The following is a 57,671-nucleotide window of genomic DNA, read 5'->3' on the forward strand; positions in this document are numbered from 1 at the left end:
CCCCGGCCCGCTACGCCTACGAACTCTGCCGGCCCGGAGACCCAGACCTACCCCCCGAATCCGTCCGCATCATGCGCGCCATCACGGTCCGGGCTCAATGGAAACACCAGGTCAGGCAAGCAACACAACGACTCGAAGAACTCTCGGCAACTGGCGTGCTGGCCCGAGCGGCATGAGGAGGTGGCGACCATGAGTGAAGTGCGAACCGTCACGACGGCTGCTGATCTGCTGACGATTGATGAAGTGATCGCGATTCTCCGCGTTCCCCGGTCGACGTTCTACTACTGGCGGCAGCGCAGGCGTGGCCCGGTTTCGATCAAGCTGCCCAACGGTGATGTCCGTATATCGCGTTCCGAGTTCGAGCAGTGGCTTGTCTCGCACCAGGAGGTGTGGACGTGACCACCAGTTACAAGGTGAAGTTCTGGAGCGTGCGTAAGCGGGCCGGGCGTGCTCAGCCGTGGGAGTTTCGCTGGGTGGTCGGAGGGAAGGAGCATTCTGAGTCGTTCCTGACGAAGCCGCTGGCGGAGAACTTCAAGTCGGACCTGATGCGGGCGGCTCGTGAGGGCGGGGCCTTCGACGTGGAGTCGGGCTTGCCAGAGACGATGGTCAAGAAGGTCTCCTGGTACGACCACTGTGTGTCCTATGCGGACATGAAGTGGCCCGGCTTCGCGGGGAAGTCCCGGCAGTCGATGTCGGAGGGGCTGACGGCGGTGACGGTCGCCCTGCTCGGCAAGAAGCCGGGGCGCCCGGACGGCAAGCAGATTCGCCACGCGCTGTACTCGTACGCGTTCAACCCGGTCAAGCGCTCTGAGGGTGTGCCGGAGGATGTGGCGGCGGTCCTGGCGTGGGTGGCGAAGGCTTCGCCGGTGGTGGATGTGCTGAAGGACCTGGGCGTGGTGCGGAGGGTCCTCGACGCGCTGACGGTGCGGCTCGACGGCAAGGCCGCTGCGGCTACCACGATCTACCGCAAGCGGTCGGTGTTCTACAACGCGCTGGGGTACGCGGTGGAACTGGGACTGCTGGCGTCCAACCCGGTCGACGCGATCCAGTGGAAGGCCCCGAAGGTCGCCGAAGCCGTTGACCGGAGGGTGGTCGCGAACCCGCCGCAGGTTGAGACCCTGCTGACGGGGGTATGGATGCAGGGCGGCGCGGGTGAGCACCTGGTCGCGTTCTTCGGCACGCTGTACTGGGCTGGGTGCCGTCCGGCTGAGGCGCTGGAACTCAAGCTCGCTGGCTGCTACCTCCCGGAGGAGGACGGCGAGTGGGGGCGGCTGGACTTCGAGATGTCGTCGCCCCGGTCCGGCGCCGACTGGACGGACGGCCGGACCGCCCGGGACTCGCGGGGGCTGAAGCACCGGAGCCGGAAGGACGTGCGGCCGGTTCCGCTCCCGCCCCCGGGTGTGCGGCTGCTGCGCTGGCACATCGCCAGGTTCGGGGTCGCTGCGGATGGCCGCCTGTTCCGGACTGCTTCGGGTGGCTATGTCACGGACGGCAACTATGCCTCGGTGTGGCGTGGTGCGCGGGAGCGGGCGCTGACTCCGGCGCAGGCTGCCTCCCCGCTGGCGGCCCGGCCGTATGACCTCCGTCATGGGTGCGCGTCGCTGATGCTGAATGCGGGCGTTCCGGCTACGGAGGTCGCGCGGCGGCTCGGGCAGGGGGTGGCGGTGCTGATGAAGGTGTACGCGAACTGTGTCGACGGCCAGGAGGAGATCGCCAACACGGCCATCATGGCGGCACTGACGGGCTGGTCGGGGTCTGGCACACTAGACGCCGGAGACAGCGGGTCCTAGGGCCTGGTTGTCGCCAGTGCGGGACATACGCGGGCCACGTACCAGCCAGGTACGGCATGATCGCCGCGTTTGCCCAGCTCAGGAGGGCTCGCCTAGTGGCCGATGGCGCCGGTCTTGAAAACCGGTAAGGGAAACCTTCGTGGGTTCGAATCCCACGCCCTCCGCTCTTTCTCCCCCGGATGAGGGAAGCCTGCCCGGTGGGCGCCCGCGAGGGTGGACGCATGACCACCTACGCCGCCGTTACCGCCCGCCCCGTGCCTGTCTGGGCCAACCGGGTCGCCCATGCCATCCCGCTCATCCTGCTGCCGCACTGCCTGTGGCGGCTGCCCTTCGCGTGGGGCTTCGAGATGGGCATGATCGGCGACGAGCAGGCCATGCCGTGGTGGGCCCCGGTGTACGTCGTCGCGCTCAGCGTCGTCAGCGAGGCGCTGGCCCTGCTCAGTTTCGGGCTGGTCCGGGTGTGGGGCGAGGTCGTGCCCGGGTGGGTGCCGCTGCTGGGCGGGCGCCGTATCCCGCCGTACGTGGCCGTCGTCCCGGCCGTTCTCGGCTCGCTGGCCGCGATCGCGCTCTGGGGCCAGGAAGTGCTGGCCTGGTTCGGGTTCGCGGAGGGGCTGGCCGGCTTCGAGAACATCTGGTGGCAGGTACTCGCTCAGGTGTGCATCACCCCCGGCATCCTGTGGGGGCCGCTGGTTCTGGCGCTGACCGTCGCGTACGTGATCCGCCGCAGGCGACAGGGATAACGAGAGAAGTGCCCCGGCCGGGTGGGCCGGGGCACTTCCTGGGGCGGTCAGCTCCAGAGGTCGAGGTGGTGGGTCCTGGCGAGGTCCGTGCGCGCTGAGCCGGTGGAGGCCAGGGCCTGGACGTACGGGGTACGCGTCGTGAAGCGGCACCAGCCGGGCTGCCCGGTACGGGCGAAGCCGGTCCAGGACGTGATCATGTGCTGGGCGAACGGCTTCTGGGCCTCGGTCAGCGGCTCCGTCCACGAGGTGTCGAAGAGGAACGGCAGCTCGGCCGTGTGGTACGCGCCCGGGGCGAAGCTGGGCTTGCCGAACCCGGCGAACCACGGGGTGTTCTGCTCGGAGAACTCGTACATGTGGACGGCGGTGTGGGCTGCGAGGGCCTTGGTGATGTCGTAGCTGGGCTTGACCCAGGCAGGGTCGGTCTGGACGGCCGAGAGAGCGGCGCCGGGGGTCGCGTAGCTGGTGAGCGGGTACCTGGCGAGGATCTCGGTTGCCTTCGCCGGGAACTGGGCCCGGATCGCCTGCTCGTACCCGGAGGCTGTCACGTGGTGCCCGGTGGCCGCTTCCGTGCCGCCGACCCGGAGCTGCTCCTCGTCACGGTTCACGCCGACCATGACGGGTACCCGGTTGAACCGGCCCGAGGCGAAGGTGCCGAGGTGCGGCCGGGCGGCGATGGTGGGCTGGGCGAAGCGGCCGGCCTTGGCGAGTACGAGATCAGTGGGTGTGGCTCGCAGGCAGGCCGCCTCGGAGCAGCCCAGTGTGGAGGCGAACGTCTGGCCCTGGGTTTCGGCCTCGGCCTGGGTGCGCGTCCAGTTGCAGGGCGCGCTCTGGATGATCGCTCGGTCGAACAGCCCGGCCGACGACGGCGAGGCGAGGTGGGAGCAGATGCTGTGCCCGCCGCCGGACTCGCCGAACACCGTCACGTTGCGGGCGTCGCCGCCGAAGGCCGTCGCGTTGGCCCGGACCCAGCGCAGCGCGGCCTGCTGGTCCTGGATGCCGTAGTTACCGGAACCGGGGCCGAGCGCCGGGTGGGCCAGGAAGCCGAACGCGCCGAGCCGGTAGTTGATCGTCACGACGACGGCGTTGCCCTGGCTGGCGAGCCGCCGGGCGTCGTACATCCGGCCGGAGCCGTAGGTCAGGCTGCCGCCGTGGACGAACACCATGACCGGGAGCCTGCGGGCGGTGGTGCGGGGCGTCGTGACGTTGAGGTACAGGCAGTCCTCGGTGGTGCTCGGGTCGGAGAGTTCCATGCTGACCTCCTGGGCGCAGGGCGCGCCGGGCTGGGTCGCGTCGCGGGTACCCGGCCACGGCCGCGCGGCCTGCGGGGCCGTCCAGCGCAGGTCACCGACGGGCGGCGCGGCGTAGGGGATGCCCTGGAACGAGCGGTGCGAGCTGGTGACGGTGCCCCGGAGCGTTCCGCCGCTGACGGCCACAGTGGACGGATCGGCGGCTGACGCGGCCGTCGCCGGGGCAGCGAGCAGGGCTGCGGTGATCGCCAGCGTGGCGAGAAGGGTGGTCTTCGCTGTCATGCCGGTACGGTCGCTGGCCCCGCTGACGAGCCGCGCACCAAGCGCTGACCGTCTCCGGAATCAGGCGCCGGCGGGCAGGCAGCAGGTGGAGCAGGTTTTCAGGCAGGAGACGGTGAAGGCCAGGCAGCAGGTACGCCGCTGGACGGCCAGCCCGCCCTCCCGCTTCCGCTCGACGTCGACCAGGTCGGACACGCCGAACGTGTCCAGCAGCTGGGTCGCGGTGGCGACGGCGTCGACGGGCAGCGTGTCGGCTGCCTTGGCCACGCCCTGCGCCACGGCCGACGCCAGCGAGCCCCACAGCGGGCGCTTGCCGACCCGGGCCTGCTGCCGGATCTGGTGCAGCACGGGCGCGAGGTGCTGGTCGACCAGCGTCTCGCGGAACACGTCGAGGAGGGCGTCCTCGTCGGGGAGCACGCGGACTCCTGGCTGGCCGGCCGCCGGGTCGTTGGGCAGTACGGCGAGGGCCAGGCGGCGGATGCCGATGGTCACGTATGGCTTGCCGGTGCTGAGGCGGACGACGACGTTGCCGGCGTGGAGCAGCGGGACGCGGCGGACGGCCGTGTAGCCGAGGACGGCGGGGAGCGCGAGCCAGTACGCGTACGCCTTCCAGGCCAGCGTCGCCGAGGCGTGCGGCAGGGCGTCCCAGCGGTGGCGCGGGCCGGCCAGCAGGTCGGCGATCGCCGTACCGTCCGCGAAGGCGGTGCCAGGGAGCCAGCCGTCGGCAGCCGGGGGAACGATCAGGCCGTCGGCGACGCCGAGCGGGGCGTCCTGCGCCTGGCGGATCGCGGCGAGCATCCCGAGGATCGGCTGGAGCGGGGAGACGAACGATGACGAGGCGGGAAGGGCATGGGCCGCAGGCGTCGCGGTGGTGACGCTCCCCGTGTCCACGTACCGGCCTCCCTGATCATCATTAGGGTCGCCTAACCTTATCTGCCCTCCGCGCGGTGCGCCATCACCCCTCTTACTCCTGGAGTGTCTATCAGGAGACTCGGCGTGTTGTCTGGAAAATTCACAATTATCCGAGATGATCTACTTATGCGTATTGGGCTCATCGGCACCGGCCGGGTCGGCGCCACCCTGGCCGGGCACCTGGTCGGCGTCGGGCACCAGGTGATCCTGGCCAACTCGCGCGGCCCGCAGTCCCTGGCGAGCTGGCTGCGCGTGCTCGGCCCGCTGACCTCCGCCGACACCGTCACCGGTGCGGCCGCGTCCGCCGAGCTGGTCATCCTGGCCGCGCCCTGGCGGGAGAAGACGGCGGTGCCCGCTCCGGCCAGTGTGGACGGCAAGGTCGTGGTCGACGTGATGAACGCCGAGCCGGAGGACGACCTCGGCGGCCAGGCCTCCAGCGCCTGGACGGCGCAGCGGCTGCCCGGAGCGCGGGTGGTCAAGGCCTTCAACGCGCTCTACTGGGAGCACCTGCGTGACCAGGCCGGCCGCCCCGACCGCCGCATGATCCCGCTGTGCGGCGACGACCAGGCAGCCAAGGAGACCGTCGCCGCGCTGATCAGGCAGATCGGCTTCGCGCCGGTCGACACCGGCGACCTGCTGACCGGCTCGCGGCTCCAGGAGCCCGGCGGGCAGCTCTTCCAGCAGGACCTGACAGCTTCTGGTGCTGCTGCGCTCCTGGCCCCAGCCGCGTAGAACCCTTATCTGGTACTGAGAAACCGGCCGCCACTCCCGTGAGGGTGTGACGGCCGGTCAGCTCTTTCCGGGGTGCTACAGCAGGGTCCGCGTCGTTCCGTACGTGGTGTCGTAGCGGAACTCGCGGGGCCCGTGGTGGCCCCCGGCCGGGTTCGGGCTGATGCCGAACAGCTTCACCGTGCTGCCGCCGTAGTTGTAGACGACGACGAGGTCCGCGCGGCCGGACTTGGTGGTGTGGTTGCCGGCCTGCACGAACTGCGTACCGTTGCCCCAGACCGGGCCGTCCCAGATCGTGCCGGCTGTCATCGCGCCGTCAGCTCCCGAGGTGAGGCTGAACGCGGTGACGTGGCCGTTGCCGTAGTCGTACCAGAGGGCCAGGTCGCTCCTGGCGTCGCCGGCGAAGTTCCCGGCCTGGACGAACTTGGTGCCGCCACCCCAGTACGGCGCGTTCCACCGGGTGACCGGCCCGCCGAGGACGCCGTTCTGGCCGGCCGTCAGCGTGAACGCCGCGACGTGGCTGCCGCCGTAGCTGTAGAACAGCGCGAGGTCGGCCTTGCCGTCGCTGTTGAAGTCCCCGGCTGTCATGGACGTGGTACCCGGGCCCCAGTACGGCGCACGCCACTGCTGGGCCAGGCCGCCGAGCGTGCCGTCCTGCCCGGCCGTGAGCGTGAAGACCGCCACGTCGGAGCCGCCGTACTGGTAGAACAGCGCCAGGTCGGAGCGCCCGTCGCCGTTGAAGTCCCCAGTGGACACGTGCCGGGTGGCGGTACCCCAGTACGGAGCCTCCCAGAGCCGCTTGGGCTCCGCGAACGTCGAGCCGTTGAGAGCGAGGGAGTAGAAGCCCACGAAGCCGTTCGCCTGCTGGTAGAACATCCCCAGCTCGGCCTTGCCGTCGCCGTTGAAGTCACCGGCCGTCACGTGCTTGACCCGGCTCTGCCAGGCAGCCCGGCTCCCGTCCCACGCCCGTACCGGGTCAGCCAGGCCGCCATCCTTGCCGAGCTGGAGGAACGCGCCCTCGTAGGACCAGTTCGACTTCCACGACACCAGATCGTCGTACCCGTCGCCGTTGAAGTCGGCCTTGAGCTGGCCGCCGTCGCCCTGCGGGCCTCCGGTGGGGTTGCTGACCTCCTGCGGGGCGTAGAACTTGGTGGTGCCACCCTGGAACTGCTCGGGGGTGCCATCCAGGGTGAGTGTCACGCCGACCGTCCGGTAACCGGGAGCCGTGTACCGGTGCGTCAGCAACGGCAGGAGTTCCTGGCGGGAGCCGTTCAGCAGCGGAGCCAGGTCAGCCTGCTGGGTGGACGTCGTGCCGTCGCCCCAGTCGTACGCCGCTGTGACCTTCGTGCCACCCCAGTAAGCCTCGAAACCGGCCCTGACCTCGACGGTCATGCCATCCGGGCTGTCGATGTAGCGGGTGACCCAGACGCCGCCCCTGTCGAGGATCGGCCTGCGCTCGAACGCACCACGGTCGTGGTAGGGCGCGGTCCCGCCGGCCTTGCTCGGGTTCCGGAGCCGGGCACCGCCGTGCATGTCGGTGTCCAGCTGGCCGGGCGCGGTCGCGTCCGCTGTGTCGATCAGTTCCGGGGCCAGGTACCAGTTGCTCGGCACCGTGTCGCTCGGGAAGTTCTCGGTCACGTCGGCTGTGCCCTGGCCGGTCGCGGACTGGAAGGCAGTGATGGCCGCGTAACTAGTGCCTGCCCAGCGGTACAGCACCGGCGGCTGGTCGGCCATGCTGAAGGCTGAGTAGCCGAGTTTCGTGCTGGGCGTGCTGGTGCCGTCGACCTCGATGACCGGCTTGGTCAGGTCGTAGGGCATCTGGACCGGCGAGTAAGGGGCCTTCGGCGGGAAGTGGTTGTTCGTGAGCCGCGTACCGGTGGCCGAGCCCGCGACGGAGACGCCGACGTGGTTGCGGTAGATGGTGTTGCTCGTGATCGCTGTGTCAGCGGCGCCGTCGACCGTGATGATCGGTTTGGTGCTCTGCCACTGGGATGTCATCTGGTTCGTGCTCAGGACGACGCCGGTGGCGCCAGGGCCGACCTTGACCGGGTTGAGGATCCTGCTGCGCTGGACGGTGGCCTTGGCGGCCCCGGTCAGGTCCAGGTAGGCGGAGATGTTGCTCTGGTCGATCCGGATGGACGAGGTGCCCGCCAGGCTGAGCGTGCCGGGCTGCCTATCGACGGCCGACCAGGCCCAGAGATGACTGATCTGCACGTCGTGCAGGCCCGGTGCGAAGCTGATCTCGTTGCCGGACTGGAAGTCGATCCGGTACTGCGCCTCCTTGTTGTATGACTCGATTCTGATCGGAGCTTCCGGCGTGCCCGACCTGGTCAGCCGCATGCTGGCGAACCCGGAGCCGAAGATCCGGATGGTCTGTCCGGGCTCGACGATGTCTGCGGCTTTCTGGATCGTGCAGAACGGCTGGGCCTCTGTGCCCGGGCCGAGATCCGAGCACATCCATTCCTGGTTGCTGACGTGCAGGATGCCGTCGGCCCCGGCGGCGTGCGCCGTTGCCGGGGCGAGCACCGCGCTAGTGGCAAGAATTGCGGACAGGGACAACCTGAGCGCGCGCATAACACCCCCGTGTCGAAACGTTGAGGGCTGACGATACGAAATCCGGGTCACGCGCCGGTAACGGTGCTGGTCAGGGTGTCGTAGCGGATGCGCTGGCGTGGGATGCCGAGCACGGAAAGGGTGGACAGGGTCGAGCGGACCATCGCCGGGGACCCCGAGACGAAGAAGTCGTGTTCCTGCCACGGGCCGCGCCGGGCCACCACCTCGGCCGCCGTGCCCTGTTCGCAGCCAGGTGCCCCCGGGTCCTCGCTCAGCGACGGCACGACGGACAGCCAGGAGTGCCGGCCGGCCAGCTGGTTCAGGGCACCCAGGTCGTAGAGGTCCGCCCGGGAGCGCACACCGAAGAAGAGGTGCACCCACCGCGTCCGGTTGAACGTGGCCAGCTCCTCGATCAGCGACTTGAGCGGGGCGAGCCCGGTACCGCCGGCCACGCAGACCACGTCCCTTGTGGACGTCCGGTCCAGGCTCATCGTGCCGATCGGCGCGCCCAGCCGCAGCATGTCGCCCGGCTTCGCCTTCCACACCAGTGCGCTGGACACGAACCCGGCCCCGACCGCGCGGACGTGGAACTGCATGAGGCCGTCGGCCCGGGGCGCGTTGGCGATCGAGAAGACCCGCCACAGCCTCGGGTGGTACTGGCACTCGACGCTCACGTACTGCCCGGCCCGGTACGGGTACGGCTGCAGCGGGCGGACGGTCAGCACCGCGATGTCCGGCGTACGGCGCTCGTGCTTCACGACCTCTGCGTGCCAGTACGGCGGGTTGTCGCGGTCGGCGGCCGCAGCCGTGATCATCTTGACGGAGATCGCCGCGTACGCGTCCTGCCACGCCTGCTCGTGCGCGATCGTCCACTGTGTACTGCATGCCTCACGCAGCGCGGCTATCAGGCACCGTCCCACCGTGATGTACTGCTCCGGCAGCACGTGGAACTTGCGGTGGTCGCGGCCGAGCGCGCCCAGGTACGCGCCGAATGCTTCTGGATCGTCGACGGTCTGGACCGCGTGCACGATCGCCTGGAGCAGTCGTGACCGCTGCACGTCCATCGTGATCGGGAAGAGATCGCGCAGAGCGGGGTCGGCGAGGAACATCCGGGCGTAGAAGTTCTCCGCCAGCCGGTCCGGACGCTCGACAAACGACCAGCTCTCTTTCAATAGCACGGACAGTGAGCCCACACCGCGCAGAGTTGCACTGGTGGTAATCGATGTGTCGGACAGTGTGTGCGACAGGGGCAAGCTTTACACCACTCATCCTTTCGGTGATTGTCGTTGATCAATGACGTCAATAGGCTGCCGTCGACATGCGTCGCTTTCGATCGACAGGTGGTTACGGCAGTGCAGGCGTACCGCAGAAAGCTCCTGATCTCACTGACTATCGGGGCCACGACCGTGGCGCTCGGCTCGATTCCCCCGCTGGCCGAAGCGGCCGGCTCGGGCCCGTCGAGTACCTATATCGTCCAGCTGACCAGCCAGCCGGTGGCGAGCTCCAAGCTGGACAGCCAGGCGCGGCTCGACGTGGGCTCTGCCGCGGCCAGGCAGCAGGGCGCGCAGCTGGCCCAGGACCGCAAGCAGATCCTCGCCACCGTGCCCGGCGCGAAGAAGATCTACGACTACCAGTACACGTTCAACGGGTTCGCGGCCCGGATGACCCCGGCGCAGGCCGCCAAGCTGGAGCGCACGCCCGGCGTCGCGGCCGTGTGGAAGGACGAGCTGCGCAAGCTCGACACCGTGTCCACCCCGAAGTTCCTCGGCCTGTCCGGGCCGGGTGGTACGTGGGAGAAGCAGTTCGGTGACCCGGCCAGGGCCGGTGAGGGCGTCATCGTCGGCATCGTGGACACCGGTATCTCGCCGGACAGCCCGAGCTTCGCCGCCCTGCCCGAGCCGCGTGCCGACCAGGCCACCATCAACGCGAAGTGGCGCGGCACGTGCGACCCCGGCATCACCTGCAACAACAAGCTGATCGGTGGCCGGTGGTTCAAGTCGACGGTCGCGATCCCGGACGAGTTCGACTCGCCGCGCGACTACGACGGGCACGGCTCGCACACCGCGAGCACCGCCGCCGGTAACCACGACGTGACGGCCGTCGTCAACGGCGTGCCGGTCGGCAAGGTGTCCGGCATGGCCCCGGCCGCCCGCGTCGCCGCGTACAAGGTCTGCTGGGAAGTGGACTACGCCGGCAACGCGAGCTGCTCGTCCGCCGACTCGATGGCCGCGATCGAGGCCGCGACGGCCGACGGCGTGGACGTCATCAACTTCTCGATCTCCGGATCACGGACCACCAACGTGGACCCGGTCGGCATCGCGTTCTTCAACGCGGCCCGGGCCGGCGTCTTCGTGGCGGCCTCGGCCGGTAACTCCGGCGCGGGCGGTGCGAGCACCAACGCGCACAACGCCCCGTGGATCACGACGGTCGCCGCCTCGACCCACGACCGGCTCTGGGAGGCCAAGACCACCCTGGGCAACGGCGCCACCTACACGGGCGTGGGCCTCGGCCCGGTCGTCGGGTCCGCCCCGCTGGTCGCGGCCTCGGCTGTCGGCAAGGACGGCGCGGACGCGGCGCAGGTCCGGCTGTGCTTCACCGGGACGCTCGACCCGGCGAAGGCCGCGGGCAAGATCGTTGTCTGTGACCGCGGCACGAACGCTCGTACCGACAAGAGCAACGCGGTCAAGCAGGCGGGTGGCGCGGCGATGCTGCTGCTCAACACCAGCCCCAGCTCGCTCAACGCTGACTTCCACTTCGTACCCACGGTTCACCTCGACCACGTCGCCGGTGCGGCCGTCCGGGCCTACCTGAACGCGGGTGGCAGCCCGGCAGCTTCCTTCGCCGCGGGTACCCCTGCGGTCGGCGCTGCCCCGTCGATGGCGGCGTTCTCCTCGATGGGCCCCGGCCTGGTCGCCAACGGTGACATCCTCAAGCCCGACGTGACCGCGCCGGGCGTGGACGTGCTGGCGGTCGTGTCGCCGTACACGAACGCCGGCAACACCTTCGGCACCCTGTCCGGCACGTCGATGTCCAGCCCGCACGTCGCCGGGCTCGGCGCGCTGCTGATGAGCAAGAACCCGGCGTGGGGCCCGATGGCCGTCAAGTCGGCCCTGATGACCACGGCCAGCCAGAAGGACAACCAGGGCAACCCGATCAAGCGCGAGGGTGAGGTGGCCAACGCGTTCAACTACGGCGCCGGCCACGTCGTCCCGGGCACTGCCTTCAACCCCGGCCTGGTGTACCTGTCCACGCACAACGACTGGAACCGGTTCATCTGCGCCACCGAGGACGCGCTCAAGCACGACTGTGACGGTGTCCCGCACCGCGACGCGAGCAGCCTCAACTACCCGTCCATCGCCATCGGTGACCTGCCGGGCGTGCAGACGGTGACCCGCAGGGTGACCAACGTGTCCGGCGTGAACTCGATCTACCACCTCGACGTCGAGGCCCCGCCCGGCTACACCGTGGAGGTCACGCCGACCAAGCTGGTCGTGGCCGCCGGGGACTACGCCGACTACAAGGTGAAGATCACCCGGACGACCGCGCCGTTCGGCGAGTTCAAGTTCGGCTCGATCACCTGGCACGACAAGCCCGGCCACAAGGTGCGCAGCCCCATCGCCGTCCGGGCGAGCGAGGTCACCGCGCCGAAGGAGATCGTGTCGTCCGCCCAGTCCGGCAGCCAGGGCATCGAGGTGGACACAGCTTTCGCCGGTACCGTCACCGCCACGGTGAACGGGCTGGCCGCAGCTGACATGTCGGCGCTGGCGCTGAAGAACCCGACCGGCGGGTCCTTCGACACCGACCACCCGGCGACCAGCGACCACACCGGCAAGGTCACCGTGACCGTCCCCGCCGGGGCCAACCTGGCCAAGTTCGCCACCTTCAACTCGGACTACCCGATGGAGGGCATGGACATCGACCTGTTCATGTACCGCAAGACGGACACCGGGCTCGTCCTGGTCGGCAACAGCGGCGGTCCCGACGCCGACGAGTCGATCACGCTGACCAACCCGGAGCCTGGCGAGTACGAGGTCTACGTCGACCTGTTCGGCCTGCCTGGCGGCCAGAGCTCCGCGACGATCTCCGCGTACTCGTGGGTGCTCACGGGCGGGGCCGGCAACGCTGCCGTCACCCCGGCCAGCCAGCGTGCCCGGGTCGCCGGCGAGGTCACCTTCCAGCTCGCCTGGTGGGGTCTCACGCCGGGCAAGCACTACCTCGGATTCGTCTCGTACGGCGACGGCACCAAGGTCGTCGGCGGAACGCAGGTCCGGATCGACACGTAGGAACACGTAGAAACGCGTAGTATCACAGGAAAATAAAGGGGATCCCTCCACAAGAGAGGGATCCCCTTTACCTTTCCCGACGCGTCATCGAATCAGCTGCAGATAGTGGAAGCCCGGCACGGCGACGGGCACCGGGTCCGGCGAGTCGATCCGCAGCCGGACCAGACCCTCCGGTCCCTTGACCAGCAGGCTCAGCTCGCCCTCCCACCCCAGGTCGTTGTACCTGCCGGTGAACGCCCGGATCGGGGCCCAGCCGCTCTGGAAAGCCTTGTCGATGTCGTACACGGCCAGCTGGTGCTCGCCGGTGCGGTCGGAACGGATCGTCACGCCCAGATGGCGGCCGCCGGGCGAGAGCCTGAGCTGGGCGGTGTAGGGCAGGTGCAGGTCGGTGCACCGGCTCGACCTGATGTTCATGGTGCTGGGATCCAGGCGGGACATGCAGAGCATCCCCTCGCCGTACTCCGGTGAGCGGCTCGGCACGTACGCACCCGGCGTCGGCGGGTTGGGATTGTGCGTCAGCGCCACGAACTCCCCGGACGGCGTCACCTCGGGCACGACGGCCACGTAGTACTTCGAGCCGGGCGTGTACCGGAACGGGCCGTCGGCTGGCCGCCACATGTCCGGCTCCAGCACCCGGCCGGCACCCGCGTCACGGCCCACGAACACGACCGTGCCGTTGTAGGCCAGCGGCCCGCCGACCGGAGGCGCGTCGGTCCTGGAATCCTGGATCAGCGCGCCGTCGGCTTCGACCCGTCCTGTGTACATGGACGAGCCCATCCGCCATGCGATCCGGCTACCGTCCGGTGCGACGGCCACATAGGACATCTTCTGTGGGAGGGACCCTGTCCGGCCGTCGAACGAGACGTACTCCGTCTGCTGGTCCGCCCCGGACGGGACGATCAGCCAGCCACTGGCGAGCTGCTTGACCTGCACGTCGGGGCCCTTGACCCGCGCGGTGTACGCCTGCTGCCGCTGGGGCAGCCAGATGCTGACCGTGCCGTCGGCCGCGAGGTTGCTGACCGGGGTGTCCGGGAGCCTCGGGGTCGTCGCCGCAGGCGGGCGCTCGGTCGGCGCCGCACTCGACCCGGGGGCCACGTTTCCGGTACCAGAAAAGAGGTTTGAAGAAACAGCGGCGAACGCGGTGCCGGACAGCAGGACGATGGCAGCGACGCCAGCGGTCAGGCGCCGGCGCCTGCGGATGGACCTGGCGGCGCCGATCGCGTGGTCAGCGAGACCCCCCGGCTGGGGCAGCCCGCTGGCCTGCGTCGTGAACGACCGCCGCAGGTCTTCCTCAAGGTCCGCCCGAGGATTCACCGGGCCGCTCCTTTCAGGTCGGGTAGGTCTGCCATCCCCGGGCTGAGCCGGGTGCGCAGCGTGCCCAGCGCGCGGGAGGTCTGGCTCTTGACGGTGCCGACGCTGACGCCGAGCAGCCGGGCGGTCTCCATCTCGGTCTGATCTTCGTAGTAACGCAATACGAGCACAGCTCTCTGCCTGATAGGTAGTTTCTGGACTTGCCGCCACAAGACATCCCTGACCAGGAGATCATCGGCATGGTCGGGACCCGGGCGGTCGGGCAGGTCAGCCGTCGGCCGCTCGCCGTGCCAGCGCCGCCGCCACCAGCTCGTCGCGGTGTTCACCAGCACCTTGCGGGTGTACGGCTCGACGGCCTCGATGGCACCGAGCTTCCGCCACGCCAGGTATGTCTTGGTCAGCGCGGTCTGCACCAGGTCCTCGGCCCGGTGCCAGTCACCGGTCAGCAGGTACGCGGTGCGGAGCAGGGCCGGCGACCGGGTGGCAACGAAGTCCCTGAAGTCGCCTTCGGTCATCGCGTCCTCTCTCGCAGGGTGGGTGAGCGAAGGGTGTCTGAGCTTGGGACGCGGTGGGCGGCTCGGAAGGTTGTCAGACATTTTTTGTGCGCGAAAGCTAAAGCCTTACTTAAATGGGTCACGGCTGTATCACGACCTCTTCACAACCATTCTCTTGACCGTGAACCTGGCCATAGGCTCCGCGCAGCGTGGACACCCATCCCCTTTGGTGTCCGAAGTACGGAGGCCCCGTGTCAAAGAAAAAGACAGCGGCTCTCGCGCTGCCCCTGGCGGCGCTGACAGCGTTCGCTCTGGGTGGTTCGAGCCCAGCCCTGGCTGACCCGGTGGAGGCAGGCGACTTCTCGCCGGGTCTCTACATCGTCCAGCTCGACGACAAGCCCCTCGCGTCCTACACGGGCGAGCTGCCGGGCCTGGCGGCCACCAAGCCAGCCGACGGCGCGAAGCTCGACGCGCGCAGCCCGCAGGCCCGCGAGTACATCGCGCACCTCGGCAAGCAGCGCGACTCGGTCGCCAAGTCGGCCGGCGTGAAGCAGGAAGTCACCTACGACACCGCGTTCAACGGCTTCGCGGCCAAGCTGACCGGCGCGCAGGCGGCCAAGCTGACCAAGACCCCTGGCGTCGCGAACGTCATCAAGAACGAGGTCCGCACCCTCGACACCTTCTCCACCCCGGACTTCCTCGGCCTGACCGGCAAGGGCGGCGCGTGGGAGAAGCAGTTCGGCGGCCAGGGCAAGGCCGGCGAGGGCGTCATCATCGGCGTCGTCGACTCCGGTTTCGCCCCGGAGAACCCGAGCTTCGGCCCGCTGTCCGAGCCCCGGCCGGACGCCGCCGACATCTCGGCGCAGTGGAAGGCCGGCGCCGTCTCCGGCAACACCGACACCCGTGACAACACGATCGTCTGTGACCCGGGTACGGATGCCCCGGCCAAGGCCGCCGCTGTCACCTGTAACAACAAGGTGCTCGGTGCCCGCTGGTACCGGACCGGCATCACCCAGATCCCGGACGAGTTCGACTCGCCGCGTGACTACACCAGCCACGGCAGCCACACCGCGTCGACGGCCGGCGGCAACGCCAACGTCACCGCGACCGCTGCTGGCGGCCACACGTACGGCAAGATCTCCGGCATGGCCCCGGCTGCCCGCCTGGCCATCTACAAGGTCTGCTGGGCGATCGACTACGTGGGCGGCAACTCCTGCGGCAACGTCGACTCCGTCAAGGCGATCGACCAGGCCGTGCTCGACGGCGTTGACGTCATCAACTACTCGATCTCCGGCTCGCGCACGTCCGTTGTGGACCCGGTCGAGCTCGCGTTCCTGAACGCCGCCCAGGCTGGCGTCTTCGTCGCGGCCTCCGCCGGCAACTCCGGCGACACCGTCGGCGTCTCCTCGGTCGCGCACAACAGCCCGTGGGTCACCACGGTCGCCGCGAGCACCCACGACCGGGCGTTCCGCAAGACCGTCACCCTCGGCAACGGCGTGACCTACACCGGCCAGGGCCTCGGCGCGGCTGTGCCGAACTCGGACCTCGTCGACTCGGTGAACGTCGGCCTGGCCGGCAAGAACCCGACCGAGGTCGAGCTGTGCTACCCGGGCAACCTGGACCCGGCAAAGGTCACCGGCAAGATCGTGCTGTGCAAGCGCGGTGTCAACAGCCGTACCGACAAGAGCCTCGCCGTCCAGCAGGCCGGCGGCGTCGGCATGGTGCTGTACAACCCGACCGCCAACTCGCTGGCCGCCGACCTGCACGCGGTCCCGACCGTCCACGTGAACAACGTGGAGGGTGCGGCGATCAAGGCGTACCTGGCGACCGGTACCCCGAAGGCCTCGCTGAGCGCCGGGGTGCAGTTCTCCAACCGCGCCCCGGAGATGGCCGGCTTCTCGTCCTACGGCCCGGCCCTGGCCGGCGGCGGTAGCCTGCTCAAGCCCGACATCACCGCCCCCGGTGTCGACATCGTCGCCGCCGTGGCCTCCGCCGGCACCACGCCGCAGTGGAGCTCGATGCAGGGCACCTCGATGTCGAGCCCGCACATCGCCGGTCTCGCCGCCCTGATCAAGTCGGCCCACCAGAACTGGGGCCCGATGACCATCAAGTCGGCCCTGATGACGACGGCCAGCCAGACCGACAACAACGGCAAGCCGATCCAGGCCCTCGGCAAGGACGCGACCCCGCTGAACTTCGGCGCCGGTCACGTCGTCCCGACCAAGGCCTTCGACCCGGGTCTCGTCTACGAGTCCGGCCTCGAGGACTGGCTGAGCTACATCTGCGCCCTCGGCCAGAAGCCCGCCGCCGACGTCATGGCGCTGGACTGCAGCGACTTCCCGAAGGTTGACGCCAGCGACCTCAACCAGCCGTCGATCGCGATCGGTGGCCTGGGTGGCTCGCAGACCATCACCCGTACGGTGAAGAACGTCTCCGACAAGACCGGCATGTACACCGCCCAGGTCCAGGCTCCGGCCGGCACGACCGTCACGGTCACGCCGTCCCGCCTCGTCGTGGCCCCGGGCAAGACCGCCACCTTCAAGGTGAAGATCACCTGGAACGGCGCGGCGTTCGGCAAGTACACCTTCGGCTCGCTGACCTGGAACGACCAGCGCGGCCACCTGGTGCGCAGCCCGATCGCGGTCCGTCCGCTCGGCCTGGTCGCCCCGGGCGAGATCACGGTCGAGGGCACCGACGGCTCCGCTGAGCTGGCCCTCAAGTCCGGCTTCACCGGCACGCTGAACACCACGGTCACCGGCCTCACCGCCTCGACCGTGAACGACCTGAACCTCAAGGTCGGCACGCACAGCTTCGACACCGACCACCCGGCCACGAGCGAGTTCGTGGGCTCCGTGGAGGTCACCGTCCCGGCGGGCAGCACCTACGCCCGGGTAGCCACCTTCAACAGTGACTACGCCGCCGGCACGGACATCGACCTGTACGCGTACAAGAAGAACGCCGACGGTTCGCTGACCCCGGCCGGTTCCTCGGGTGGTGGCTCCTCCGACGAGGTGATCAACCTCCCGAGCACCGGTACCTTCGTGGTCTTCGTCGACCTGTTCAGCGCGGCCAGCGGTACCGAGGTCGCCATCAAGCACCACTCGTGGGTCCTCAGCGCCGACGCCGGCAACCTGGCGGTCAGCCCCGCCACCCGCCCGGTCACCGCCGCTGGTACCTACACCTCCACCGCCGCGTGGAGTGGCCTTGAGGCCGGCAAGCACTACCTGGGCGAGATCCGGTACAACGACGGCACGACCGTCATCGGCCGGACCGTCGTGGGCGTGCACGCCTAGGGCGTAGCCGCTCGGCACGACGTGTCTCAGGGGGCGTACCCCAGGGTCCGTCCAGACAGGCCCCGCTGGGTGACCAGCGGGGCCTGTCCCTGTTTCCGGGACTTCCGGTTCGTGCTGGCTTTTGTCGGATTATTACCAGTTTCCAAGTTGGGGTTTGTGAGGTTGTACTCACTGTGACGCGCTCGGGTGCGTCACACCCCCCGCCGGGTCACGAGGATGGCCGCCGAAGGCCCGGCAACGTGCGGGCTGGTCCTGTGTACCGGCTCACACGCGGTGCCGTCGCCCGACTCGGCCCCCCGGCGGGCGTCGGCACCCCTTCGGCCCTTCTTCCCGGCCGTCCCATGCCTTCTGATGGGCTCGTTCTGCCCGTGTTTGCCCCGTCTTGGCGGCCTGGTTGTTCGTGGCCGGCGGCCCGGAGCGCACGGGCGGCGTACCGCTTTGCCACCTGCCCGGCCGACCCTGTATCCTCAACCGGCGGCTTGGTCTGACCGGGCCGCAGGGAGGCTTCGCCTAGTCCGGTCTATGGCGCCGCACTGCTAATGCGGTTTGGGTATTACGCCCATCCGGGGTTCAAATCCCCGAGCCTCCGCCCGAGAGCAGGACGCACACCACGGTGTGTAGACTGATCGAGGTTAAGCGCCCGTAGCTCAATGGATAGAGCATCTGACTACGGATCAGAAGGTTAGGGGTTCGAGTCCCTTCGGGCGCACAGATAGGCTGAGCTGGGCTCTTTCCTCCGAACGGAGGATGGGGCCCAGCCCCGTTTCCGGGGCATTTCTGCGTCTAACCTTCCCCCTGTTTTCCCTGGCTTTCCGCCGTGTTCCCGCGCATGACCGGAACACACGAGCAGCAACGGAGCAACACAGAGCCGCCGGATGCGGGGCTGAGTCTGGGCGCGGCGGGCCTGCTCATAGCTGATGAGTTCGCTGTCGAGGGTCGGCCGAATCAGGGGGTGGTGTGTGAGCAGGGAGCTCAAGGCCGGGATCAGGCGGCAGGGGCCGAGGCCGGGCCTTGGTGATGTTCCTGGTTTCGTGAAGCGTGACGACGGGTTCTCCGTTCTTCTGCATCCACCAGTGCGGGCTGCCCATCTTGCCGCGCTGGAACGGGGCGAGGGTGTTTTCGACGAGGCGGTCCTTGAGCGTGGTTGACGCGCTGTGCTGGGCATGCTCCGGTCGCCGGTGAGAAGCAGCGCATGACCAGGCAGACCCCTCGGCTAAATCTGCTTCACGGGCTGGATCCTGCATGAGCGCAGCGTTTCCGGGGAGAGTCCATGGATTACTTCGCCAGCCGCCAGCCGGAAGGCCTCGTCCTGATCCCCCTCTGCCCGGGGGTGAGGCAACGGCGCGGTGCCCGCTGGCGTTCTGGCGTGCGATCGGCTGCCTGCACTCCAGCGGGCGGGGCTGCTGCCTCCATCACCTGGATGTGCACATTCCTCAAGCATGTTTCCGGAGGTGCAGAGCTGTTACTGGGCTCAGGGTTTCAGCGCTTGCGGTGTATGGGTGTTCTGCGTTCACGCTGGAGGAGGTGGGGTGTGTAGCGCTGGGTGAGCTGGGTGGCGACGCCGGCTGCGCTGAGGCCGAGGTACTGGGCGAGGCGGGTGCGGGTCCAGGTGACGGTGACTTCGAGGAAGGCGGTGATGTCGGGGTGGCCAAGGTCGCGGGCTTTCTGGTCGTAGCGGGTGCGGTTGGCGGCCCGGATGGCTGCGGCCTTGGCCGTGCCGGCTGCGGCGGTTGTGGGCTTTGCTGGTGGCGGCTGTCTGCGAACACTTGCCGCGCCCGGTCGGGCGCCGTCTGTTGCTGGCCTTGCTAGCCGGAAATTCGCCACACAAGGTCAGAATCGATAATCTTCGCTGGCCTTGCGGGCATGCGGCGAGGGCTGGGTCGACGCGAGAACCCGGATCGAACGAGAAGCGACACTGTCCGTCCCATTGGCTCGCCCTTTCGCCCCGCAGGTGGCGGCCAAGGGTGAATTTTGCCCATTGTACGCCCTAGTTTCCTATCGTGACCTACGCTGCCTGTGGGCGTCGGCCTTTACTGCGATGGGGTCGGCGCCCTTGGGCTTGTCCTGGGCGGGCGTCGATCTGGTTGCCCTGTGGTCGGCAGTGCTCGATGTGGTCAGTGAGGTGCGACTCTGTCGCGAGCCGCGCATGGGGCGCGGGCAGCCATCCCTGCTTTCGTGCGGGATCACGGTGCAGGCGGGCGTGCCGGTGACGGGTCCTGTTCGGGACTGCATGGCGAGCGGCTCCCGAGGCATGGGCGCGAGTGGTCTGCGCTGGGTCGCAGGACATCGCGGCCTCTGTCGGCAGCCTGGATTCGCCCACTTCTTCCCAATATGGCGATTAATGGGCAGATCTCAATGATTCGGGCAAGTGCTAGTATAGGTGACTTTCGGCACTAAAAGTTATGTTAGTACTGTGGTGAATGAAGGTGGCTTTATAGGGTGGATAGCCCGTATATCACATAACTAAGGGTGCTTCCCCTATTCCCGGTGAAAGCCCACCTAACTATTGCAGTCATAACAGAATGGCCTCTGATTGCTATTGATGCACCTCATCGGGCAGAGCAGCGGGGAGAGGCCATGGGGCATCGCGGGGCTGAGGAAGCGCTTTCCGGCGACAAAACGGCTAAGTCGAGCCGGTGGCGACCGGACCGGCTGGTACGCGCCCTGGTTGCTCACCGCGATAGGTGGCGTCCTGCACGCGGGCGGGGTGCGCATCGCCTTATCCAGGACCATGGGGTGAGACGGCAGGTCATCGGGGCGGTGGTCGCGACGGCCGTGCTGTCGGCTGTGCTGCCGATGACGTTCGCGGTTGCCGCCGACGGCAAGGTGACCGGCTTCGTGTTCCGCGACTACAACTCCAACGGCACCAAGGACGCGGCGAGCACGACGAAGGGTACGGTGGCCGACCCGGGTGTGGCGGGAGTGACCGTCACGGCGTATGACTCGACGGGCAAGGCTGTAGGGGCGACGACGACGGGCGCGGACGGCAACTACAGCCTGTCGGTGGCCGGTGCGGCGACCGATGACGTGCGGGTGGAGTTCACGACCCTGCCCGGGGGGACTTTCGCGAGCTGGCGCGGCAAGGACAACGGGACGAGTGTCCAGTTCGTGAAGCTGTCGGCGTCGCCGAAGGCGAATTTCGGCCTCCTGTCGCCCCAGGACTACTGCCAGGACAACCCGGATCTGGCCTACGGCTGCCAGCGGTTCGGCGACCCGGTCAACGGCGTGAACGGCAAAGAACTGAGCATGCAGATCACCCCTTACGACGCGAAAGCCCACGACCAGGCCACAGCTCCCAGCAAGGTGATCGCGAAGTTCTCGGAGACGGGGTCCTACTGGGGGCTGACGTATCCGCGGGTTCCGAAGGGCGCGGACAAGTTCATCTACACCGCCGCATACTTCAGGACCTCCTCAGGCCTCGGTCCCGGCGGGACCGGCGCGATCTATCAGACGGCGGCTGACGGCAAGGGAACCAAGGTCTTCGCGGACCTGAACAAGCTTTTCGGCGCGGGAACGGCGGGCACGGATCCCCGGACGGGATACAAGACCAATACGGCACGGAACCTCGCCGGTGCCGGTGGGAACAAGCCGGGTACGTGGGCGGTCGACACCGCCTGGGACAGCACTGGCAAGGTGGCCCTTGGTGGTCTGACTACGGACGACACGAATCTCTACACGGTCAACCTCGCTGACAAGCAGCTCTACATCCTGCCGCTGTCCGGCCCGACGGCTGAGAACTCCAGCCGGGTCAAGATCCCGGTCGACCTGCCGGGAGCACAGAAGAGCTGCCCCGAATCTGACACGATCCCGTTCGCCGCGCAGTACAAGGATGGCAAGGTCTTCGTCGGCATCACCTGCAACGCGCGGAGCACCCAGAAGGCAGGCGACCTGCGCGCCTACGTCTACACCTATGACGTGGCTGCGAAGACCTGGAGCAGCAAACCGGCCTTCGAATGGGAACTCGTCCGGCCCGCCGCCGCCGAGGTGTCCTATCTGGGCATCAAGAACAATGGCCTGTGGAATCCGTGGGTCAACAAGGACCCGTGGGACGTCGCGAAGTCCGCCACCCACAAGACCTACCCGATGCCGCTGCTGGAGGGGATCACCTTCGACGGCGAGGACATGATCTTCGGTATCCGTGACATGTTCGGCGACATCAACCGGACCTACAACCCCGGTTCCACCCGGGTCGCCTCCGGTGGTGACCTGGTGCGGGCGTGCCTGGTCAGTGGCAGCTACCAGCTGGAGAACGCCGGCAAGTGCGGCAGCCGGGGGCCCAGCACGAGCGCGAAGAACGGGCAGGGGCCGGGTGGCGGTGAGTTCTACAACGACACCAAGGTGACCAGTGAGCACGAGGAGACGAGCCACGGCGGCGTCTGGGTGGTCCCGGGCCGGGACAAGCTCGCCTGGACCGGCATGGACTCGCGCAGGCTGTGGACCGGTGGTGTGACGCTCAGCTCGAACATCGATGGCTCGCAGACCGCCCAGAAGTGGCAGACCTATCCGAGCGTCGACTGGGACACGTTCCAGAAGTCTAACGGCATGACCGACATCGAGTCGCTGTGCGACGCGGCGCCGCTGGAGATCGGTAACTACGTCTGGATCGACGAGAACAAGGACGGTATCCAGGACCCGGGCGAGAAGCCGGTGCCGGGTGTGACTGTCCGGCTCTACGACGAGACCGGCAGGCTGGTGGCCACTCAGGTCACCGATGCCAAGGGTGAGTACTACTTCAATGACAACAACGTGACCGGTGGGCTCAAGCGGGAGGCGAAGTACACGATCAAGCTGGACAAGCCGGAGGACTACGCCGCCGGCGGCCCGCTGGACGGCTACAAGCTGACCACCACCGACGCCGGGACCAAGGACACCATCGACTCCGACGGTGTGATGAAGGACGGCTTCCCGGTCAAGGAGATCAGAACGGGGAAGTCCGGCGAGAACGACCACTCCTTCGACTTCGGCTTCAACAAGGGCAAGCCTGATGCCATCATCACCAAGCGTGACCAGGTGACGAAGGACGAGGCCGATACCGCAGCCACCGCGATCACCTTCGACGCCGGTGAGACGCGGACGATCGAGATGCCGGTGGACAACACTGGTACCGAGGACCTGGCTGAGGTGTCCGTCAGCGACAAGACGTTCGCCGGCGACGCGAAGGTCACCGACCTGCAGTGCGTCTTCCCCGGCGACACCACGGCCACGGCCGCCGTGGCCCAGGCGGACGGTTCCCAGATCGTCAAGTGGGCTCCGACGTTCAGCAAACCACCGACCAGGGTGTGGAAACCGGGGGAGAAATTCACCTGTACGGCCAAGCTGACCCTGCCCGCCGGCGCCAAGCCGCACGCCGACAAGATCACGCTGGACGCGAAGGCGGCAGCCGACGGCACCCCGATCAAGCGGGACAACGACTTCCACGCTGTCGTGCCCGGGATCGACATCGTGAAGTTCGACAAGCGGGACGCGACCAAGGTGCCGCCGAATCCGGTCGACGGCCCGGACGCGAAGGACGGGACTTACGGCGGGGCGACGAAGGGCGACTGGGACCCGAAGATCGACGCGGATACCGAACCCGATGCGGTGATCTACCCGCTGAACGGGGCCACCACGGGCAAGCAGCCGATCGGTTTCATCGTCACGAACACGGGCAAGACCAAGCTGACCAATGTGGTCGTGGACGACACGACGATCACCGGCCCCAAGGTCACTGACATCGTCTGTACCTTCCCCGACGGGAAGACGGGCACTACCTGGGCCGGGATGTTCGCGATCGGCGCGAGTTTCCCGTGTGCGGCGATGATCGAACTCAAGCCCGGTGACAAGTCGCACGACATCGCCGGAGTGGTCGCGGACGTCGTCGACCTGAAGACCGACAAGCCGAACGGCAAGACGGTCAACGACGAGGACCCGTACCACGCGAAGGTCCCCGGCAAGGAAGACATCGACATCACCAAGCGGGACAAGGAAACCGGCAAGGAGGCCGACACGGCCGACGACCCGCTGGTCTTCAACCCGGGTGAGACCCGGACCATCGAGATGCCCGTAACCAACACCGGCACGACAGACCTGGTCGAGGTGCTGATCACAGACCGGACGTTCGCCGGGGACGCGAAGGTGACCGACTTCGAGTGCATGTTCCCGGGTGCTACGGCTGCGACGAAGGCTTCTCCTGCTGCGGATGGTTCGCAGGTGGTGAAGTGGGATGCGACGTTTGCTACTCCGCCTACGGCGAAGTGGAAGCCGGGCGAGAAGTTCGTCTGTACGGCGAAGCTGACGCTGCCGGCTGGAGCGAAGCCCCACGGTGACAAGGTGCGGGTGGACGCCAAGGTGGACGGTACTGGCAAGCCGTTGAACAAGGACAACGACTTCAACGCTGTGGTGCCCGGTATCGACATCGTGAAGTTCGACAACCGGGACGCCACCAAGGTACCGCCGAACCCGGTCGACGGCCCGGACAAGAAGGACGGGACGTACAGCGGGGAGACCAAGGGCAGCTGGGACGCGAAGGTAGATGCGGACACCGCTGCGAACGCGGTGGAGTACCCGCTGAACGGTGCGAGCACCGGCAAGCAGCCGATCGGCTTCATCGTCACGAACACCGGTAAGACCAAGCTGACGAATGTGGTCGTTGACGACACCACGATCGCCGGCCCGAAGGTCACGGACATTGCCTGTACCTTCCCCGACAACACCAAGGGCACGACCTGGGCCGGGATGTTCGAGATCGGGGCGAGTTTCCCGTGTACGGCGATGATCGAGCTCAAGCCCGGTGACACCTCGCATGACATTGCCGGCGTGACGGCTGATGTGGTCGACCCGGAGACCGGCAAGCCGGACGGTAAGAAGGTCGATGACGAGGACCCGTTCCACGCGAAGGTGCCGGGCAACGACGAGCCGGTCATCACCAAGCGGGACAAGGAAACCGGTAAGGAAGCTGACACGGCCGACGACCCGATGGTCCTCAAGCCCGGTGAGACGCGGGTGATCGAGATGCCGGTGGAGAACCGCGGTACCGGAGACCTGGTCGAGGTTGCCGTCTCGGATCGGACCTTTGCTGGTGATGTGAAGGTGACGGACTTCGAGTGCACCTTCCCGGGTGCGACTGCCCCGACGAAGGCTGATGCTAACAACGTTGTGAAGTGGGCTGAGACTTTCGGTACTCCGGCCGCTCGGAAGTGGAAGCCGGGTGAGAAGTTCACCTGTACCGCGAAGCTGACGCTGCCTGCCGGTGCCAAACCGCACGGTGACAAGGTGCGCGTGGACGCGAAGTCTGACGCCACGGGCAAGCCGGTGTACCGGGACAACGACTTCCACGCGAAGGTCGGCGGTATCGACATCGTGAAGTTCGACGGTCGTGACGCCTCGAAGGTTCCGCCGAAGCCGGTGGACGGCCCGGACAAGAAGGACGGAAACTACGGCGGGGAGACCAAGGGCGCCTGGGATCCGAAGGTGGATGCCGACACCGAGCCCGATGGTGTGCTATACCCGCTGAACGGCGGGACGACGGGCGCGCAGAAGGTGAGCGCGATCGTCACGAACACCGGTCAGGTCGACCTGGCGAACGTCGTGGTCGACGACCTGACGAAGACTGGGCCGGACGTGAAGGGCTGGGTGTGTACGTTCCCGGATGGTTCGAAGGGCTTGACCTGGGCGGGCTTGTTCAAGGTCGGTGCGTCGTTCCCGTGTGAGGGGACGCTGGAGCTGAAAGCCGGCGAGAAGCATCACGACATCGCGGGTGTGATCGCTGAGACGACCGACAAGGACGGCAAGCCCGACGGTAAGAAGGTCGATGACGAGGACCCGTTCCACGTCAGGGTGCCTGACAAGGAAGAGCCGATTATCACCAAGCGGGACAAGGAAACGGGGAAGGAGGCCGACACGGCTGACGATCCGATGGTCCTGAAGCCGGGTGAGACGCGGGTGATCGAGATGCCCGTGGAGAACCGTGGCACTGGCGATCTGGTCGAGGTTGCCGTCTCGGATCGGACCTTTGCTGGTGATGTGAAGGTGACGGACTTCGAGTGCACGTTCCCTGGTGCGACCGCTCCGACGAAGGCCGACGCCAGCAACGTTGTGAAGTGGGCTGAGACTTTCGGTACTCCGCCGGACCGGAAGTGGAAAGCAGGGGAGAAGTTCACGTGTACGGCGAAGCTGACGCTGCCTGCCGGGGCCAAGCCGCACGGCGACAAGGTGCGTGTCGACGCGAAGTCTGACGCCACCGGGAAGCCGGTGTTCCACGAGAACGACTTCCACGCGAAGGTTCCCGGGATCGACATCGTGAAGTTCGATGGCCGTGACGCGTCGAAGATTCCGCCGAAGCCCGTGGATGGCCCGGACAAGAAGGACGGCGAGTACGGCGGGGCGACCAACGGCAGCTGGGACGCGAAGGTCGACGCCGACACCGAAGCCAACGGGGTGGTCTACCCGGTGAACGGTGCGACCACCGGCCCGCAGAAGGTCAGCGCGATCGTCACCAACACGGGCGAGGTCGCCCTGGCGAACGTCGTGGTGGACGACCTGACCAAGACCGGGCCGGAGGTCAAGGGCTGGACGTGTACGTTCCCGGACGGTTCGAAGGGTCTGACCTGGGCCGGGCTGTTCAAGGTCGGTGCGTCGTTCCCGTGTGAGGGGACGCTGGAGCTCAAGCCCGGGGAGAAGCATCACGACATCGCGGGTGTGATCGCTGAGACGACTGACAAGGACGGCAAGCCCGACGGCAAGAAGATCGACGACGAGGACCCGTTCCACGCGAAGGTCCCCGACAAGGAAGAACCCATCATCACCAAGCGGGACAAGGAAACCGGCAAGGAAGCCGACACCGCCGACGACCCGATGATCTTCAAGGCGGGCGAGACCCGGACCATCGAGATGCCGGTCGAGAATCGGGGTACCGGTGACCTGGTCGAGGTCGTGATCACTGACAGGACGTTCGCCGGTGATGTGAAGGTGACGGACCTGGAGTGCACGTTCCCAGGTGCGACGGCTCCGGCGAAGGCTGACGCCAGCAACGTTGTGAAGTGGGCTGAGACTTTCGGTACTCCGGCCGCCCGGAAGTGGAAGCCGGGTGAGAAGTTCACCTGTACGGCGAAGCTGACGCTTCCGGCTGGCTCGAAACTGCACGGCGACAAGGTGCGGGTGGACGCGAAGGTGGATGGCTCCGGCAAGCCGGTGTACAACGAGAACGACTTCCACGCGAAGGTTCCCGGGATCGACATCGTGAAGTTCGACGGCCGCGACGCCTCGAAGATCCCGCCGAAGCCGGTGGACGGCCCTGACAAGAAGGACGGGAACTATGGCGGGGAGACCAAGGGCGCCTGGGATCCGAAGGTCGACGCTGACACCGAACCCGATGGCGTGGTCTACCCGCTGAACGGCGGGACGACGGGCGCGCAGAAGGTCAGTGCGATCGTCACCAACACCGGCGAAGTTGACCTGGCGAACGTGGTCGTGGACGACCTGACCAAGACTGGTCCCGCAGTCAAGAACTGGGTCTGTACGTTCCCCGACGGTTCGAAGGGCCTGACTTGGCCTGGGCTGTTCAAGGTCGGTGCGTCGTTCCCGTGTGAGGGCACGCTGGAGCTGAAAGCCGGCGAGAAGCACCACGACATCGCGGGTGTGATCGCCGAGTCGACCGACAAGGACGGCAAGCCCGACGGTAAGAAGGTTGACGACGAGGACCCGTTCCACGCCAAGGTTCCCAACACGGAGGACGTGGAGATCACCAAGCGGGACAAGGAGACCGGCAAGGAAGCCGACACGGCCAATGACCCGCTGGTCTTCAATCCTGGTGAGACTCGGGTGATCGAGATGCCGGTGACGAACACTGGCACGGCGGAGCTGGTCGAGGTACTGATCACCGACAAGACGTTCGCTGGGGACGCGAAGGTGACGGACTTCGAGTGCACCTTCCCAGGTGCTGCCACTGCGACGAAGGCGTCTCCGGGCGCGGATGGTTCGCAGGTGGTGAAGTGGGATGCGACCTTTGCTAATCCGCCCACGCAGAAGTGGAAGCCGGGTGAGAAGTTCACCTGTACGGCGAAGCTGACGCTTCCGGCTGGTGCGAAGCCGCACGGCGACAAGGTCCGGGTCGATGCCAAGGTGGACGGCAGCGGGAAGCCGTTGAACAAGGACAACGACTTCCACGCGAAGGTTCCCGGGATCGACATCGTGAAATTCGACGGCCGCGACGCCAGCAAGATTCCGCCGAACCCGGTCGACGGCCCCGACAAGAAGGACGGGTACTACAACAACGCCACCGCGGGCAGCTGGGATCGGTTCGTTGACGCCGACTCGAGTGGAGGCGCCGCGACGTACCAGCTGAACGGTGCGACGACGGGTCCGCAGAAGGTCAGCGCGATTGTCACGAACACCGGTCAGGTCGACCTCGCGAATATTGTGGTGGACGACCTGACCAGGGAAGGCCCGGAGGTGAAGGGCTGGGTGTGTACGTTCCCGGATGGTTCGAAGGGCCTGACCTGGGCTGGGTTGTTCAAGGTCGGCGCGTCGTTCCCATGTGAGGGGACGCTGGAGCTCAAGCCCGGCGAGAAGCACCACGACATCGCGGGTGTGATCGCCGAGACGACCGACAAGGACGGCAAGCCCGACGGTAAGAAGGTCGATGACGAGGACCCGTTCCACGTCAGGGTGCCTGACAAGGAAGAGCCGATTATCACCAAGCGGGACAAGGAAACNGGNAAGGAGGCCGACACGGCTGACGATCCGATGGTCCTGAAGCCGGGTGAGACGCGGGTGATCGAGATGCCCGTGGAGAACCGGGGTACGGCTGATCTGGTCGAGGTCGCGATCTCGGACCGGACGTTTGCCGGTGAGGCGAAGGTGAGCGACTTCGAGTGCACCTTCCCCGGCCAGACCACACCGACGAAGGCTGACGCCAGCAATGTCGTGAAGTGGGCTGAGACGTTCGGTTCGCCGCCGGCCAGGAAGTGGAAGACCGGCGAGAAGTTCAGCTGTACGGCGAAGCTGACGCTGCCGGCTGATGCGAAGCCGCACGCCGACAAGGTGCGCGTCGACGCGAAGGTCGACGGCTCTGGCAAGCCGGTGTACAACGAGAACGACTTCCACGCGAAGGTCGGCTCGATCGACATCGTGAAGTTCGACGGCCGTGATGGTAAGCCGAAGCCGCCGAACCCGGTGGACGGCGCGGACAAGAAGGACGGCACGTACGGGGGTGAGACGAAGGGCGGCTGGGACCCGAGGGTCGATGCCGACACCGAGGCCAACGCGGCCTCGTACGCGGTGAACGGTGCGACGACGGGCCCGCAGAAGATCAGCGCGATCGTCACCAACACCGGCCAGGTCGACCTGGCGAACGTGGTCGTGGACGACCTGACCAAGGCCGGCCCCGCGGTGAAGGGCTGGGTCTGCACGTTCCCGGACGGCTCGAAGGGCCTGACCTGGCCCGGTCTGCTGAAGGTCGGCGCGAGCTTCCCGTGTGAGGGAACGCTGGAGCTTAAGCCCGGCGAGAAGCACCACGACATTGGTGGTGTCATCGCGGAGACCACGGACAAGAACGGCAAGCCCGACGGCAAGAAGGTCGATGACGAAGACCCGTTCCACGTCCGCGTCGACGAGAAGATCATCGACAAGAAGGACAAGGAGACCGGGCAGCAGGCCGACACGGCGGATGACGCGATCGTCCTGAAGCCGGGTGAGGATCGGTACATCAGCTTCAAGGCGATCAATGTCCGGATGCGGGACATGAGCAAGGTCCAGATCACGGACAAGACGATCGCCGGGGATGTGAAGGTGACCGAGTTCGAGTGCGTCTTCCCCGGATCATCGACGCCGGTGAAGGCGACGGTGGCCGCTGACGGTACGCAGGTGGTGCGCTGGGAGGAAACCTTCGCGACGCCGCCGCGGCTGTGGAAGCCGAACGAGCAGATCGACTGCTCGGCGAAGCTGACGCTGCCTGCCGGTGCCAAGCTGCACACCGACGTCGCCCGGGTGAAGGCGGTGTTCGCCGACGACGGTACGCCCGTCGAGGACGAGGACCCGTACAACGCGAAGGTCGGCTCGATCGACATCGTGAAGTTCGACGCCCGTGACGGCAAGCCGAAGCCACCGAACCCGGTGGACGGCCCTGACAAGAAGGACGGCGAGTACGGCGGGGCGACCAGGGGCGGCTGGGATCTGAAGGTGGATGCCGACACCGATGCCGATGCCGCGGTCTATCCGGTGAACGGTGCGACGACAGGCCCGCAGAAGGTGATGGCCATCGTCACGAACACTGGCCAGGTCGACCTGGCGAACGTCGTGGTGGACGACCTGACGAAGGCCGGTCCTGCTGTGAAGGACTGGAAGTGCACGTTCCCGGACGGCTCGAAGGGCCTGGCCTGGGCTGGCCTGTTCAAGGTCGGTACCTCGTTCCCCTGTGAGGGCACGCTAGAGCTGAAGCCGGGCGAGAAGCACCACGACATCGGTGGCGTGGTGGCCGATCCGACCGACAAGAACGGGAAGCCGTACGGCAAGAAGGTCGACGACGAGGACCCGTTGCACGTGAAGGTTCCCGACAAGGAGGAGCCGATCATCACCAAGCGAGACAAGGAAACCGGCAAGGAAGCCGATGCCGCTGACGACCCGATGATCTTCAAGGCGGGCGAGACGCGGACGATCGAGATGCCGGTGGAGAACCGTGGTTCCGGTGACCTGGTCGAGGTTGTCATCTCGGACAAGACGTTCGCCGGTGAAGTCAAGGTCACTGACTTCGAGTGCACATTCCCGGGCCAGGCAGCCCCGACCAAGGCCGATGCGAACAATGCGGTGCGGTGGTCTGAGACCTTCGGTTCGCCGCCGGCGAGGAAGTGGAAGCAGGGTGAGAAGTTCACGTGTACGGCGAAGCTGACACTGCCGCCTGACGCGAAGCCGCACGGTGACAAGGTGCGCGTGGACGCGAAGGCGGACGGTTCCGGCAAGCCAGTGATCAATGAGAACGATTTCCACGCGAAGGTCGGCGGAATCGACATCGTGAAGTTCGACGGCCGCGATGGTAAACCGAAGCCGCCGAACCCGGTGGACGGCGCGGACAAGAAGGACGGCACCTACGGGGGCGAGACCAAGGGCGGCTGGGATCCGATCGTCGACGCCGACACGGAAGCGAACAGCGCGGTCTACCCGAGCGGTCCGCAGAAGGTGAGCGCGATCGTCACGAACACCGGTCAGATCGACCTGGCGAACATCGTGGTCGACGACATGACCAAGGCCGGCCCTGCGGTCAAGAACTGGGTCTGCACCTTCCCGGACGGCACGAAGGGCCTGACCTGGCCCGGTCTGCTGAAGGTCGGCGCGAGCTTCCCGTGTGAGGGAACGCTCGACGTGAAGCCCGGCGAGAAGCATCACGACATCGGTGGTGTCACCGCGGAGACGACGGACAAGAACGGTAAGCCGGACGGCAAGAAGGTCGACGACGAGGACCCGTTCCACGTGAGGGTCCCCGAGATCGCGCCGCCGCCGGAACCGGACATCACCAAGCGGGACAAGGAAACCAAGCAGGAGGCAGACACGGCCGCGGACGCGATGGCCTTCCGGCCCGGTGAGACCCGGACGATCGAGATGCCGGTGGAACACCGCAGCGGCTCGGACCTGGTCGAGGTGGTGATCAGCGACAAGACGATCGCCGGAGACGCGAAGGTGAGCGACTTCGAGTGCACCTTCCCGGGAGCCACCAGCCCGGCGAAGGCTGACGCGAACAACGTCGTCAAGTGGGATGCCACCTTCGGCACCCCGCCGGCCAGGAAGTGGAAGGCAGGCGAGAAGTTCACCTGTACCGCGAAGCTGACCCTGCCGCCCGGCGCGAAGCCGCACGCCGACAAGGTCCGGATCGACGGGAAGGCCGACGGCACCGGTGCTCCGGTGACGAAGGACAACGACTTCCACGCGAAGGTCGGCTCGATCGACATCGTGAAGTTCGACGGACGCGACGAGAAGAAGATCCCGGCGAACCCGGTGGACGGCCCGGACAAGAAGGACGGCAACTACGGCGGGCCGACCAGGGGCGACTGGGATCCGAAGACCGACGCGGACACCGAGGCCGACGCGGTGACGTACGAGGCCAAGGGCGGCAAGTCCGGCCCGCAGCCGGTCTGGGCGATCGTCACCAACACCGGTGACGTGCCGCTGGCCAACATCGCGATCGAGGACAAGACCGTGGCCGGGGAGAGCGTGAAGGACTGGGTCTGCGCGTTCCCGGACGGCAAGACCGGGATGAGCTGGGCCGGCCCGCTGGCTCCCAAGCAGTCCTTCCGCTGCAAGGGCACGCTCGGCATCCCGGCGGGTACCAAGCACCACGACATCGCGAGTGTCACCGCCGAGACCGTCGACAAGGACGGCAAGGCGGATGGCCGGAAGGTCGACGACGAGGACGCCTACCACGTCAGGACCGACGGCAAGGACGAGCCGATCATCTCCAAGCGGGACAAGGAGACCGGTAAGGAGGCCGACACCGCAGAGGACGCGATCGTCTTCACGTCGGGGGAGACCCGGACGATCGAGATGCCCGCTGAGAACCGGGGCACCTCGGACCTGGTCGAGGTCGTGATCACCGACAGGACGTTCGCCGGTGAGGCGAAGGTGACCAGCTTCGAGTGCACCTTCCCCGGGCAGACGTCGCCGACGAAGGCCGACGCCAGCAACGTCGTGCGGTGGGCCGAGTCGCTCGGTTCCCCGCCGTCCAGGAAGTGGAAGCCTGGTGAGAAGTTCACGTGTACCGCCCAGCTGACGCTGGCCGCCGGCGCGAAGCCGCACGCGGACAGGGTCAGGGTGGACGCGAAGGCCGACGGGACCGGCAAGCCGGTGTACAGCGACAACGACTTCCACGCGAAGGTCGGCGGGATCGACATCCAGAAGTACGACGCGGCGCTGGGCAGGCCGGAGCCGTACGACCCGTCGAAGGTCAACTCCGACGCGGCCCGGGACGCCGACACCACAGGCAACGCGGTGAAGTTCCAGGCTGGTCAGGAGCGGGAGATCCTGTTCGCGGTGAAGAACACCGGCGAGGAGTCGCTCAGGGACGTCACGGTCAGCGACCAGCGGACCGGGGGTACCGGGGACGTCACCGGCCTGACCTGTGACTTCTCCAAGCTGGGCGGGCCGGGCTCCGGTACGAGCTGGGCTGGTCCGTTCCTGCCGGGTACCTGGTTCTTCTGTACCGGCAAGCTCACCCTGCCTGCTGGAGCCGACCATGTCGACAAGGCCTCGGTGTCGGGCACCGGCACGATCAGCGGGGTCAAGTACGGGGCCGAGGACCCCTTGCACGCGAAGACCGATCCGGCACCGCCGGTCCCGCCGGCTCCGCCGAAGCCGGTGATCCCGATTATTCCGGTGACTGGTAGCGCTGTGACCGGGGTGATCGTGGTCGGCCTGCTGCTGGTGGGTGCCGGAGCGCTCCTGCTGCTCCGCCGCCCGAGGCGCCGGAACGTGAGCTGACGACCGGGGGCCGGTCAGCCAGGCCAGCCCCTCCTGACCACCTGCTGGCCGGGCTGCTCGTCAGCCCGGCCAGCAGCCGCATTCAGCGCCGGCGGCCCGCGCGCATCCGGCCACGCCTGCCCGGGATGTGCACACCGCCGAAAAACTGCTGGTGCCTGCCGCATATGCGGCAGGCACCAGCAGCTCACCAGGTACAAGCAAACGTTCTTGCGATCTTGCTCAGCTCAGGGACAGTGCCGCCCCGGCCGAGGTCGCCGACTCATGCACCATGATCCGGGTCAGCTTGGCTCCCGGCGGCAGGTCGTAGACAAGCCGCCCCGTGACCTCCTTGCCTGGCTGGATGGGGCTGAGGAAGCGCTGATGTTCGCCGGCGGGCTCGGCGAGCTGCCCGGCGACCAGGTCAGGCCGGTAGGACTTGCCAGCATCGTCGAAGGCGAGCTGCTCGAAGTCGAGCAGCCTGCGGGGCTCGCCGGCGTGATTGCGGACCTCGACAGTCACGGTGCAGTACTGCCCGCCAGGCGACCGGAATGAGCCATCCCTGCCCACTTTGGAGAGGCCACACCGGACGTCGGTCGCGGTCAGTTCCAGCCCGCCGTCCCGCGCGGCTGGGGCCGAGCCGAGCAGCAGATAGCCGCCCGTCCCAGCAGCGAGCAGCCCGACGGCAAGGGCAGGGATCAGGAGTTTGCCCGCCAGTCGCCGCCGCGGTCGCTCGACTTCCTGCGCGCGGCGCTGTTCGCGCCTGGCTTGCCTGGTCTGTGCTTCCATGGCCGGCCTCCACTCTAAGATACCCAAACAGGCGCATTCGGAGCATATAGCTGGTAAACCCAGGCCGCTGGCGCGTTTTACGAAACGACCCGCGGGTGATCTCCTCATAGCACATTTGCGAGAGCTATTACGATTTTTCATGCTAAATAGCTGTGATATGCGTAAGTCATAACACAATGGACTTTATATGAACGTGATGGACCTCATCGAGCAGAGCAGTGGGGGAGCGGTTAGCGCAACAGGCTGGGGCCGTCACTGTGGATCCGGCTCTTCTGCACGAAAGGGGAATTCATGTCTGCCCGAGTGAGATCAGTCCGGCTGGCCGTGTTGGCCGTGGTGGCCGCTGGCACACTGTTGTCCGCCCTGCCCAGTGCGGCTGTCCCGGTGAAACCAAAGCAGACCGGCACGGTTGTCGCCTGGGGTGACTCGCGCTACGGCCAGTCGGATATACCGCCCGGCCTCACCGACGTCATAGAGGTAGCGGACGCGTACCGATACAGTCTCGCCCTCAAGAGTGATGGCACCCTGGTGGCCTGGGGCGATCCGGAGGGCACGCCTCCGGCCGGCCTGTCGGGGGTCACGGCGATCTCTGCAAGCGGCCTGAGCAGCCTGGCGCTGAAGAGTGACGGCACTGTGGTTGCCTGGGGGAACGAAGGGAACCGGGATGCCTGGACCCCACCAGACGGGCTGTCAGGCGTCACGAAGATCTCTGCGGGTGGCATGTTCAACCTGGCCTTGAAGAGTGACGGCACCGTCGTGGCCTGGGGCGTCGACGGGGCGGTGTGGGATCCCCCGGCGACACTGTCTGATGTGGTCGAGATCTCGGCGGGTGTCGAGTTCGGGATGGCGCTGAAACGGGACGGCACCGTCGTGGCGTGGGGACAGAACTCGCACGGCGAGACCGACGTCCCCGTCGGCCTGAAGGACGTTGCCTCGATCGAGGCCGGCCTGGTCAACGGTGTGGCGGTCAAGACTGACGGGTCAGTGGTCGCCTGGGGCGCCAACGACTACCACCAGCTCGACATCGCCGCTGGCCTGCCGCCGGTTGCCGAGGTCGCGCTCGGGCTCACCTCCGCGGTCGCCCGGATGGTCGACGGGTCCGTGCTGAGCGGAGGGGTCGGATGTGATTCCGACAGCCTCGATGCACCGACGATCACGAATGCGCTTCAGGTCGACGCCGGCGAATGCCATTTCCTGGCGCTGGTCGCCGACTGACCGCATGTCTGTCCGACGGCGGGGCGGAAGCCTGCGCATTCTGAACTTCTGCGATACAGGGATGTCGCTACATGCTCAGCCCGGTTCGTCTAACAGTGGGCGGCTGCCTTCGGCGCGATGCTGGTGTGTGAACGGCCCGCAACCGGCACAAGATGCCGCGACCCCGGCCGCTGGAATACCAGGTGTTCGAGTCCCTTCGGGCGCACAGATAGGCTGAGCTGGGCTCTTTCCTCCGAATGGAGGATGGGGCCCAGCCTCGTTTCCGGGGCTTTTCTGCGTCTAACCTTCTCCTGGTTTTCCGTGGCTTTCCGCCGTGTTCCCGCGCATGACAGGAACACACGAGCAGCAACGGAGCAACACGGAGCCGCCGGATCGTGTGCTGATCCGGGCCTGGAGTCCGGGCACGGCGGCGCGGCGCGTTGCGGGTGCCGGTGGTGGTCGTTAATGGCTCGTGGCTGGTTTGCTGGTTCCTGTTGGTGAGTTGTGCAGGGTGCTGCCTGCGCGGGGTTGCTGCCGCCGTGCGGAGGCTGCTGCGGTGGCGCGGTGCGCGGGTGTGTGGGACGGCGTGGTGCTGGTGCGCTTGGAACTGGTGGACGCGGCGGTGGCGTGCCGGGCGGGGGTGCTGCTGGGCGCGTCGCGCGTGTACGCGTCTGGCCGGGTTTTAGTGGTGGAGGGTTTCGACGGTGTGGTGCTGGGCCGTCGTCTCGGGCTGACGGGGAGCAGGGGCCTGCCGGTCACGGGTCTTCCGGGGCCGGTTCTGCTCGGTGGGGTGTGCTGTGTGGCTGCTGCGCTGCGGGTTTGGTGCTGGCTTCTGGGTTTACGCATCAGGCTCGTTCTTCTCCCCGGATGTGCATCCGGGCTGTGAGCCCCGAGCACGCGGCTGCGATCGGTGGTCTTGCCCGGCGTCTGGGTGCCCGGCCTGCTGGTGTGAAGACCACGCCCGGGAATGTGGTGTTATTCGGCCGGGAGAGCTCCGCGGGGTTGCTGCTGAGGCTCGGGGCGCCGGACGCTGCCGCGCTGTGGGAGGCCTGGGTGCCTCCGCTGCCTGCGGACCCGGCGGGTTTCGCGTCGTTTTCTGTGGCGAACGTGAACCGTTCGCGGCAGGGCGCCGCCCGTCAGGTCGCCGCGGTGAGGGAGGCGCTGTCACGGCTCGGGGATCAAGCGCCCGCTGGTCTGGCTGCGGCGGGGCGGTTGCGGGTTGAGTTCCCGGATTTGTCTCTGGAGCAGCTGGGGGCGCGGCATTGCCCGCCGGTGTCGAAGGACACGATCGCGGGCCGGCTTCGCAGGCTCTGCGCCCACGGGCAGCGCATCACGGCGAGTGAGGTGGCGGGTTCCTGAGCCCGGCGTCCGCTGCGGAGGCGCTGGTGACAAGGCTGGGACCGGGGCGGGCGGTGCCTGCGGTGGTCTTTGGTTCCCTTTCCGTTTCGGTGCTTATGGATGGCTGGGTCTGCCGGATCATGCGGACTTTTCCGCCTGGAAAGGGCTGCACGCGGCGGGAGTGTTCTGCCTCGGGTGTGCTCCGGCCAGCGGATGCCTGCTGGCCGTTTCAGTCTCACGGGGGAGCAGCAAGGCTATGCGCTGGTATGTGAATGCTTGGAAGAATTGCGTGAATTTCCGGGGGCGGGCTCGCAGGCGGGAGTACTGGACGTTCCAGCTCGTCAATTGTGTCCTGGCTCTGGGGATGCTGGCCCTGGGCGGGGCTGCGGGCAGTGATGCGCCGTATTTCGCGTTCATCGCGGTGGTGCTGGTGCCGTCGATCGCGGCAGGCGTGCGCAGGCTGCATGACATTGGCCGGTCCGGGTGGTGGTACCTCCTGGCGTTCGTGCCGTTCGGCGGCCTGGTGGTGTTCGTGTGGTCGTTCATCGACAGCGACCCCCATGGCAACAAGTACGGCGATAATCCGAAGTCGCTGCCGGGACTCGCCTAGCAGCACGCGGCGCGGTGCCCGGCGTTTCATGCACGCGGCCGGGCGGCGGCTATGCCTCAGGCCCCCAGGCGATGACCGGGCAGGTACACCATGACGGATTGGCGAGATGCTCGTGTCTGGTCTGCAGCTGCCGCCCGGGGCCGCGTGATCTTTTCTTCCAGCCTGCCTATGCGCTCAAGCGCGGGGCAGCGGCTGCCTGTTCGCTCATTCCATCTAGGACACACCTGATGCTCAGTCATGCCTTGCGTTCGGCGGCGGGCTGGACCCTGCGCCTTGTGCGGCAGCAGGCCCGCCTGATCCGCGACCCGCTCACGCTGATCGGCCACCCTCCCGCAGACCCGGCCCCCGTCCCCGCCGCAGCCAGGCCACAGGCTGCCCGCAGCTATGCCCGCAAGCGCGGAGACACCGCGTGAGCGGGAACAGCCTGCCGGCTGCCCGCAGCGTCGCTGGCCGTGTCCTGCGGCAGGCCGGGGCTGCTGTCATGTGCCCGTTCCGGGGTGCGCTGTGCACGGGAGCCGGGGTGGCGGCGCTGATCTGGCTTATCCACCCCGAGATGCTCACCGGCCTGCTGTGATATCGACAGCTGCGAGCCTGCCGAGGCCAGGGGCTCGTGGCAGGAACCGTTCCAGCCGCAGCGGGCCTTACCAGGTCACCGGGCAGCCTGCCCGCTATGGCGTGTTCAGCGGCGGCCCGTTCTGGCTTCGCGGGTTAGAGGAGGCCAGCTGTTCCCCGAGACGGACGGCTGCGGCCAGCACCTGGGAGAGCCGCTGCTGCACGGTCGCAAGTACGTGGCGTATTCCACTATCGACCCGATGACCTGGACGGAGAGCCGCAGGCGCGGGTGCATGGACTCAATCATCTAGAGGGCGGGCGATGCCAGAATTCGTCGGCGGCACCTCAGCCACAGCGGATTCCGGCAGGCGAACTTCGTGCCGGATGGCAGCTAGTTCGCCCACCCGGCCACCAGCACCTCAGTCGCGCAGTTCTCTATTCAGTACATTTGGCGATCAAGGGGGGTCATCGTAGTCCGATCAGTGGATTCCTTTGCTCTCCAGCTTTTAGTACTTTTCCTCCGCGACCATGTCGCCGCCGCACACCCCTCTGTTGTGGCGAATACGGGGAGGATCACCAATTCATGCGTAAGCTCAACGCGCCCAGATACCTGGGGGCTGGCGTCGCCGCGGGCGCACTCGTTCTCGGCCTGGCTGCCCCGGTGAGCGCGGAACCAACCGGGGACATCCTCGGCGCCACCAGCGCCGGCGCGGTGCCCGGCAGCTACATCGTGGTCCTCAAGAACGACGGTACGAGCGCCGCTGAGCAGGCCAAGGGGCTCTCTGCCCGGCACGGCGGCAAGGTCGCCCAGGTGTACTCGACTGCCATCAAGGGCTACGCGGCCCAGATGTCGGAGCGCGATGCCAAGCGCGTGGCCGGCGACCCCTCGGTCGCGTACGTTCAGCAGAACAAAGTCTTTACCAGCGACGCGATCACGGTCGGCGAACCGCAGCTGATGCCCGGCAACCCGGCCGTCACCCCTGACGACGTGCTCATCGGGCCGCTGCCGATCGGGGACGAGGATGGTTCCTGGCCGCTGCCGTGGGGGCTGGACCGGACCGACCAGCGGCATTTGCCACTGGACAACCGCCAGCACTTCACCAACAGCGGATTCGGTTCCCCGCGTGAGGTCTACGTCCTTGACAGCGGAATGTGGCGGCACCAGGAGTTTCCAGGCCGGATCCGGGCTGGTGCGGACTTCGTCAACGACGGACGCTTTCAGATGGACTGCACAGGGCACGGTACCCACGTGGCCGGGACGATCGCCGGGAAGTACACCGGCGTCACAAAGAACGCGAGTATTGTCACCGTCCGCGTTCTCGACTGCTTTGGCAAAACCGACACCGCCAAGCTGATCGCCGGCATCGACTGGATCACGGCCAACGCGCCGCGGGACTACGCGGTAGTCAACGCCAGCCTCGGCGGCGAGGCCGACCAGGCCATCGACGACGCCGTGAACAGGTCGATCGACGCCGGGATCGTCTGGGTGGTCTCCGCGGGCAACGGGGGCGGTGACGCCTGTACCCGTTCGCCTGCCCGGGTGCCCCGGGCGATCACCGTTGGCGCGACCAACCCGGCCGACTACCGGGCCACGTTCACAGACCGCAGCGGCAAGATCATCGGCGCGTCCGGCTACGGCTCCTGCGTGGACATCTTCGCCCCTGGCGTGAATGTCTTGTCCAGTACGATCCCGCCGGCGGGCGCGCCCTACCCCACGGAAGAGCGCTGGTACGTGACGATGAGCGGCACCTCGATGGCCGTCCCGCACGTGGCTGCGGCCGCCGCGTACCTGCGTGGCCGTTACCAGCTCACCCCGGAGCAGACCCGTCAGGTCCTGGTCAGCGAGGCTGCCGCGGGCAAGGTCGTGGCTGCCGGTACCGGGTCGCCGAACCTGCTGCTCCAGGCGTACTTCGAGTGCCCGTCCTGCGAGTTCGCTGGCGCGGCCGACTGGGAGCTTGACGGTATGCGGGACCTGGTGGCACGCGACAACGCCACCGGCGACCTCTGGCTGTACCCGGGCACCGGCGCCGAGGGCATGCGGACCGCCCCGCGCAAGCGGATCGGCAGCGGCTTCGGTGGCGTGACCCTGGCCGGGATCGGCGACTGGGACCGCGACGGCTCCTGGGACGTCATGTACCGGGCAGACAGCGGCCCGCAGGCCGGCAACCTGTACTACTACGGCAAGAACGGCGTCCGGCACGCGGCTTCCGGCCTCGGCGGGGCGACCTTCGCCGGAGTCACCACCGTGCCGGGCGCACCGGGTGACGCGGGGACACGCCAGACTGCCGTGTACTACCGGATCGACGCGGGGCCCCTGTCCGGTGTCGTCTACAAGCTCAGCCAGGACGGGACGGCGCAGGTCGGCAGCGGATTCAACGGCGCGACCTTCGCCGGCATCTCCGACTGGGACTCCGACGGTACCGCCGACCTGGTCTACCGGATCGACGGCGGCCCGGAGTTCGGCAACCTCTACGCCTACGGCACCAGCCGCAAGCTGGTCGGCTCCGGCTTCGGCGGCGCGAACCTCGCCGACGTGGCCAAATGGGACGGCGACGAGATCAGCGACGTGATCTACACCGTGGGCGCGAGCCTGTGGGTGTACGGCGCGAAGAAGTATCTCGCGGACTACGGCATCTAGACAGACGCGCCCACTGAACGCAAAGCGATACGTGCGGGCCCCGCAGCTCCGGCGGGGGTCCGCACGTGCTTCCCGCGAAAAGCCATCTAGGCCAGCTTCATTGCCCGCAGAAGACGGTCCCGCCCCTGCCGAACTCGCCGAGGAACTCGCGGCCAGCACAGCCTGCAGGGCAGTCCTGATCTCGGCTGCTTCCCCCGCCCGGTCACCCGGACCAGAGCCAGCATCGCGGGATCCGAGGCCGGGTAGGGCTGATTCATCGGCCCTGGGTACCGGCACGACCAACCGCCAGCCAGGCCCGGCTGTGATCTGGCCTGCGAGCGCTACGGCCTGTTCGCGCGTCAGCGGGTCCTTCAGCGCCGACCCTTCGAGGAATCGGCCACCGGCCGATCATCCACTATGGCCGGCATACAGCATCCGGAAATCGACAGCTGGCTCCGGGGCGGGATCAGCGTCATCGGAGCCACCGAGTGAAGTACCTGCCTTGCCCAGGCTCAGCCGGCAAACCAGCGAACCGCTGGCGGCACAGCTCGGTTTACTCGGCTGCGCGGGTCGAAGCCGGTCCTGAAGGTCAGGCTGCCTGCCCTCTGGAGCAGTGCTGCTACGCGAAATCCACGCCGAGCATCCGCGGATCGCGGCGGATACGGTTGGCCGTCTGCACCGACACTCCCAGCAGGCCTGCGACCACACGATCCGGTTCGCCTTCGCACGCGGCCAGCAGGGCCGCGATGGTCGCGTACCCGGCGGCGCGGGCGCGCTGGTCATACAGCCGGCGCGTTGACCTCCGGGTCTGCTGCGCCCGCCGGGCCGCACCCGTCACTTCCCGCCCAGGCGCGTGACGGGCACGCAGATTACTCGCCGTGGTTTCCGATACCCCGAGCAGCATGCCTGCATGCCGGTCCGGGTACGCATCGAACGCGGCGAAAAACGCCGCGAGGCTGCCGTACCCGAGTTCACGGGCACGTTCCTCATGCCGTGCGGCAGCACGAGCTGCCTGCTGGCGGCCCCGCTGGGCGGCCTGCTCCTGCGCGAGTATCCGGGTCCCAGCCCGGCTCGCGCTTTCCCGTTTCGCTTTCCGCGCGTTCTCCAATCCCCGGGCACGAGCAGCCTCACCCGGCTGCAGCCGCTCACGCTTCGCCGGATACAGGGCGCGGGCACTGGACGCGTACGCGTCCCGCAGATCCCGGGCCGCCAGAGCCAGCCCCACAGGAAGCTCATGCCTGTACCGGTACTCCGCCGAATCCATCGCGTGCATCGCGTGCAGATGACTGCCCAGTGTCCGCAACCACCGGCCGCACTCCAGGCACATCACACGCCCGCCAGCCTCTGGCTGCACACCCCGCACCACGCCACCCCGAGCATCATTCCGGCCGAAGATCATCCAGATAGTGCGTGCCTCCCGGACTCGCCAGCGACTGAGCCAGTGGCAGCGGCCCCATCACAAACCTCCACACTGGAAATAGTTTAGAGAATGGCAGTTCTCGCCGCGTTTCGGCCGAGCCAGCAGACCCCGCGAGGCAATGGCGGAGCCATCGACTCTCAGCACCACCGCTGGCCGGAGGTGCGAACTTCTGCAATGGTCAGGCCGTGCAGCTGCTTGCTGCTCGTGGCCGCACCTTCTGCCAGGCGAACCGCCAGAAGCATCGCTGTCCGCAGGGCACCGGCGAACCACGATGATGCCCAGACACAGTTCACGGCGATGGACGGTGGGCATCACCCTTCCGTCGCCCCGCTGGTACTGCTCTGGTCCTGGAGGCTACTTCCACCTGCTGTGGCTAGCCCCCAGCCCCGATCCTCAACCTCGGGCCAGACCTGCCGCCGCAGCCCCTGCGGTGGCGGGACGGGTGGGGCTGCAAGGGGAGCGGCAGCTCGGCGGGCCGTCCACCTGACCCGCCGCAAGTTTTAGCCGGTGGCCATCGGACATTCTAACCACATCCTCTCCGTACATTACGGAGCCAATCTTGACTAAACGGCTGCTGTTTGCGAGCGAGTCCGGGGAGAGGCTGCACGGCTCCGGCTTCACGGTGAGTCTCTGGTCAGGACTCGCTGGAAGGCTGAACCGGTCACGGCGGCATTTGTACCGGAGGATGACAGTGGATAACACCAGCGACCGCGCTGCCCAGCTGTGCAAGGTCAGGGCAATCGTGTGCGAGATCCTTGAACTCGATGAGGATGAGGTCACGCCTACCAGCCACTTCAAGGATGAGCACGGCGCCGATTCCCTGAACGCCATCGAAATCCTGGCCCGGCTGGAAAAGGAGTTCGATATCGTCATTGGCCAGTCGAGTATCGCCAGGATGGTGAACCTGCAGGGGGTCAACGAAGTAGTCACCGAGGCGGTTTCCCAGGTGCGGATGCGATGAGCGTGCAGCACCGGGTCGTCCTTACTGGATTTGGCGTGCTCTCAAGCATTGGGCAGGGTGTCGCCGAATTCGCAGATGGACTGCGTCTTGGCCGTAGCGGGTCAGGGCCGATCACGGCTTTCGACACTGCTGGCTTTGAGCGCACCAATGGGTGTGAGGTCGCTGGGTTTGAGGCGGCGCGGTGGATTCAGCATGTTCCCGCCGAACAGCTCGGCCGGGCCGCTCAGTTTTCCGTCGCGGCTGCCAGGATGGCGATCCAGGATGCAGGCCTGACTGAAGACGCGCTCAGGGAGCCGCTGGGGCTGATATCGATTGGTACGACAGACGGCGAGTCCGCAGATCTGGAGTTCCTGGTTGAGCAGGACGTCCGCGGCGGGCCGTGGGCAATGGACCGGGTTCGGGCGGCCCGAGTGTCAGCTGGGCGGCTTTCTCTGGAGGTCGCCCAAGAGCTCGGGCTGTCTCGCGTTGAGGTTCCGACGATTGGGACGGCCTGTGCTGCGGGAAACTATGCCGTCGGGTACGGATTCGATGCCGTCCGCAGTGGGGAGGTCTCGTACGCGATCTGCGGCGGTGCCGATGCTATGAGCCGCAAGACGTTTCTCGGTTTCTACCGGCTGGGCACTATATCCCCTGATGTTCCCCGGCCGTTCGATGTCGGCCGGGAAGGCATCCTGACTGGTGAAGGTGCCGGGGCCATGGTGATGGAGACCCTGGAATCTGCTCTGAACAGAGGTGCACGGATCTATGCCGAAGTACTTGGTTACGCGCTCAACTGCGATGCGCATCACCCAGTCGCGCCCGATGAGGCCAGCATCGCCCGATGCATACAGCTCGCGTTGAAAGACGCCAACGTCAAGCCCAGCGAAGTCGACCTGATCTCTGCGCATGGGACTGGGACCAAGGCCAACGATGTTACTGAGGTTCGGGCGATCCGCTCTGTCTTCGGTGCTGACACACCGCGGACGGTCTCGTTGAAGTCCATGCTCGGGCACACTATGGGAGCGGCCTCGGCGCTGGCGACCATCGCGTCAGCATTAGCTATTACGCATGGGTTCATCCCGCCAACGATCAACCATCGTGAGACCGATCCCGAGTGTCCGATCGACTGCGTTCCAAACATCGCTGTGCCTGCGGATCTGCGGATAGTGCAGAACAATGGCCTGGCGTTCGGCGGCAACAACGCGATTCTCGTTCTCGGTCGTTATGAGGGGAAACCGCGATGACTGCTGGATATGGCAATTCTGAACGAGTGGTCATTACTGCTTGGTCTGCGATATCGCCGTTCGGGATCGGCCGCTCGCCCTTCTTGGATGGCCTGCGATCGGGCCGTCCAGTAGACGCGCCTCTGGACTCCGGAGATTGGCCGCAGGTTCCTTACTCACGCGCGTGCCTTGTTCCCGGATTCGTGCCCCGGGAGGTTCTCCAGCGCAAGGGCACACGCACTATGGACCGGATGACCGCCCTGGCGGTCGCCACGGTCGGCCAGGTTCTCCAGGAGGATCTCGCTCCGGTGCCCGGACAGGACACTGGCGTAGTTCTCGCTGTAACGAACGGGAGCGTGGAGTCCGTGATGGACTTCGTCCGGACCTCACTCACCGCGCGAAGCCCGCTTCACGTCAATCCGGGGATGGCACCTCGAGGAGTCATGAACTACGCGGCAGGGCAGTGCGCGATCTGGTACCAGCTCACCGGCCCGAACGCGACGATCGCAGGTGGCCGCACAGGTGGTCTGCTCGGACTCAACTACGCCCGGCGATTGCTTACCCGTGGACGGGCCAAGCGCGTGCTCTGCGGTGCGGCGGAGGAGTTCTCGTACGGCCGATCCTGGGTCGAGTTCCACAGCCGCGACGACCATACGCTCCTGCTTGGCGAGGGTGCTGCTGTCCTGTCTCTCGAGTCAGCGGCCACAGGCGGTCCGGAACTGGCCGAGATCCTTGCGGTCGAATCCCGTGTGGCCGTCAGCGGCGACTTCGCGACAGCAGTTGACACGAGTGTGGAAGCTGTTCTAGCCAGGTGCGGGATCAGGCCTGCGGATGTCTGGTCGGTAACCACGTGTGGCAGCCGCATCCCGGCCGTCACCGACATCCTCAACGCCAAGTTCACGCCCGCCGCACTTGCCGCCGTTCCTTCTGCTGACATCCTCGGCGACACTGGCGCCGTGTCTGGGGTTTTCCAGATCGCCGCCGTGCTGGCGACAGCAGAACAGAGTCCGGCAGACCTGGATCGCATCGCACTGGTTGTCGCCGTAGAGCGCGATGGAACGATTGCTTGCGTCGCCCTGCGGCTCCCTGGCTCCTCGACGGACTCCGGGCAGGCATCGTGATGGGAAGCAAGCGGGTAGCGCTCGTCAGCGGTGGCTCGCGTGGCATCGGTCGGGCGGCGGTACTGAGCCTCGCCGAGGCAGGATATGCCGTCAGCTTCTGCTACCGGTCCGATGCTGAGGCCGCACACTCACTGGTCGACATGATCAGGGCTCGGGGCCAGGAGGTACTCAGCGAGCAGGTCGATGTCACGGACGGACAGGCTGTTCACCGCTGGGTGTCCCGGACAGAACGAGAGCTCGGGCCAATCGATGCCGCAGTGATCTCCGCCGGCATCACACGCGACGGCCCGCTGGTCAGCATGAGCGATAGCGACTGGAACCAGGCCATCGCCACGAACCTCGGCGGTGCCTTCCATGTCAGCCGGGCGGCGATCTTCCCCATGTTGAAGCGTCGCAGCGGATCTATCACCGCAATCGCATCCGTCGCAGGCATGTACGGCAACGCCGGTCAGGTCAACTACTCCGCAGCCAAGGCCGGGCTGATCGGGTTCTGCCGGGCGCTGGCCAAGGAGGTCGGCCCGTATGGCGTCCGGGTGAACGTGGTGGTCCCGGGCTTCATCGACACCGACATGACCTCCGTACTTTCCGACCGGGTCCGGAAGGAGGCCGTTGACCACATCGCCCTGGGGCGCTTCGGCACGGCGGAAGAGGCAGCAGACCTTGTGGCGTACCTGGCCTCCGACAAGGCCACATACGTCACAGGCGCTGTCATGGAGGTGCATGGTGCGATCTCCATCTGACACCAGCGACCAGCGCTGGGACGCCATTGTTGTCGGGTCCGGGATGGGCGGCCTGGTGTGCGCCGCCTACTTGGCCGTCAGCGGTCTTCGCGTCCTTGTCACTGAACAGCACACCATTGCCGGGGGTAACAGCCATGTGTTCCGGCGGCACCGCCGGTACCAGTTCGATGTCGGCGTTCACTACATCGGCGACTGCGGGCCTGACGGCATGGTGACCTCGATCCTCCGTGGCCTGGGTCTGGAAGACCGGGTACGTTTTACCGAATTCAACCCGGATGGGTTCGACCGCATCGTCGTCCCCGGCGCGACCCTCGACGTTCCGACCGGCTGGACGCGATACCTAGCACGCCTGCAGGAAGCACTCCCAGCCGAACAAGGCCTTCCTGCGTTCGTGGAGATCTGCCGGGCTGTCTCCGGCATCGCGTACGATTCGCTCTCCAAACCTGAGTCTCTGCCGGATCTGGTCCGTGCTCGCACCTCGGAGCTGGCCTGGTCGCGCTGTACTCTTGCGGACCTCTTCGAACACTGCAGTCTTTCGCCAACGGCACGAGCGGTACTGGCTGCACAGTCGGCGAACTACGGCGCGTTCCCATCAGCAACTGCCGTTTCAACGCACGCCCGGATGCTCGATCACTACCTCCGGGGCACCTACTACCCCGTGGGCGGCGGACAGTCCATTGTGGCTGGTCTTGTCGAGGTGATCGAGGCACACGGCGGGCAGCTGCGCACAGGTACCCAGGTCGAGAAGATATTGGTGTCCGCAGGCGGCGTGTCCGGGGTCCGCGCCACGGACGGCAGTATCGAAAGCGCGCCGATCATCATCTCCAACGCCGACTACCGCAGGACTGTCCTGGAACTTATCGAACCAGAGCACCTGCCACCCAGTGTTATCGACAAGGCCCGAGCAGCAACCATGAGCCTGCCGATGGCGGTCACGTACGTAGCGCTCGACACTCAGCTTCCACAGCAGCTGGGCAACAACCTCTGGTGGCACGGCACCTGCGATACAGAAGCTGCCTACGACCGATGGAGCGCAGGTCGCACAGGTGACCTGCCCTTCGTTCTTGTTTCGTGCTCGTCAGGAAAGGACTCGGGTTCGTCCGCTGTTTGTCCCCCGGGCCAGACCATCCTTCAGCTCATGACGCTGTGTCCAGGTGACGACAGCCGGTGGAGCAGCGGCAGCGCCCTCACAACCGCCCGCCAGTACCGGCGCGATCCCGACTACGCCGTGTTCAAGAGCAACCTCACCGACTCGATGCTGTGTGCCGCGGAGGAGGCCATCGGCCCGTTCCGCAGCCACATAGTGCACCTCGAAACCGCCACGCCTCTCACTCACACGCGCTACACGCTGTCCAGCGGCGGCACCCCATATGGCCTGTTGAAGTGGGGCAACAGCATCACTGCACGTCCGGACATGCGGGGACCGATCTCCGGACTGCACTTCGTCGGGCAGAGCACCCGGACAGGCAGCGGGATCGGCGGTGTGATGGCGGGTGCCGTGTTGTGCGCGGGCCAGATTCTCGACACTGGCCTTCTCCGTGAAGTTTGCAGCGGACGGGTACTCGGAAGCCCCGGCATTCTTCCCGAGCGCCCACCCGGATGGGACCCCATGACCACTTCACGAGGATTCGGCCGGTACACGGCGCGGCCACAGACCCTGCATCGCGCATCCGAAGTACATCCTGCGACCACAATGAAGGTGGCCAGCTGAAGATGAAGAGATCTGATCGGCCCAAGCGGGCAGCCTTGATCACCGGAGCGTCTCGTGGTGTCGGCGCTGCCACCGCTCAGCTCCTCGCCGAGCGTGGTTTCGACATCGGAGCCGGCTATCGCAACAAGGAGCGGCGAGCGCTTCGTGTTTGCTCCGATCTTGCAAGACTGGGCGCACGTGGTGTTCCGCTGCAGGCCGACCTGACATCAGCCGCCGACGTCGACCGAATGTTCAGGACCTACGACTCGGCCTTCGATTCGCTGGACCTTCTTGTCCTCAATGCTTCCGGGGGTCTCGAACAGCACCACGACTCGCAGTACCCCCTGCGCGTCAACCGCGACGCCCAGCTCGCTGTTCTTGAGGCCGCCGCAGGCCGGATGCAACCCGGTGGCCGCATCCTCTACGTCACGAGTCACCTAGCCCACGACTACGGACGGACGCCTATGCCACCGGCATACGAGCCAGTGGCTCGGGCAAAACGCGCTGGTGAGGACGCGCTCAGAGAGCGCATCCCGGATCTACAGCACCGCGGCCTGCGTCTGTTCGTCATCTCCGGCGGACTCATCGCCGACACTGTTACCAGCAGGCTCCTCGAGTATCAGCTGAAGGGAATCACCGCAGCGCACCTGGCCGCAGCGGGCGAGTTGCTCACGATCGGCGCATTCGCCGAAGCAATAGCCAGCTGCGCGGACCTTGAGGCCGAATCAGGCCACACAGTGTACGCCGGTGCCCGCGAGTATGGCCCCGCCGCTGAGATTCTCGGGATACCAGATCCCCGCGCAGCTTCCCGCAAGGGCACGGCCACAACCTAAACCTGGCAGATGCACAAGTCAGCGCGGGTTGACAGTGAAGCCCCACCGCGCTGCGATCCGCAGGGGTGCTGTAGCTGTGCGGGATGCCACCACGATGATGGCGGACATCCACAGGGCTTGCAGGAGCAGCATTGGCATCGTCCCGCTCATCTGACCGAGGATCACCGCGCCGATTGCCACCACCACGGCCAGGCCGAAGGGAACATACCTCCAAGCCAGGCTGAAAGCTGTGGAAGAGGCAAGCCGGGATGGATCATCGGGCCACGACGCCAGGGCTCGCCGTACGAGAATCCCAAGTATCACCACCGTGGCGTGCGCGAGGAATGCGCAGGTACAGAAGAGCAGGAACAGCCAGGTGAACGCAGCTTTAGGCGCTTCCGGGTTCAGAGATCCGCCCGTTCCGGAAGCTACACAACTCGCAGCGATGACCAGAAGCACTGGGATGCTGGCAAGGAGTCCCGTAATCACGGCAATCTGATGCCTGACGGCTGCGACGGGGTAGCGCTCGGTGTTCATGCTGTTTTGATGTGCCAGTCGGTGGCGTCGCCGTCGGAGAGGCTGCCGTCCGACATGCTGCCGGTTGCCGAGGCCGGCCATTTGCCTCCGGGGAACGCCTCGTTGTCGGCGAGGCGCTGGGCGAGGTCTTTACACTGGGTGATCAGCGTTGAGATCACGGTGATCGCGCCAGCGATGAGTGCCGACCAGAGAGCGATCGTCTGAACCGTCGCGCCACCCGCCGCAGTAACACCTGCGGGAGCGCCGATGACGGTTGCCGTTGCGACAGCTGCTGCCTCGAGCTCAACGACGTAGGCGATGAGAGCGACGGCAGATCCGATCCAGAATCCGGCGATGCACATCGCCGCCGTCCACAACGCGTCGTCGATCTCGTCGGCCGCCTCCTTGATCGAGGTCAGGGCCTTGGCCTGCGCCTCGAGGGTGTCGGCGTAGGCGGTCGCCGCCATGCCTTCCCACACGTCGTCGATCTTCGTCTGGTCTTTGCCTGCCTTCCCGGCTAGGGAACTGGCTTTGGCTCCGACCTTGGCAGTCCAGTCCTGACCTGCGGAATACATCGCCGGTGGCCATCCCGGAGAACCGATGAGCTCGGCTATGAGACGGAAGAACTTCTTGACCAGCCCGGTGAAGTTGGTGGTCAGTGCCCGCAGGTCCTTAGTCATGGAAGCTGGCAGGACCTGGGCGATGGAGTTGATGTTGGCGCTGATGGAAACGGTCGTGTCGCTGACGCGGCCGAGTAGCCGCTGGACCTGCTGGAGGGTCTGCTCGAACTCTGATCGGCTGATGCCTGCGTGCTTGCCCACGGCTGATCGGCTCCGTTCACCAGGTCTCGTTCAGTGCGTGGACGTTGTTGTTCTCGTCATTCTCGTACGCCGTGGCGGATGTGGTCAGCGCCGCGGCGATGTTGTCGAGATTTGCCGCACCATCGTTCAGCAAGGCGACCATCTTGCGCTGGAGATCCTGATAGGCGTCCGTAAGCCCGCACAAATCCGATAGCGACGACATCTCGAAGGTATCGAGAAACAGGTCACTGGCGGCTTGCTTTGCGCCGCGGAGGGTCGTGGCGGCATCCTTCCACGTAGCGGCGTCGGCTCGCAGAGCCTCGATGGCGACCTTGATCTTCGCTTTGTCCGGTGGCGGCATGGTCGCTCTACCCTCTCAGGCCCAGTGCACGAGTCAGCGCCGCAGGGTCAGAGGCCAGGAAGATCAGGGCATCCAGGGCTGGAAGCGGCTGTGTGTGGCTCAGTGGGCGGACAGGCCCCGCTGGAAACACGGTGCGTGCTTCAGCGGCGATCTGCGCTGAGTGAGCCTTTGCTGCCCACTGGCCATCAAGGCGCAGGGCGATCACTTCGCCATTGCTGACCGTGGCGGTGACGTGCCCGTCCCTGGAGCTGACGGTGGATGGCTGGGCAGTGCGCTCCCGGGCTGCCTGCAGCGCCTGTTCCAGCTCGGTTTCGGCGTGCTGAACGAGGTCAGCCAGCGACCGAAGGGTTTCGGGCTCTGGTCCTGGGGCTGTTTCGGTGGGACGGGAACGGGACACTCTGGGCTGCGAGGCCGGGTTAGCGGAGCCGCGTTCGCTGACGTTCCAGCTCCAGGAAGCGATCCGGTGAAGGTGAGCGGCGGTCACCGCGCTGAGAATGGCACCTGCGAGCCCGTGCGGACTGTGTTGCTGCCGCCAGGTGGGAGTGATCGCCAGGCCGGCTATGCCTCCCTCAGCGTTGACCCGGGCGGTAACGGTCTCGGTCTCATCTGCACCTTCGAAGACTGTGCCCGCCGGCCAGTCCGTGCTGACCTGTGCCAGGAGCCGTTCTGCGTCTTGGCGGAGCTGGTCGAGCTCACCGATCAGCTCGTCCATACGTGCTGCGTGCACTGCTACTACCTCCCCGTGTGAACCTTGCGCCGTTTGCGCATGAAGATCGCCAGCGCGCCGCCAGCTAGCACCATGAGCGCTCCTGCCGCGATTGCTGCGGCCATAAGGGCCGGTGACTGTTCATTGCCGCCGCCTCTTGCAGCGTCGCTGCTGCTAGCAGGCCCCCCAGGCTCCCTGGCGGAGGCAGGCGCCGAAGGAGCTGGTGACGCTGCGGATGGAAGAAGCGGGTGGGTAGCAGCGGATGCCACGTCTGCCGTCAGCGCACGTACGGGGTTGACCAAGCCGTACCCGAATGAAGGATCTCTGCCAGGTTCGCCCTTGTCATCGGCTGTCTTGATCAGGCGGTTGATCACATTGGCCGCGTCGAGGCTTGGGAATTTCGCCCAGACCAGCGCCAGTACACCGGAGGTGATAGCTGCCGCATCGCTGGTACCCGCAGTGATCGAGTACCGGCCTCCGGGTTCGGCACCTGCGATCTCTGCCGCCGGGGCTGCTGCGACTACTTCACGGCCCCGGCCTGACTTCGGCCACAAGGAGCCGTCGCGGCCGGTGCCAGCGACGGCCACCACGCCCGGGTACATCGCCGGTGCCTCTACCGGGCCGCCGTCGTTTCCGGCTGCGGCCACCACGATGATGCCCTTGCCTATCGCGTACTCCACGGCGCTGCGAACTGCTGAAAGGTCAGCACCGCCAGCCGAGATATTGATGATCTTTGCGCCGTGGTCTGCGGCCCACCGGATGCCGTCACCGGTTCCCCGGCTACCGCCCGATGATCCCTGATCGCGGATAGGAAGGATGCGCGCGCCCGGTGCTACGCCGATCACGCCGTCGCCTCCGCCAGGTCCATGTCCCCTGGCCGCAATCGCTGACGCCATCGCCGTACCGTGACCCGCCGTGTCGGAGCGACCGTCACCAGCACTGCCTAGATCTGTCCCCGGCAGCACGCTTCCCGCCAGGTCCGGGTGGGCAGCATCGACGCCTGAGTCAACGACCGCGACGATGATCCCCTCTCCCCGGCTGATCTTGTGAGCCTCGGTAAGCCTCAGCGCCGAAACATGCCACTGACGGTCGCGAATGCTGTCCGCGAGGGCTGAACTAGGCACAGTCACGGAGGCAATCAGCCCCGCCGCAACAGCAGCCGCTCGCCAGGCCCGCGAGAATTCAGGACGCATGAGGCGGGCCGATCCTGATGCCGCTGGCTGCTGACCAGCGGGCCAGTTCGCTGGGGGTCATGCCCCGAACCTCATCCTCGCCGTCACGCCGGACGGCTCCCGGCTCGCCTGGTGGCAGTTCCCACCCGTCATCGAACGGATCATCACTGGGGACCTCGCTGTTCGATATGATCCCCGCCCCAGCATCAGGCACATCACCTTCCATCGGCGGGTCGTCGCTGGCCCACAGGTAGGACAGCGGGTCGGCCTCGTCGGCACTGATCTGACGGCCGCCAAGGACAGCCGGTGCTGCGGGCACCTCAACATTGAGCCAGTCAGCCTCGGTCCGGATTCCAGCTCGCCGCCGCGCGAGGTCATCGTTTCGTGGCACTGGCGAGGCTGGCATCGGCAGCATTCCGCCGGCTGGGCCTGCGATCGGCGTGGTACCTCTCCCACCGGGGACCCCTCCCGCAGCGCCAGGCCTGCCACCGCCACCGGGCACACCGCTATCTGTCATCCCAGGCATGCTGCCGCTTGTCGCACCCGGCATACCTCCTGTCAGCGGACCGGGCACAGTCCCAGTTCCGGGTGCGCTGACGGTGCCACCCAGCAAGCCGCTGCCCTCGGGAGCCGGGCCTCCAGTTTCGCCCGGCAGGCGCGGACCTCCCTCGACCGGAGGCCGTACCGGTGGCATCGGGGGTGCCGGGGGCATCGGGGGCGCCGGATCAGCACCATGACCGGGTGGCCGTGGCGGCTCGCCCCCGCCGCTTGGAGGCTGCGGCCCGGGACCAGAAGGCGGCGAGCCTGCGGCTGGAGGCGGCGAACCCATCGGCGGGGGCGGCTGGAACCCACCTGGTACTGGTACTCCGCCTGAACTGGAAGTGGCGGTGGTGCCGCTGCCGCCGAAGGATTCAGCCGGAAGCCGGACAGTACCTTCGCCGTCGAGTGGCGCGCTGGCGTCGAGGAGCCGGGGCAGTACTGGGCTCAGCAGCCGTGTCTGGCTGACCTGATACTCGCCGTCCAGCGATGACAGCAATCCCTGAGCGAGTTCTGCCTTTTCCTTCACCGGCACGGTACGTGCCTCGATCGCCTCAAGTTTGGACTGAGCACCGGCGAGTGCTGCTGCGGCACTCGTCATCGTCTCGTAATTGTGCGCATAGGCGGCGGCTTCGCTTTCCAGCGCCGCCGCGTGACTGTTGAGCGCGCCAGCCACAGAGATGCCCCGCTGGTCACGCCACACCAGTCCCAGGCGTCCCGCCTGGGTCCGGATCGCGCCAGCTCGCTCATACAGAGCCTGCGCCATGCTCAGCCACGCACTGGCGTTCTCCCGCAGATGTTCGGGATCATCCGCGCGGATCATCATGCTGATCTGCGCCAGCAGCGCCCGGTCGTCCAGGGCGTCGTCATGAAATGCCATCAGCGCATCACCACGGCCGCTGAGTCCGGTCGATCACGTCAGCCGACGACGTATCCGCTCCGCCAATCTGCCCAAGTTCAGCCCTGGCGCTTTCGATCACGCGCTCAAGGCCGCGAGAGAAAGCCTCGGCGACCTTGCCCGCATCGGCCAGCCCCGGATTACACCGGCCAGCAAGCTCCAGCGCGGACGTCAGCCCCGAAGCGCCGCGGAACTTACGGCCCTCAGCATCGAAGCGCCTGTTCCTCTTGCCCGTCTGCTCATCAACCACTCTGGACACCGTCATCAGCCCCGGCAGCCGGTCGAACTCGCCCAGCAGCTCCAGGACCGCAGCCGGATCAACACTGATATCGCCGCGCCCGCCGCTTCCCGTCATAACATGCCTCCCCGGCGCGAGCACACGATGCGTGCCCACAGCGCTGCTCACTGTATGAGGAACGTTCAACATGGACAACCGGCCACAACCACGCCTCCGCAGCACAGCCAGGCCTGACAGCCTGCGGCCGATGCCGCGCTTAGCGAATGTCCTCGATCCATGTGGTGATGATTTCGTCGAGGGTGTCCAGTGGTACTGAGCCGTGTCCGAGTACCTGGTGGTGGAATTCGGCCAGGTCGAACTTTGGCCCCAGTTCCTCGGCAGCGCGTGCGCGGAGGTCCTGGATACGCAGCTGGCCCAGCATGTAGCCGAGTGCCTGCGCTGGCATGGAGATGTAGCGGTCGACCTCGGCCTCGATGTTGATCTGGGACTGTGCGGTGTTGTCCCGCATGAAGACGATGGCCTGGTCTCTGGACCAGCCGTAGTGATGGAGCCCGGTGTCGACCACCAGCCGGCAGGCGCGGACAGCAGCCTCGGACAGCATGCCGATCCGGGCGGATTCGGAACTGTAGAGGCCCATCTCGTCTGCCAGCCGTTCGGCGTAGAGGCCCCAGCCTTCCGCGTGCGCCACCGACCGGCGGAACCGCCGGAAGTTCGGCAGGTCGGCTTCAGCGCCGAGTACCGCCTGGAGGTGGTGGCCGGGCACGGCCTCGTGGAACGCGAGTGACTCGAGCGTTGCGGTGGATCGCTGCTGCGGCTCGTGAGTGTTCACCAGCAGCACGCCTGGGCGGCTGCCGTCGGCAGCAGGCCAGATGTAGGCACCGGCCGGGCCGCCACGCGCCTGGTGCGGGCTCATCTCCCGGATCTCGCATGCGGGCACGGCATAGTCGCGGAACCAGCCAGTTACAGCTTCCCGCGCACGCTCGCAGGCATCCGTCACGTAGCTGACGATGTGCTCCGCCGAGGTGAAACGAAGCTCAGGGGCATCACGCAACCGGGACAGGACATCAGCTACGTCGCCCGTGCCGAACGCTGCGGCACCAGCCGCAGCGATCTCCGACTTGAGCTCGCCGAGAGCATCGAGGCCGATGCGGTGGATCTCTTCCGCGGTCAGGTCTGTCGTGGTGTACAGGCGAACCAGCGCCTGGTACCCGTCGCGCCCGCCCGGCACATACCGCAGCCCGACGTGCTCGTCGTCCCGGGCACCCGGCAGGAGCACCTCGGCCCAGACCTTGCCCAGCCGGCGGAGCGCCGGATGCACAACGCTGCCGAGGATGACCTGCGCCCGCCCTCTCCACTCTCCAGTGTCGACGCCCTCCGGGGGAACGGGACGCAGCAGCGGGTCAGCATCCCAGCCTCCGGCCAGGTAGCCCTCCAGCTGAGCCAGCGCCTGGCGCACCCCGGAAGCCGTCGGGAACTTCCCGTCAGCCGCGCTCTCCTGGTACCGCTCGGCGAGCAGGTCGTAGTAGGTGCCGAGGGCTTCGAGCCGCTTCAGATAGGACTCTGCTCCCGCCGCATCACGCAACGGCGCGTTCGGCATCAGGTGGAAGAGCATCGACAGGTCGCCGCTAACACTGCCGGAGACAGCCACCTCGTGCATCTCGGCCGCCAGCCACGCCTGCTCGTCCTTCAGACGCACCGCCATGATCGACCACGTCACGCGGTGCTGCCCTGCCAGCTCCGCCGGATCAATCGCGTGGAGCCTTGCCTCCAGCGCTGCCAGCTCAGCGACCTGACCGCGCCGCGCTGCGCGAGATGGATCGCCGACACCCCCGTCAAAACCGGGCAGGCCGAGGGAATGAGCAAACAGCGGGCTATGGACCAGGAAGCACTGAAAGTACTCCTCAGCCAGCGCGGCCAGCAGCACATCGGCGTTGTGCTCTTGTGAATCCCTCATGCCAGGAAACATACCCAGACACCCCAAACTCGGGAAGATGGTAAGAAGATCGCGGCTGGCGGCACCCTGCCCCGTCAAGTTGGGCGGGGTGCCGCAGGCCGGGGCGTTCAGTTTCGCGGGATCGAGACGGCCGCTTAGATCCAGATGCAGTCAGGATCGCAGGTGTGATTCGGCGTGGAGGACGCGGCGACTGGCACGGTGGGCGCCTGCTGGGGTACCGCGCCCGGGGTGACCGCGCCAAGCGTCAGTGCCAGTAGTGCACAAAGGGCAAAAATCCGGCGCTTCATGGTAACTCTCCCTTTGGTGTGGTGGGACCGGTCGGGGCCGTAGTGAAGCCACTTTCACCCGAAAACGACGCTACCGACAGGCGCTAACCAAACCCTCACCACTGGGACCGCAGGCCGGAACACTGCCGCCGATCAGGACCGGCCGCCGACGCAAACCTGACTGAGCCAGGTCTATCCACTCCAGAAGCCTCGTACTAGGTTAGCTGAGGCTGGCATCGATGGAAGGCAGCGAAAAGCGGGGGAATGGCGCGTGGTGGAGTTCAATGTACTGGGGCCAGTGGAGGTGTGGCACGAAGGCACGTCGCTGCGCTTCTCGCGGCGGCAGCAGCGGCTGATTGTTGGCATTCTGGCCCTCCAAGCCAACAATGTCGTTTCCCGCGAGCGGCTCATCGATCTGCTGTGGACCGACCAGCCTCCTCCGCAGGCTCGCGCCGTCGTGCACAGCCGGGTCTCTGAGATCCGCGGAGTCCTCGCCGACGCACTCGATTGTCACCCCGACGTGCAGCTGCTGACGCGAGGCAATGCGTACCTTCTGGAGGTCCCGCCGGAACTCGTTGACGTTCACCGGTTCAGAACCTCAGCCGCGAGATGGCGGAACGCGGAGTCAGATGACGAAGCACGCAAAATCTTGAGGCAAGCACTCGGATTATGGCGTGGCCCGGTCCTCGGCGGAGGGCTATCCGAGGAAACCTATGCGGCACTGGCTCAGGGATCCGAGGCAGCACGGCTCACCGCTGCCGAGGACCTGTTCGATGTCGAGCTTCGCCTGGCGAACCATGTCCAGGTCGTGGACGAGATCACGGAACTAGCAGCTGCGAACCCTACTCGTGAGCGGTTAGCTGCCCAGATGATGCTCGCGATGCATCGCTCGGGACGCACAGCTGATGCGCTCCTGGCGTATGACAGGTACCGCCGATGGTTGAGCGATCATCTCGGAGTCGATCCGGGCCAGGACATCCAGAGCCTGTACATGGCAATGCTGGACAACGAGTCGGCCCTGTTAGTACATCCTTCTCCGGTGCCCGGGCCAGCCGCCGGGCAGGTGACTGACCTGGCAGCTGGCGGCGCGGAGCTACTGCCAGCTGATTCCGGGGAGCGGTTCCATATTTCCGTACCCCGGATTCTGCCGCCTGGGATCGCTGACTTCACCGGCCGTGACACGGAGCTGGCGGAGGCGCGAAACCTGCTTACTAGTCCGCGGCGTACCGGCAGCCCCATTCTGGCCATCACAGGGCAGGCTGGCATCGGGAAAACGGCCTTCACCATCAAAGTCGCGCACGAGGTCCGGGAACACTTCCCTGATGGGCAGCTCTACATGGACCTCCGTGGGTTCGATAGCAGCGACCCAGCTTCCCCGCACGAGGCACTCGGCCGGTTCCTCCGGGTCCTGGGGGTGGACGGCGACGCAGTTCCCTCCTCGCTCGAGGATCGCATCGACCTGTATCGGGACCTGCTGGATTCCCGGAAGGTCCTCGTTGTCCTGGACAATGCCCGAAGCGATGACCAGGTCGCCCCTCTGGTCCCCGGGGGCGATGCGTGCGGTGTCCTCGTCAGCAGCCGGGCACGGCTGGGGTCCACCTTGGGGGCCAAGGTGATGAATCTGGATGTCCTAGACCCCGCTCAGTCACTTGCTCTTCTCTCGCGTATAGCCGGCCCGTCGCGGATAGCAAGCGAGGCAGGGGAAACCGAAGCTCTCATCAGCCAGTGCGGCCAGCTTCCCCTAGCGCTGCGGATCGTCGGCGCGAAGCTGGCGGCCAAGCCCCACTGGAGCGTCGCACGGCTGGTGGCGCTGCTCAATGACGGTCAACGGCAGCTTGACCTGCTCTCTCATGAGCATCTCGATGTGCGCGCCAGCATTGCGCTCAGCTATGAGGGGCTACGCCCAGACGTGCAGCGCCTGCTCCGCGGCCTCGGTGACATGGACAGCGCGGAGGTAACGGTCTGGGCGTCATCGGCGCTGCTCGGCGTTCGCAGTGAGGTAGCCGAGGACCTACTTGAGGAGCTTTTCGACGCTCAGCTTGTTGGGGTGGCCGGTTGTGACGCGACAGGCCATGCCCGCTACCGGATACACGACCTGGTACGCGCCTTCGCACTTGAACGGGCAGCCG

The 57,671-nt window shown here is 66.8% G+C and carries 37 protein-coding genes and 3 tRNA genes (2 of these 40 cut by a window edge); 24 read left to right on the top strand and 16 right to left on the bottom strand.

The genetic code is table 11. The features are described 5' to 3' along the window. The 5 genes from A3G1_RS0100295 to A3G1_RS0100315 all read left to right on the top strand — a co-directional run. On the top strand, positions 1-176 hold the 3' portion of the coding sequence (locus tag A3G1_RS0100295) for a replication initiator (RefSeq protein WP_018347456.1). Its footprint begins 1,624 nt before the window's first position; 176 of the gene's 1,800 nt are visible here — the last part of the coding sequence; its start codon lies off the left edge, out of view; its stop codon occupies positions 174-176. A 13-nt stretch (positions 177-189) separates the two neighbouring features. Then, a complete protein-coding gene (locus tag A3G1_RS0100300) occupies positions 190-399 on the top strand; it encodes a helix-turn-helix transcriptional regulator (RefSeq protein ID WP_040477359.1) in 210 nt (69 codons plus the stop codon). Beyond that, positions 396-1,790: a tyrosine-type recombinase/integrase gene (locus A3G1_RS0100305; RefSeq protein ID WP_040477361.1), complete on the top strand. Its 1,395-nt coding sequence runs from the start codon at positions 396-398 to the stop codon at positions 1,788-1,790. The genes A3G1_RS0100300 and A3G1_RS0100305 overlap by 4 nt, the downstream gene beginning before the upstream one ends. Positions 1,791-1,871: 81 nt before the next feature. After that, positions 1,872-1,954 (top strand) — tRNA-Ser (locus A3G1_RS0100310). A 57-nt stretch (positions 1,955-2,011) separates the two neighbouring features. Next, entirely contained in the window at positions 2,012-2,530 is a 519-nt protein-coding gene (locus tag A3G1_RS0100315) for a hypothetical protein (protein ID WP_018347459.1), read from the top strand. 47 nt (positions 2,531-2,577) lie between these two features. Here A3G1_RS0100315 and A3G1_RS32400 read toward each other — a convergent pair whose 3' ends face one another. Together A3G1_RS32400 and A3G1_RS32405 are read right to left on the bottom strand one after the other, a co-directional pair. Further along, positions 2,578-4,059, bottom strand: coding sequence for a carboxylesterase/lipase family protein (locus tag A3G1_RS32400; RefSeq protein WP_018347460.1), 1,482 nt, complete (start codon positions 4,057-4,059; stop codon positions 2,578-2,580). Positions 4,060-4,119: 60 nt separating this feature from the next. After that, positions 4,120-4,947, bottom strand: a complete 828-nt coding sequence (locus tag A3G1_RS32405; protein WP_018347461.1) for a ferric iron reductase — start codon at positions 4,945-4,947, stop codon at positions 4,120-4,122. 147 nt (positions 4,948-5,094) lie between these two features. Here A3G1_RS32405 and A3G1_RS32410 point away from each other — a divergent pair, with 147 nt between their 5' ends. Then, positions 5,095-5,700 carry an NADPH-dependent F420 reductase gene (locus A3G1_RS32410; protein ID WP_018347462.1) on the top strand — a complete coding sequence of 202 codons (606 nt, stop codon included), beginning with the start codon at positions 5,095-5,097 and terminating at the stop codon, positions 5,698-5,700. 75 nt (positions 5,701-5,775) lie between these two features. On the opposite strand, the gene A3G1_RS0100335 is transcribed toward A3G1_RS32410, so the two are convergent. Both A3G1_RS0100335 and A3G1_RS0100340 read right to left on the bottom strand, forming a co-directional pair. After that, complete coding sequence (locus A3G1_RS0100335) at positions 5,776-8,271, bottom strand: FG-GAP-like repeat-containing protein (protein ID WP_083936662.1); 2,496 nt, start codon at positions 8,269-8,271, stop codon at positions 5,776-5,778. Positions 8,272-8,318: 47 nt separating this feature from the next. Further along, positions 8,319-9,443, bottom strand: coding sequence for a globin domain-containing protein (locus A3G1_RS0100340; RefSeq protein ID WP_026211654.1), 1,125 nt, complete (start codon positions 9,441-9,443; stop codon positions 8,319-8,321). A gap of 147 nt (positions 9,444-9,590) precedes the next feature. Here A3G1_RS0100340 and A3G1_RS0100345 point away from each other — a divergent pair, with 147 nt between their 5' ends. Beyond that, complete coding sequence (locus A3G1_RS0100345) at positions 9,591-12,533, top strand: S8 family peptidase (RefSeq protein WP_245563411.1); 2,943 nt, start codon at positions 9,591-9,593, stop codon at positions 12,531-12,533. An 84-nt stretch (positions 12,534-12,617) separates the two neighbouring features. On the opposite strand, the gene A3G1_RS0100350 is transcribed toward A3G1_RS0100345, so the two are convergent. Beyond that, positions 12,618-13,847 (bottom strand): hypothetical protein, encoded by a 1,230-nt coding sequence (locus tag A3G1_RS0100350; RefSeq protein ID WP_018347465.1) that lies wholly within the window; start codon positions 13,845-13,847, stop codon positions 12,618-12,620. After that, a complete protein-coding gene (locus A3G1_RS0100355; protein WP_018347466.1) occupies positions 13,844-14,359 on the bottom strand; it encodes a SigE family RNA polymerase sigma factor in 516 nt (171 codons plus the stop codon). Before A3G1_RS0100355 ends, A3G1_RS0100350 begins: the two co-directional genes overlap by 4 nt. A 230-nt stretch (positions 14,360-14,589) precedes the next feature. Between A3G1_RS0100355 and A3G1_RS0100360 the strand changes: the two genes are divergently transcribed. The 3 genes from A3G1_RS0100360 to A3G1_RS0100370 all read left to right on the top strand — a co-directional run bounded on the left by A3G1_RS0100360 (position 14,590) and on the right by A3G1_RS0100370 (position 18,340). Next, positions 14,590-17,631: a S8 family peptidase gene (locus A3G1_RS0100360; protein ID WP_018347467.1), complete on the top strand. Its 3,042-nt coding sequence runs from the start codon at positions 14,590-14,592 to the stop codon at positions 17,629-17,631. A 499-nt stretch (positions 17,632-18,130) separates the two neighbouring features. Next, positions 18,131-18,220 (top strand) — tRNA-Ser (locus tag A3G1_RS0100365). A 47-nt stretch (positions 18,221-18,267) separates the two neighbouring features. Next, positions 18,268-18,340, top strand: a tRNA-Arg gene (locus tag A3G1_RS0100370). 770 nt (positions 18,341-19,110) lie between these two features. Here the strand turns inward: A3G1_RS0100370 and A3G1_RS40210 are convergent. Then, positions 19,111-19,455, bottom strand: coding sequence for a hypothetical protein (locus A3G1_RS40210; RefSeq protein ID WP_157640792.1), 345 nt, complete (start codon positions 19,453-19,455; stop codon positions 19,111-19,113). A 972-nt stretch (positions 19,456-20,427) separates the two neighbouring features. Here A3G1_RS40210 and A3G1_RS0100375 point away from each other — a divergent pair. Next, positions 20,428-33,072: an SdrD B-like domain-containing protein gene (locus A3G1_RS0100375; RefSeq protein WP_425411366.1), complete on the top strand. Its 12,645-nt coding sequence runs from the start codon at positions 20,428-20,430 to the stop codon at positions 33,070-33,072. A 219-nt stretch (positions 33,073-33,291) separates the two neighbouring features. Here A3G1_RS0100375 and A3G1_RS37920 read toward each other — a convergent pair whose 3' ends face one another. Continuing rightward, positions 33,292-33,837 carry a DUF4352 domain-containing protein gene (locus A3G1_RS37920; protein ID WP_018347469.1) on the bottom strand — a complete coding sequence of 182 codons (546 nt, stop codon included), beginning with the start codon at positions 33,835-33,837 and terminating at the stop codon, positions 33,292-33,294. A 291-nt stretch (positions 33,838-34,128) separates the two neighbouring features. On the opposite strand from A3G1_RS37920, the gene A3G1_RS32420 reads away from it, so the two are divergent. The 6 genes from A3G1_RS32420 to A3G1_RS41275 all read left to right on the top strand — a co-directional run bounded on the left by A3G1_RS32420 (position 34,129) and on the right by A3G1_RS41275 (position 40,169). Continuing rightward, entirely contained in the window at positions 34,129-35,052 is a 924-nt protein-coding gene (locus A3G1_RS32420) for an RCC1 domain-containing protein (RefSeq protein WP_083936665.1), read from the top strand. A gap of 801 nt (positions 35,053-35,853) precedes the next feature. Next, on the top strand, positions 35,854-36,390 hold the full coding sequence (whiA, locus tag A3G1_RS37930) for a DNA-binding protein WhiA (RefSeq protein ID WP_281167823.1): 537 nt from the start codon (positions 35,854-35,856) through the stop codon (positions 36,388-36,390). Between the two features lie 268 nt (positions 36,391-36,658). Next, on the top strand, positions 36,659-36,979 hold the full coding sequence (locus A3G1_RS0100400; RefSeq protein ID WP_211216195.1) for a DUF805 domain-containing protein: 321 nt from the start codon (positions 36,659-36,661) through the stop codon (positions 36,977-36,979). Between the two features lie 227 nt (positions 36,980-37,206). Further along, positions 37,207-37,392 carry a hypothetical protein gene (locus A3G1_RS40215; RefSeq protein ID WP_157640796.1) on the top strand — a complete coding sequence of 62 codons (186 nt, stop codon included), beginning with the start codon at positions 37,207-37,209 and terminating at the stop codon, positions 37,390-37,392. Further along, entirely contained in the window at positions 37,389-37,553 is a 165-nt protein-coding gene (locus tag A3G1_RS40220; RefSeq protein ID WP_018347474.1) for a hypothetical protein, read from the top strand. Before A3G1_RS40215 ends, A3G1_RS40220 begins: the two co-directional genes overlap by 4 nt. Before the next feature lie 561 nt (positions 37,554-38,114). Further along, entirely contained in the window at positions 38,115-40,169 is a 2,055-nt protein-coding gene (locus tag A3G1_RS41275; protein ID WP_018347475.1) for a S8 family peptidase, read from the top strand. A gap of 598 nt (positions 40,170-40,767) precedes the next feature. On the opposite strand, the gene A3G1_RS0100415 is transcribed toward A3G1_RS41275, so the two are convergent. Next, positions 40,768-41,547: a MucR family transcriptional regulator gene (locus A3G1_RS0100415; protein ID WP_083936667.1), complete on the bottom strand. Its 780-nt coding sequence runs from the start codon at positions 41,545-41,547 to the stop codon at positions 40,768-40,770. Positions 41,548-42,127: 580 nt separating this feature from the next. On the opposite strand from A3G1_RS0100415, the gene A3G1_RS0100420 reads away from it, so the two are divergent. From A3G1_RS0100420 to A3G1_RS39295, 6 genes are read left to right on the top strand one after another with little or no spacing between them, the layout of a single operon-like run. Further along, positions 42,128-42,529: a phosphopantetheine-binding protein gene (locus A3G1_RS0100420; RefSeq protein ID WP_245563412.1), complete on the top strand. Its 402-nt coding sequence runs from the start codon at positions 42,128-42,130 to the stop codon at positions 42,527-42,529. After that, positions 42,526-43,752, top strand: a complete 1,227-nt coding sequence (locus tag A3G1_RS0100425) for a beta-ketoacyl-[acyl-carrier-protein] synthase family protein (protein ID WP_018347478.1) — start codon at positions 42,526-42,528, stop codon at positions 43,750-43,752. The genes A3G1_RS0100420 and A3G1_RS0100425 overlap by 4 nt, the downstream gene beginning before the upstream one ends. Next, positions 43,749-44,852, top strand: coding sequence for a beta-ketoacyl synthase N-terminal-like domain-containing protein (locus A3G1_RS0100430; RefSeq protein ID WP_026211658.1), 1,104 nt, complete (start codon positions 43,749-43,751; stop codon positions 44,850-44,852). Before A3G1_RS0100425 ends, A3G1_RS0100430 begins: the two co-directional genes overlap by 4 nt. After that, positions 44,852-45,592, top strand: a complete 741-nt coding sequence (gene fabG, locus A3G1_RS0100435; RefSeq protein WP_018347480.1) for a 3-oxoacyl-ACP reductase FabG — start codon at positions 44,852-44,854, stop codon at positions 45,590-45,592. The genes A3G1_RS0100430 and fabG overlap by 1 nt, the downstream gene beginning before the upstream one ends. Beyond that, positions 45,573-47,303 carry a phytoene desaturase family protein gene (locus A3G1_RS32435; RefSeq protein ID WP_051110377.1) on the top strand — a complete coding sequence of 577 codons (1,731 nt, stop codon included), beginning with the start codon at positions 45,573-45,575 and terminating at the stop codon, positions 47,301-47,303. The genes fabG and A3G1_RS32435 overlap by 20 nt, the downstream gene beginning before the upstream one ends. A gap of 2 nt (positions 47,304-47,305) precedes the next feature. Further along, on the top strand, positions 47,306-48,115 hold the full coding sequence (locus A3G1_RS39295; RefSeq protein ID WP_157640798.1) for an SDR family oxidoreductase: 810 nt from the start codon (positions 47,306-47,308) through the stop codon (positions 48,113-48,115). Positions 48,116-48,133: 18 nt separating this feature from the next. On the opposite strand, the gene A3G1_RS40230 is transcribed toward A3G1_RS39295, so the two are convergent. The 7 genes from A3G1_RS40230 to A3G1_RS32445 all read right to left on the bottom strand — a co-directional run bounded on the left by A3G1_RS40230 (position 48,134) and on the right by A3G1_RS32445 (position 55,276). Then, positions 48,134-48,631 (bottom strand): hypothetical protein, encoded by a 498-nt coding sequence (locus A3G1_RS40230; protein ID WP_157640800.1) that lies wholly within the window; start codon positions 48,629-48,631, stop codon positions 48,134-48,136. After that, entirely contained in the window at positions 48,628-49,431 is an 804-nt protein-coding gene (locus tag A3G1_RS0100455) for a hypothetical protein (RefSeq protein ID WP_018347484.1), read from the bottom strand. The genes A3G1_RS40230 and A3G1_RS0100455 overlap by 4 nt, the downstream gene beginning before the upstream one ends. 16 nt (positions 49,432-49,447) lie before the next feature. Next, a complete protein-coding gene (locus A3G1_RS0100460; protein WP_018347485.1) occupies positions 49,448-49,771 on the bottom strand; it encodes a hypothetical protein in 324 nt (107 codons plus the stop codon). Positions 49,772-49,778: 7 nt separating this feature from the next. Next, the gene (locus tag A3G1_RS40235; protein WP_157640802.1) at positions 49,779-50,483 is read right to left on the bottom strand and encodes a hypothetical protein; all 705 of its coding nucleotides are present in this window, start codon (positions 50,481-50,483) and stop codon (positions 49,779-49,781) included. 20 nt (positions 50,484-50,503) lie between these two features. Further along, entirely contained in the window at positions 50,504-51,670 is a 1,167-nt protein-coding gene (locus A3G1_RS39300; RefSeq protein ID WP_083936668.1) for a S8 family serine peptidase, read from the bottom strand. Between the two features lie 1,403 nt (positions 51,671-53,073). After that, positions 53,074-53,439 carry a hypothetical protein gene (locus tag A3G1_RS0100470; protein WP_018347487.1) on the bottom strand — a complete coding sequence of 122 codons (366 nt, stop codon included), beginning with the start codon at positions 53,437-53,439 and terminating at the stop codon, positions 53,074-53,076. 139 nt (positions 53,440-53,578) lie between these two features. Continuing rightward, on the bottom strand, positions 53,579-55,276 hold the full coding sequence (locus A3G1_RS32445) for a DUF885 domain-containing protein (protein WP_157640804.1): 1,698 nt from the start codon (positions 55,274-55,276) through the stop codon (positions 53,579-53,581). Between the two features lie 537 nt (positions 55,277-55,813). On the opposite strand from A3G1_RS32445, the gene A3G1_RS32455 reads away from it, so the two are divergent. Beyond that, positions 55,814-57,671: the 5' portion of an AfsR/SARP family transcriptional regulator gene (locus tag A3G1_RS32455; RefSeq protein WP_083936671.1), read on the top strand. It continues 1,022 nt past the right edge of the window; the window shows 1,858 of its 2,880 coding nt (coding positions 1-1,858); the start codon lies at positions 55,814-55,816; its stop codon lies beyond the right edge, outside the window.

The organism is Longispora albida DSM 44784 (assembly GCF_000379825.1).
In the GTDB taxonomy this organism is placed as follows: domain Bacteria; phylum Actinomycetota; class Actinomycetes; order Mycobacteriales; family Micromonosporaceae; genus Longispora; species Longispora albida.

What these genes read in the sequence shown, in the direction of transcription:
- A3G1_RS0100300 (WP_040477359.1), top strand. Translation starts at nt 190, where the DNA reads ATGAGTGAAGTGCGAACCGTCACGACGGCTGCTGATCTGCTGACGATT.
- A3G1_RS0100315 (WP_018347459.1), top strand. Translation starts at nt 2,012, where the DNA reads ATGACCACCTACGCCGCCGTTACCGCCCGCCCCGTGCCTGTCTGGGCC.
- A3G1_RS32400 (WP_018347460.1), bottom strand. Translation starts at nt 4,059, where the DNA reads ATGACAGCGAAGACCACCCTTCTCGCCACGCTGGCGATCACCGCAGCC.
- A3G1_RS32410 (WP_018347462.1), top strand. Translation starts at nt 5,095, where the DNA reads ATGCGTATTGGGCTCATCGGCACCGGCCGGGTCGGCGCCACCCTGGCC.
- A3G1_RS0100335 (WP_083936662.1), bottom strand. Translation starts at nt 8,271, where the DNA reads ATGCGCGCGCTCAGGTTGTCCCTGTCCGCAATTCTTGCCACTAGCGCG.
- A3G1_RS0100355 (WP_018347466.1), bottom strand. Translation starts at nt 14,359, where the DNA reads ATGACCGAAGGCGACTTCAGGGACTTCGTTGCCACCCGGTCGCCGGCC.
- A3G1_RS37920 (WP_018347469.1), bottom strand. Translation starts at nt 33,837, where the DNA reads ATGGAAGCACAGACCAGGCAAGCCAGGCGCGAACAGCGCCGCGCGCAG.
- A3G1_RS32420 (WP_083936665.1), top strand. Translation starts at nt 34,129, where the DNA reads ATGTCTGCCCGAGTGAGATCAGTCCGGCTGGCCGTGTTGGCCGTGGTG.
- A3G1_RS40215 (WP_157640796.1), top strand. Translation starts at nt 37,207, where the DNA reads ATGCTCAGTCATGCCTTGCGTTCGGCGGCGGGCTGGACCCTGCGCCTT.
- A3G1_RS41275 (WP_018347475.1), top strand. Translation starts at nt 38,115, where the DNA reads ATGCGTAAGCTCAACGCGCCCAGATACCTGGGGGCTGGCGTCGCCGCG.
- A3G1_RS0100415 (WP_083936667.1), bottom strand. Translation starts at nt 41,547, where the DNA reads ATGATCTTCGGCCGGAATGATGCTCGGGGTGGCGTGGTGCGGGGTGTG.
- A3G1_RS0100425 (WP_018347478.1), top strand. Translation starts at nt 42,526, where the DNA reads ATGAGCGTGCAGCACCGGGTCGTCCTTACTGGATTTGGCGTGCTCTCA.
- A3G1_RS0100430 (WP_026211658.1), top strand. Translation starts at nt 43,749, where the DNA reads ATGACTGCTGGATATGGCAATTCTGAACGAGTGGTCATTACTGCTTGG.
- fabG (WP_018347480.1), top strand. Translation starts at nt 44,852, where the DNA reads ATGGGAAGCAAGCGGGTAGCGCTCGTCAGCGGTGGCTCGCGTGGCATC.
- A3G1_RS32435 (WP_051110377.1), top strand. Translation starts at nt 45,573, where the DNA reads ATGGTGCGATCTCCATCTGACACCAGCGACCAGCGCTGGGACGCCATT.
- A3G1_RS39295 (WP_157640798.1), top strand. Translation starts at nt 47,306, where the DNA reads ATGAAGAGATCTGATCGGCCCAAGCGGGCAGCCTTGATCACCGGAGCG.
- A3G1_RS40230 (WP_157640800.1), bottom strand. Translation starts at nt 48,631, where the DNA reads ATGAACACCGAGCGCTACCCCGTCGCAGCCGTCAGGCATCAGATTGCC.
- A3G1_RS0100460 (WP_018347485.1), bottom strand. Translation starts at nt 49,771, where the DNA reads ATGCCGCCACCGGACAAAGCGAAGATCAAGGTCGCCATCGAGGCTCTG.
- A3G1_RS40235 (WP_157640802.1), bottom strand. Translation starts at nt 50,483, where the DNA reads ATGGACGAGCTGATCGGTGAGCTCGACCAGCTCCGCCAAGACGCAGAA.
- A3G1_RS39300 (WP_083936668.1), bottom strand. Translation starts at nt 51,670, where the DNA reads ATGCGTCCTGAATTCTCGCGGGCCTGGCGAGCGGCTGCTGTTGCGGCG.
- A3G1_RS0100470 (WP_018347487.1), bottom strand. Translation starts at nt 53,439, where the DNA reads ATGACGGGAAGCGGCGGGCGCGGCGATATCAGTGTTGATCCGGCTGCG.
- A3G1_RS32445 (WP_157640804.1), bottom strand. Translation starts at nt 55,276, where the DNA reads ATGAGGGATTCACAAGAGCACAACGCCGATGTGCTGCTGGCCGCGCTG.